Genomic DNA, 57,015 nt, shown 5'->3' on the forward strand with positions numbered 1-57,015 from the left:
GCTGCAGCTGTTCTTGCCCAGATCGATCCCGAGAACCGATACGTCCATGACCTTGGCTCCTTCCTCAAACGACCCGCTGTCGTGCGATAACAACGGTTCGGTTTAGGGGCGGGCCATCCATAAAGGGGGAGGTGACATCGGTCGCGGCATCGCCCGCCAGGGCGATGGTGGGCAGGCGGGCGGCATGGACGCGGCGGCTCTCGGCGCTGGCCTGCTCATATTGCGCCCGCGCACGCATGATCGCGGGGATATCGGCCCATTCGACGGTGGTGGCGCGGGTGCAGCTGGCCATCAGCCAGTCGGGGACGCCCGGATCGACCACGGGCGCCGTCTCGCGGCCGAGCAGAAAGGCGAGGCTGGTCGTCCAGCGCCGTTGCTCCGCCTCGATCCGGGTCAGCGTCGCTTCGGCTGCGGCGACGCGCGACTGGGCCTGCAGCGCGTCGGAGCGGGTGGTCGCGCCCTTGCCGAACCGCTTGTCGACCAGCGCGCTGATCTCGCGGATGCGGCCCAGCTGTTCCATCGCGATCGCGCGCAGCGCCGCGTTGCGCTGGACCTCCACCAGCGCGAAGCCGGTGTCGCGGATCAGCCCGTCGACCGCCAGCAACAGGTCCGCGCGACCGATCCGGGTGCCCGCGCGGGCGGATTCGACCGCGCCCGCGACCTTGCCGAAATCATAGATCATCTGCGACGCCGAGACCTGCGGACGGGGCCGCCACGCGCTGCCGATGCGGTTGTCGTACCCGCTGCCGACCCCTGCGCTGATCCGCGGCAGATAACCCGCTCGCGCAACCTCGACATCCTCAGCCCGCGCCTCGATGGTCGCCGTCGCCTGGACGACCGAAGGGTGCCAGGCCAGGACCTCATGCATCGCGCTTTCCATCGTCACGACCGCGGGTTCTGCCGCAGCCGTTGCCGTGATGGCGCTCATCGCGATCATCACCCTCCCGAACCGTGCCGATCGCCTCTGGTAGCGTTCTCGCCACTCTCGCTTCATCGATCGCATTTTGACCTCTCCCTGACAAAGAGGCTGACTAAACTATTTAAACAAAAAGGGATTAGGCGCCGAAGGGGAACCCCTTCGGCGCCCGAAATCAACTCCGTTTTCGGATATATGCGCAGGATGGTCAGACCAGGTGCAGGGTCGCCAGCCTTTCCTGTTCGGGATCGACCGAAACGGTCAGATAGCCTAGCGGATCATGCATCAAGGGGGCCTGCGCGCTGATGTCCGAAACGCTTGGCATCACGGACGAATCACCCGCATCGGCCAGAGATTCGCTCGGCAACGGTTCCCTGGCCGGGCTCTGCGCGTCGAGATAGCGGGACAGCACATCCTCGACGCTGCCCTGATCGTCCATCGGTGACAGTGCGATCCTGGCATCCGCCTGATCCAGGGTCAGCGGCACGGCGTCATGACCGACGGCCAGCGTCATCGGCACGACGTCGCTATGCACCTGCACCGGCTCTTCCAGCGCAAAGGCGGTCAGCGTCGCGGGAAAGACGGGGGCGACGCCGTTGTTGATGTCGATCGCCACGTCCAGCCGCGCGGTCGAGACCTGCCCGTCGGGCTGCACGACCTGATAGGTGAAGCGGTCGATCGGATCGGTCGCGGCATAGGCCAGGTTGGCGAAGGGCTGGTAGCTATATTGCCCGACCTCGTTGATGGTCAGCGTGCCATAGGTGCCGGTCAGCGTTCGGCCCGCATCGCCGACATCCACGAACGTGCCGCCGACCAGCATCTTGATGCCCAGGAAATCGCTGCCCACCGTATCATTGGCCAGCAGATCGCCGTTGACCGGCGTGGTGCCGGACAGGGCGAACTGGTCGAGATGGGTGACCGTCTCGGCCACATAGACGTCGGTCGTATAGCCCAGTCCCAGGATGTTGGTGCTGGTGACGGTGTAGTTGTACGTGCCCGAGGGCAGACCGGTCATCGTCACGCTGATGCCCGAGCCGATCAGCCCGCCGACCCCCGCCAGGGCCGTGCCCGAAGCGGTGCCGACGACCGCGCCCGCCGCATTGGTGACGGTGATCGTATAGCTGGGCACGACCGACAGGCCGGGTGCGATCGCGGCGGTCAGGGTGACGTTGGCCACGCTGTTGGCATCGACCGTGAAGCTGTCGGTGACCTGACCCGTCCGCGCGCCGGTCAGCGCGATGGCCGTTGGAGTGGCGAACGACGTATCGACCGTCGCCGGGATGGTTTCGACCACATTGACGAAGGTCGCGCCCGCCGTCGCCGCATCGTTGACCGCGATCGGAGCGCCGGTGATGTCCGGGCTGCCGATCGAGATGGTCAGCGTCGCGCTCTCCCGCTCGCCGTCGCTGGCGTCGAGCAGGGTGTAGGTGAAGCGGTCGGTCTTGCCGAGCACGGCGGCATCCGCATTGGGGGTGTAGCTGTACCGGCCGTCGCTGCCGATGGTCAGCGTGCCCCATTGCCCGACCACCTGCGTGTTGCCGGTGACGGCGGTCGTCACCCCGTTCAGCGTGACGCTTTCGACGCGGGTCTGCGGGCTGACCACATCGACCTGGCCCGTGGGGCCGGGATCGGTGATGACATTCCCGTTCGTCACGGCGGGCACGACCTGGCCGATATCGGTGAAGTCCGAGTCCACGCCGGTGACGCTCAACCCGCCGAGCAGGCCGATGCCCAGCGTATTGTCGAAGGTGACGAAGGCCCGGTACTGGCCCGGCGCCAGATCGTCTGCGGTGGCGACCAGATTGCCACCCAGCAGGCTGACCTCCAGCAGCGGGGAATTGCCCCCGCCGTTCACCGCGACCCAGTTGGTGCCGTCGAACCGCTGGAGCACCACCGAATAGCCGCTGGCGACACCCAGCGACAGGGTGGCGTCATAGGTGAAGGTCGCGTCCAGCACATGGCCCTGCTGCACCGTGAACTGGACGTTGGGGATGGCCAGCACCTGTGCGTCCAGATTAACCAAGCCCAGCGAGACAAGCGCGGTGTAGTTGGCATTGCCCAGCGTTTCGTTGGTCTGCACGGGCACCAGGTCGACCTGTGCCGAGGCGACATTGTCGAAGGCACTAATGTCGAAGGGTGCGACGACCTCGACCGTACCCGACACATTGCCCGCCCCGTCACGAAGTCCGACGTTCAGCGTCTCACCCGCGACCTGCGGCGTGGTGAGGGTGACGCTATAGGTGCCGCCGCCCGCGACCGTGCCGGTGCCGATGACGGTGCCGCCCGTATTGCGGACCTCCACCGTGGTGCCGGCTTCACCCGTGCCGATGACGATCGTGCCCGTGCCGTTGATCGCGGCGGTGGGAATCGCCGGGGGCGTGATATCGGGCGCGGCCAATGGCGCCTGGGGCGAGACATTGCCCGCCGCGTCCACTTGCGTGACGGTCAGCGCCTGGCCATTGGCCTGCGCGATGGTCAGCGTGGCGGTGTAGGCGCCGTTCGCATCGACGATCGCACTGCCGACCAGCTGGCCCTGCGCGCCGAGGATGCGCACCGTCGCGCCGGGCTCGCCCGAGCCGGTGACGATCGTGCCCGTGCCGTTGATCGTGGCGCCGGGCAAGGCCGGTGGTGTGATGTCCGGCGCGGTCAGCGGGCTGGGCGCGGAGGCGTTGCCCGCCGCATCGGCCTGGGTCACGGTCAGCGTCTGGCCATTGGCCTGGGGGCTGGTGAGCGTGACCGTATAGCTGCCATTCGACGCGACGATAGCGGTGCCGATCGGGTTGCCGCCCGCATCGCGCACGGTCACGGTCGCGCCTGCTTCTCCCTGACCCGTAACCAGCGTGCCGATGCCGTTGATCGCGGCGGTCAACCCGGCCGGGGCGGTGATGTCCGGCGCGGTGGCCTGGGCGATGGGCGAGATATTGCCCGCCGCATCGACCTGGGTCAGCGTCACCACCTGCCCATTGGCCTGGGCCGGGGTCAGCGGAGCGGTGAAATTGCCGTTCGCATCGACCACGGCGGTTCCCAATATCGCACCCCCCGTGCCCCGGATGGTGACGGTCGCACCAACCTCGCCAGTGCCGGTCAGCGTCGAGCCGTCACCCGAAACCGTGCCAACGGGTGCGAGCGGGGCGGTCAGGTCCGGTGCGATGACGGTGGCGGGCGTCGAGGCATTGCCCGCCGCGTCCGCCTGCGTCACCTGCAACACCTGCGCACTGAGCTGTGCCGGAGTCAGGATCGCGGCATAGGTGCCGTTGGCGGCGACGACCGCCGTGCCCAGCACGGCACCGCCCGCGTCGCGGATGGTGACGGTCGCACCGGCCTCACCCGTGCCGGAGACGAGATTGCCCGCGCCGTTGATCGCGGCGGTCAGGCCGGTAGGTGCGGTGATATCGGGCGCGGTGGCCTGCGTAATGGGCGAGACATTGCCTGCCGCATCCGCTTGGGTCAGCGTCACGACCTGCCCATTCGCCTGGGCCGGGGTCAGCGGAGTGGTGAAATTGCCGTTCGCATCCACCACGGCGGTGCCCAATACCGCACCCCCCGTGCCCCGGATGGTGACGGTCGCGCCGACTTCACCGGTGCCGGTCAGCGTCGATCCGTCGCCCGACACCGTGCCGAGGGGCGCTCGCGGGGCGGTCAGGTCCGGTGCGATGACGGTGGCGGGCGTCGAGGCATTGCCCGCCGCGTCCGCCTGGGTCACCTGCAACACCTGCGCATTGAGCTGCGCCGGAGTCAGGATCGCGGCATAGGTGCCGTTGGCTGCGACGACCGCCGTGCCCAGCACCGCACCGCCCGTGTCGCGGATGGTGACGGTCGCACCCGCCTCACCTGCGCCGGAGACGAGATTGCCCGCGCCGTTGATCACGGCGGTCAGGCCGGTGGGGGCGGTGATGTCGGGTGCGGTGACTTGGCTGAGCGGCGAGACATTGCCTGCCGCATCCGCCTGGGTCAGCGTCACGATCTGGCCGTTCGCCTGAGCCGGGGTCAGCGGAGTGGTGAAATTGCCGTTCGCATCGACCACGGCGGTGCCCAGTACCACTCCCCCGGCACCCCGGATGGTGACGGTCGCGCCGACTTCACCGGTGCCGGTCAGCGTCGAGCCGTCGCCCGACACCGTGCCGATGGGCGCGAGCGGGGCGGTCAGGTCGGGTGCGAGGACGGGGGATGCGGGCGAGGCATTGCCCGCCGCATCGCTCTGCACGACGGTCAGCGGCTGGCCGTCGACCTGCGGCGTGGCGAGCGTCACGGCATAGGCGCCGTTCGCACCCACCGTGGCGGTGCCAAGCGTCGTGCCATTGGCGTCCAGCACCCGCACGGTCGCGCCGACCTCGCCCGTCCCCATGACCAGCGCGCCGGTCGGATCGATCATGGCGATCGGCGCATTGGGGGCGGTCAGATCGGGAGCGATGACCGTGGCGGGGGGAGAGACATCGCCCTCGGCATCGGTCTGGGTCACGCGCACCGTCTCGCCATTGCGCTGCGGGGTGGTCAGCGTGGCGGTATAGCTACCGTCCCCGGCGACCTGCGCATTGCCGATCACCGCGCCATTGGCGTCGCGCACGATGACGGCGGCGCCGACCTGTCCGCTGCCCGAAACGCTCGCGCCGTCGAGGGCGATGGTCGCGGTCGGCGCGTCGGGCGTGTCGTTGGGGATCAGGTCGGGCGCGGTCGCATTGCCGGGGGCCGAGACATTGCCTGCCGCATCCGCCTGGGTCAGGGTCAGCACCTGCCCGTTGGTCAGCGCGTTGGTCAGCGTCACGCTGAAGCTGCCATCCGGGTTCACCGGCACGGTGGCGAGGACCAGCCCGACCGGATCGAGGATCGTCACCGTCGCGCCGATCTCGCCGGTGCCGCTGACCACCGTTCCATCTGCCGAGACGGTCGCCACCGGCGCGTCCGGGGCCGTGCGGTCGAGCGCGGTCACGGTGGTCGCGGGCGATCCGTTGCCCGCGCCATCCGCCTGGGTGACGCTCAGCACTTGGGCGTCCAGCTGGGGTGCGGACAGGGTGACCGTATAGGACCCCTGCGGCCCGACGATCCCGGTGCCGAGCACGCCACCGCCCGCGTCGCGTACCGTGACGGTCGCGCCGACCTCTCCCTGGCCGCTGACGATGGTGCCTGTCGCATCCAGTACCGCGACGGGGGGCGCGGGCGGGGTGATGTCGGGGGCGGCGACACTGGTCGGCGTCGATACATTGCCCGCCGCATCGGTCAGCGTCGCACTGACCGTGCCGCCATTGGCCTGGGCGGGGTTCAACGGCACGCTGAAGCCGCCGTCCGCACCGACCTGACCGGTGCCGATCACCGTGCCGCTGGCGTCGCGCAGGGTCACGATGGCCCCGACCTCGCCGCTGCCGGTCGCATTGGCGCCAGTGCCGTCGAGCGTGAAGACGGGGGCGAGCGGGGCGGTCAGGTCAGGTGCGATGGCGGGGCTGGGCGGGGAGGTGTTACCCGCCGCATCCGCCTGCGTCACGGCAAGCACCTGGCCATTCAGCTGCGCGGTGGTCAGGGTCAGCGCATAGGCGCCGGTAACACCCGCCGTGCCGGTGCCGATGATCGTGCCGTCGGGCGCACTGACGGTGATCGTCGCGCCGGCCTCTGCCTGGCCGCTGACGATGGTGCCGGTGGTGTCGACGCTGGCGGTCAGTCCGATCGGTGCGGTGGTGTCGAGCGCGGTCAGCGCCAGTGGCGGCGAGACATTGCCCGCCGCATCGGCCTGGACCACCGACAGGGCCTGGCCGTTGAGCTGTGCGCTCGCCAAGGCGACCGAGAAACTGCCATCGGCGGCGACCGTGGCCGTACCGAGAGGCTGTCCGTTAACATCACGCACCGTGACGGTCGCGCCGGGCTCACCCGTGCCGTTCACCAGCGTGCCGTCGGCGGAGATGGTGCCAACGGGCGCCAGCGGTGCGGTCAGGTCCGGCGCTGCGACGGTGGCGGGCGTCGAGACATTGCCCGCCGCATCGCCTTGCGTCACCTGCAACGTCTCGCCATCGATCTGGGCAGGCGTCAGCGACGCGGCATAGCTGCCGTTCGCGCCGACGACGGCGGTGCCGATGATCGTGCCATCGGGATCGCGGACGGTGACGGTCGCGCCGACCTCGCCGACGCCGGTCACGACGGTGCCGTCGCCGCTGATCGTGGCGGTCAGCCCGATCGGGGCGGTAATATCGGGCGCGGTCACCGCGACGATGGGCGAGGCATTGCCCGCCGCGTCGCTCTGGACCAGCTGGAGCGCCTGGCCATTGGCCTGGGCGGGGTTCAGCGTCACCGCGAAGCTGCCGTCCGGGGCCACCTGACCACTACCCAGCAAAGTGCCGTCGGCGGCGCGGATGGTGACGGTGGCGCCCGGCTCGCCGGTGCCCGACAGGGTCGCACCCGCATCGACCACCGACCCGGTCGGCGCAAGCGGCGGCGTGGTATCCGGCGCGAGGACGCTGGCGGGGGCGGAGATGTTACCCGCCGCATCGGCCTGCGTCACCTGGAGCGTTTCGCCATTGGTCTGCGGCGTGGTCAGCGTCGCGTTATAGATGCCGTTGGCGGCGACCGTGGCGGTGCCCAGCACCGCGCCGTTCGCATCGCGGATGGTGACGGTCGCGCCTGCCTCGCCCGAACCGGTGACGATCGCGCCGTCACCGCTGATCGCGGCGGTCAGCCCGGTCGGTGCGGTGATGTCGGGCGCGGTCAGCGGCGTGGCGGGCGACAGGTTGCCGCCGCGATCCGTCTGGTCGAGCGACAGCGCCTCGCCATTGGCCTGGGGCGGCGACAGCGGCGTGGCGAAGCTGCCGTCCGCGCCGACCGTCACCGTCGCGATCACCGTGCCATCGGCGGCGCGCACGCGGACGGTGGCGAAGGGCTCGCCGGTGCCGGTCACGCTGGCGCCATCGGCGGCGATGGTCGCGATCGGTGCCGGGGGGGCGGTCAGGTCGGGGGCGGCGACCGTGGCGGGCTGCGACGGGTTGCCGGCCGGATCGGTCTGCACCGCCGATAGGGTCTGGCCGCTGATCTGCGGCGGGTTGAGGGTCAGGGTATAGCTGCTGTCCGCAGCCACGACCGCGCTGCCCAGCGGCATGCCGTTGGTGTCGACGACCTGCACCGTCGCACCGGGCTCGCCATTGCCATAGACCGCCGTGCCGTCCGCCAAGAGTGTGGCAAGCGGCGGGGCGGGGGGCGTGATGTCGGGCGCGGTGACGGTGGCGACGGGCGAGACATTGCCCGCCGCATCGGTCTGCGTCACGGACAGGGTTTCGCCATTGGCCTGCGGCGTGGTCAGCGGCGCGTTGAAGCTGCCATCGGCGGCGACGGTGACGGTGGCGAGCACGCTGTTGTCGGGCGCACGCACGATCAGGGTCGCACCCGGCTCGCCGGTTCCGCTGATGCTGGTGCCGTCCGCGCCGACCGTCCCGACGGGAGCGGTGGGGGCGACGAGATCGGGCGTGACCGCCACGCTCGCGGGCGAGGTATTACCCGCTGCATCGGTCTGGATGGCCGACAGCGTCTGGCCGTTGGCGACCCCCGTGGGCAGGGCCACGCCGAAGCTGCCGTCGCTGCCCACCGTCGCGGTGCCGATCGGCTGGCCGCCCGCATCGACGACCTGCACCGTGGCGCCCGGCTCACCCGTACCGGTCAGCTGCGTGCCGTCCGCGCTTACCGTGACGACTGGCGCGGTCGGAGCCGTGATATCGGGTGCGCTGATGGTCGTGGTAGGCGAGGTATTGCCCGCTGGATCGCTCTGCGTGACGGTCAGGGTTTCGCCATTGGCCTGTGGCGTGGTCAGCGGCAGGGTATAATTGCCCTGCGCGTCGACCGTGGCAGTACCGAGCGGCTGCCCGGTAGCGTCATTGACGGTAACGGTCGCGCCGGGTTCGCCGGTGCCGGTGATGCCGGTGCCGTCGCCCGCGATTGTCGCGGTCGGTGCGGTCGGAGCCGTGATGTCGGGTGCGCTGATAGTCGTGGCGGGCGAGGTGTTGCCCGCCGGATCGCTCTGCTTGACGGTCAGGGTTTCGCCATTGGCCTGCGGCGTGGTCAGCGGCAGTGTGTAACTGCCCTGCGCGTCGACCGTGGCGGTACCGAGCGGCTGCCCGGTGGCGTCGCTGACAGTGACGGTCGCGCCGGGCTCGCCGGTGCCGGTGATGGCGGTGCCGTCGCCCGCGATGGTCGCGGTCGGTGCGGTCGGAGCGGTGATATCAGGGGCGCTGATGGTCGTGGTAGGCGAGGTGTTGCCCGCCGGATCGCTCTGCGTGACGGTCAGGGTTTCGCCATTGGCCTGCGGTGTCGTCAGAGGCAGCGTATAATTGCCCTGCGCGTCGACCGTGGCAGTACCGAGCGGCTGGCCGGTGTCGTCGCTGACGGTGACGGTCGCGCCGGGCTCGCCGGTGCCGGTGATGGCGGTGCCGTCGCCCGCGACAGTGGCGGTGGGGGCAGCGGGGACAGTCGTATCCGGTGCGCCGACCGAAATAGCTGGGGAGGTGTTGCCCGCCGGATCGCTTTGGGTAACGCTCAGGATCTCACCATTGGTCTGCGGCGTGAGCAGCGGCAAGGTATAGTTGCCCTGCGCATCCACCGTGGCGGTGCCGAGCGGCTGGCCAGCCGGATCGCGCACGGTGACGGTCGCGCCGGGCTCGCCGGTGCCGGTGATCGCGCTGCCGTCATCGGCGATGGTCGCGGTGGGCGCGGCCGGGGCGGTGAAGTCGGGGGCGGTGAGGGTGATGGTGGGCGAAACATTGCCCAGCGCGTCGCTCTGCGTGACGGTCAGGGTTTCGCCATTACCCTGCGGCGTGGTCAGCGTCAGGCTGTAATTGCCGTTCGCATCGACCGTCGCCTGGCCGATGGCCTGGCCGTTGGCGTCCCGCACGATCACCGTCGCGCCGGGCTCGCCGGTGCCGCTGACCGTTGTTCCTTGCGAGTCGATCTGGGCGGTGGGCAGCGGCATGGGGCCGGTGTCGATCGCGTCCAGCTGGGTGGTGGGCGAGACATTGCCTGCCGCGTCCGTCTGGGTCACGACCAGTACGCCGCCACCCGTCTGAGCGGTGGTCAGAGTCACCGTATAGCTGCCATCGGCGGCGACGATGGCGGTGCCGATCGGCTGTCCGTCCGGGCCGACGACGCGCACGGTCGCGCCGGGTTCGCCCGATCCGGTCACGGTGCCACCGTCAGCGGACAGGGTCGCGGCGGGTGCGGCGGGCGGGGTGATGTCGGGCGCGCTGACGGTGGTGGCGGGGGAGGTGTTGCCCGCAGGATCAGCCTGCGTAACGGTCAGGGTGCCGCCATTGGCCTGCGGCGTGGTCAGCGGCAGCGTATAGCCGCCCTGCGCATCGACGACCGCGGTGCCCAGCACCTGTCCGGCGGCGTTGCGCACGGTGACGGTCGCGCCCGCCTCGCCAGTGCCGGAGACGCTGGTGCCGTCGCCGTTGATGCTCGCCGTGGGTGCGACGGGCGGGGTGATATCGGGCGCGGCCAGCGTGACGGCGGGGGAGACGTTGCCCGCCGGATCGGCCTGCGTGACGGTCAGGGTGCCGCCATTGGCCTGCGGCGTAGTCAGCGGCAGCGAATAGCCGCCCTGCGCATCGACCACCGCGGAGCCCAGCACCTGCCCGGCGGCATTGCGCACGGTGACGGTCGCGCCTGCCTCGCCGGTGCCGGAGACGCTGGTGCCGTCGCCGTTGATGCTCGCCGTGGGTGCGACGGGCGGCGTGGTGTCGGGCGCGGCCAGCGTGACGGCGGGGGAGACATTGCCCGCAGGATCGGCCTGCGTCACGGTCAGTGTGCCGCCATTGGCCTGGGGGGTGGTCAGGGTCAGCGTATAGCCGCCCTGCGCACCGACGACGGCAGTGCCCAGCACCTGTCCGGCGGCGTCGCGCACGGTGACGGTCGCGCCGGGCTCGCCGGTGCCGCTGACCGTGCGGCCGTCGCCGGTGATCGTCGCGGTCGGGGTGGCGGGCGGCGTGATATCGGGCGCCGCCGTCGTGGCGGGGGGCGAGACATTGCCTGCCGCGTCGCTCTGCACGACGGTGACGGGCTGACCGTTGGTCTGGGGCGGGTTGACCGGGATGGTGAAGGTGCCGTCGGCGCCGACCGTGCCGGTGCCGATCACCGCGCCCGTGCTGTCGGTCACGCGGACGGTCGCGCCCGACTCGCCGGTGCCGCGGATGCTTGAGCCGTTGGCCGTGAAGCTGGCGGTGGGAGTCGCGGGCGGCTGGGTATCGGCGGAGGGACCGCCGGGCTGGCTGCCGCCATTGCCGCCGCCCGACACCGCCGCGACCAGGCCGCCGACCCCGGCCACGCCCAATATGGCGGGCAGGACGAAGGACGAGCCGCCGCCCTCTCTGGTCGTCGCCGCGCCCATCAGGTCGTCGAGATCGGTGATCGCCCGGAACCGCCCCGCGCCGCTGGCGGACGGGTTGGCGAGCCATTGGCTGCCCTGATCGTCACGCAGCACCAGGTCGCTGATCTTGCCCTGCTGCTGGTCATAGAAATGGTCGATGCGAATGGTCTGGCCATCGGTCAGGCGGATGATCAGGTCGTTGCCCTCGCGCTCCATCGTCGCGACCTGCGCCCGGTCGATATTCAGTCGAACGACGCTGGGCGCGCTCAATTCGATGACATTGGCGCTGGTCGTGGTGGTGGTGCCGGTCGCCTTTGCGATGATCTCGGTCTGCATGGCCTGTTCCTCCCATTGCATGTCGTCATGCCCCGGCACGCGGTGCCGGGCAGGGGGGGGCGCGGTCATGGCTGTCGTCGTGTTCCCACGCGGCCTCCCCTAGCGCCAATCCTAACCACGAAGAGGGAGCAGTGATGCGAGTAGACCGTTTTCGGAATTAATTCAGATGGTTAACAGTCGTTAACTTATTTTGTGTCCCGGCGGCGTGCGGGCAGGACCGGCGCGTCGTCATCGGTCATACGCACGGGTTGGATGCGACCGTCGGGCGCATAGGTGATGCGGTCGATGGCCACGACCCGCTCGCCCTGGAACGGACCGGGGCCGGGTGCGCGGTCCCAGCGGTGATAGACGATCAGCGTGCGGCCATCGGGCAGGGTGACGAAGCTGTGATGCCCCGGCCCCTGATGCCGCGCGTCGCCGGTCAGGATCGCGCCGCGATAGCGCCACGGACCCGTGGGCGAGGGGGCGGTGGCATAATGGACCGAATAGTCGGGGCCGTTGAACCGGCCATGGCTGTAGGACAGGTAATAGGTGCCGCCACGTTCGTGCATGAAGGCCCCTTCGGTGAAGTTCGGCGGGGTCGCGACCTTCACCTCGCGCGCGATGGTGACCATGTCGGGCTTGAGTTCCCAGACGCGCAGGGTCGAACCTGCGCTGCCGCCTGCATAGAGATAGATCCTGCCCGACCTGCGATCGGTGAAGACCATCGGGTCGATCGCCTCGAACCCTTTGTCGCCGGTCACCAGCGGGCGGCCGCGGTCGCGATAGGGACCTTCGGGCCGGTCGGCGACGGCGACGCCGATGCGGCTAGGCGTCGGGTTTTGCGGCCCTACCGAGTAATAGAGATAATAGCGGCCGCCCCGCGTCGCGACGCCGGGAGCCCAGAGGAAATGCTCGGACGCACCATCATCCTTGATCCAGTCGATCTGGTCGCGCCGGATCAGTTCGCCGCGCGGGCTCCAGGTCTTCAGGTCGCGGCTGGAAAAGGCGCCGAAACGGTCGGCCGCCCAGCTTCCGCCCGGCCCCCCGGTCGGGAAAATCCAGAGTTCGTCGCCGATCATCATCGCATGGGGATCGGCCCCCTCGAACTGCGGATTGCGGGCGATCCCCGCCGCCGTGACGGTCAACGCCAGTCCGGCGGCGGCGAAGGCGGTCAGTGTCTTCATGGTGGTCTCTCCCGCTGGCTTTGCCGTGCAGATAGGGCGGTGGAGAGGCTCAGCCTGCCCGCAGCCGGTACAGGCCCGCGCCATGCGGCGGCAGCGCCTGGTCGAAACGGCCCTTGGTCTTGCCAAGCGACGCACCGCTCCACAAATCGGTCACGCCGACCTCACCTGTCAGCCCCAGGTCACGGAGCGCCAAGCCCACATCCTTGGGTTTGTCGCCGGTGTTGAACAGCGCCAGATAGCGGTCGCCGGGCGCGCCCTCGGGTTTGGCGGACCAGATCCTCGCGCCGTCCTGAACGAAATGCGGCTGGTTGTCGGTCGAGGCCTGGTTGACCGCGATGACCGCGCGGTTGGTCAGCAGCGCCAGCGTCGCGGCGTCGAGATAGCGCAGGTCGCCGCCCATGATCAGCGGCGAGCGCGCGATCGACCACAGGGTCATCAACGTGCGCTGTTCGTCGGGCGTGAACTTGGTGTCGCGCTTGCCCAGCGCCAGCCGACCGAGCGGCAGCATGTCGGCATCGGGCCAGGAGCCCGGCCCGCGATAGGGCGTCCAGTTCTCCAGCCGGGTGAACTGCGCCTCCAGCATCGCCCATTCGTCCCAGAAATCGTCCGAGATGCGCCACATCTGCGCGAAGCGGCGGACATGCGGGCCACGGATCACCGGCGTTTCGCCGGGCGACAGGCTGAGGATGATCGGGCGGCCGCTGTTCCGGATCGCCTGGTGCGCCGCCTCGATCTCGGGCGCATGCGCATCATAGGGGCGGCTCATATCGTCCATCTTGACGAAATCGACGCCCCAGGACGCATAGAGCGCGAACACGCTGTCATAATAGGCCTGCGCCCCGGGCCTGGTCATGTCGACGCCGTACATGTCCGGGTTCCAGGTGCAGATGCTGCTGGTATCGGCAATGTCGGCGGCGCGGTAGCGGGTGCCCAGGATCGGCAGGTTCTTCTTCACCGCCAGCCGGGGGATGCCGCGCATCAGGTGGATGCCGAACTTCATGCCCATCGCATGAACGTCCGCCGCCAATCGGGTGAAACCCGATCCGTCCGCGCTGGACGGAAAGCGGTTGGGCGCGGGGATCAACCGGCCATGGCCGTCCATCGCAGGCACCGGCGCGGCGTTGTAGGTGTAGCTGGACGCCTCGGGCTCATACCATTGGATGTCGACGGTGAAGACGTCATAGCCGAAGGGCAGCAGCCTGGCCCGCATGATCGCGGCGGTTTCGCGCGCCTGGGCCTCGGTGATGGTGGTCGCAAAGCTGTTCCAGCTGTTCCAGCCCATGGGCGGGCGGGGGGCCAGCGTGGCGGAACGTTCCGCCGCCGCCTGCGACCCGCCCAGCGCCAGTCCGCCGGTGATCGCCGCGCCGCCGGCCCCCATGCTCGCCAACGCCTGTCGACGGCTGATCCCGCCCCCGGTCTTGCTCATCCATCCGCTCCCATTTTCTTGGCGGACAGGTCTAGGCGGTGTCACGCGGATGGCAAGGCGGCCCGGGGATTATATGTCTGACAATCGAATGCCGACCGGAAACGCCCCAAAGAGGCGCAAGCCCCGGATATCCGGGGAACGGATTCTCGCAGCACCTCCCGCTGTGGCAAATTGAAGCCGTCATCGTTACGCTAGACGCGGCGGCGGACCGGCTGCCATCCCGGATCGGCAAGGATGAGCGATCGATGCACGGACGACATGTCGAGTTCCAGGTCAGTCACGAGCTGCTCCAGGCGACGATGGATTCGTCGACCGACATGATCCAGGTGTTCGAGGCGATCCGCGACGAGGCAGGCCGTATCGTCGATTTCCGCTGGGTGCTGAACAACCATACGTCCGAACGCAAATATGGCGAGGTGCGCGGCGAAAGCCTGTTGCAGCGCAATCCCGGCGTCGTGGAGGAAGGCATTTTCGACGCCTTTTGCCGTGTGACCGAAACCGGCCTGCCCGAACAGGCCGAACATCATTATGTCCATGAACAGTTCGACGGCTGGTTCTTCCAGACCGTCGTGAAGCTGGGCGACGGGGTCGCCACCACGACACGCGACATCACCGAATGGAAGGAATCGCAGGCCGAAATCGTGCGGCTTCGCGAAGAGGTGGTCCAGGTCAAGCTGGCCGAAACCGAGGGGCATCTGGCGGCGATCTTCGCCACCGCGCCGATCGGCCTGTCGGTCCTGTCGCTCGACGGGCGGTTCCTGCGCGTGAATGACGAGTTGTGCCGCATCCTGGGCCGCACGCGCGAGGCGGTGCTGGACCTTCGCTTACCCGATGTGACCTATCCGGACGACCTGCCGCCCAGCCTGGTGGCGATCGAGGGGGCTTTGTCCACCGGACGCCCGGCGATGCTCGACAAACGCTATTGCCGCCCCGATGGTACGCTGGTCTGGGCGAGCAGTACGCTGTCGATACTGCCCAAGGCGGATGGGCAGCCCGACCGGCTGCTGGTCGTGACCGCCGACCTGTCCGAACGGCGCAAGGCGGGTGACGCGTTGCGCCGGAGCGAGGCGTTGCAGCGCGTGCTGATCGCCGAGTTGCAGCATCGTACCAGCAACCTGCTGGGGGTGGTCCGCTCGATCGCGGAGAATACGGCGCGAAGCTCGACCAGCCTGCCCGATTTCCGGGCGCGGTTCGACGACCGCCTCGACGCGCTGTCGCGGGTCCAGGCGCTGTTGTCGCGGTTGAACGAGCGGGACCGGGTGACCTTCGACGGGCTGCTCCATGCCGAGCTGGTCGCGATGGACGGACATAGCGACGCGGTGACGCTGGACGGTCCGATGGGGGTGCGACTGCGTTCCTCGACGGTCCATACGCTGGCCATGGCGATCCACGAACTGGCGACCAATGCCATGAAATATGGCGCGCTGGGGCAGGGCGGCGGGCGGCTGGCGATCCGTTGGAGGCTGGAGGCGGAGGGGCCTGACGGCAAGCCCTGGCTGCATATCGACTGGCGTGAAAGCGGGGTGCGGATGCCATCCGAGGAAAGCTGGCCCACGGGCACGGGGCAGGGGCGTGAGCTGATCGAGCGCGCGCTCCCCTACCAGCTGGGCGCACGGACGACCTACAAGCTGGGCGAGGACGGCGTGCATTGCACCATCGCCATCCCGGTGTCGGCCACGGTCGGACTGGACGAATGCCGTTCGGGGGAAGGGAACGACGCCTCCGCCAAGGCATAGGTCAGGCGGACAGGCTGCGATCCTCGGCAAGCGTCAGGCACAGATCGGCACGGGCGGGCATCTCGGTCCAGATATGGCGGGTCAGTCGCTCATAATGGCTGACGAAACGGGCGAGGCGTGCATCGTCCATCACGCCCGCCCCGGCACCGTGCGCGCGGCGTAATGCGTCCTCCTGCTGGGTGCGCCAGCGCAGGACGGTGGGCCAATCCGGCGGCATCATCAGCACCAGCGTATCGATGGCGGCAAACAGGCGGGGATAGTCGGTCGCCAGCGCGGCGTTCGCATGCCGTCGCCAAATCCCGTCGGCGTCCTCCAATGCTTCCAGCGTGTTGACCGGCGCGGCCAGCTCGGCCTCGTCCTGCGGCCGTGCGCCCACACACCAGCCCTCGAAGATCAGCAATCGGCACGATTCCGGCGCGCAGGGCCATGCCGCTTGCGGTGCGCGGTCGTCGATCGCCTTGTCGAAGCGCGGCAGGGCAACGGCCTCGCCCCGGATGATCGCCGCGATCGTCTCCACGCCCAGCGTCACGTCATGGGTGCCCGGCACCCCGCGCGTCGCGAACAGCGGATGCACGTCGCGCGCCAGTCTTTGCCGCTCGGCGCGGGTAAGGTAGAGATCGTCGAGCGACAGGATCGCGCTGCGCTCGACCTGCGCGGCCAGCCGCGCGGCCACGGTCGACTTGCCGCTTCCCTGTGCGCCGCACAGCCCCAGGATCAGCGGCGGGTCGCCGGACCGCCACCGCGCCAGCCGATCCGCGACCAGCGCCGCGATAGGCGTTTCAGGCGACACGATCGGCCGGTTCCTCGCCGCGGGCAAAGGCGGCGAGATTGGCCGCTGCGCGCATCCCCATCGCGGTCCGCGCCTCGATCGTCGCGCTGCCCAGATGCGGCAGCAGGACGGCACGCGGATGCGCCAGCAGGCCCGGATGCACCGTGGGTTCATGTTCGTAGACGTCCAGCCCGACGCCGCCGATCCGCCCCTCATCCAGCGCCTCGACCAGCGCATCTTCGTCGATCACCGGCCCGCGCGCGGTATTCACGACGATCGCGTTCGGCTTCATCCGGGCCAGGAGGGCGGCGTCGACCATGTGGCGTGTCTCCTTGCCGCCAGGGACGTGCAGCGACAGGACATCGCATTCGGTCGCCAGCGCCTCGAGCGATTCCGCCCGCGTGGCGTCGAGCGAGCGTTCCACCTCGGACGCGGCGGCGGAGCGGCTGGCATAGCGGACCCGCATCCCCAACCCGCGCGCCTTCACCGCCGTCGCCTGCGCGATGCGGCCGAAACCGACCAGCCCCAGCGTCTTGCCCGACAGCCCCTGTCCGATCAGGTGCGAGGGGCGCCAGCCGGTCCATGTGCCGCTGCGCAATTCGCGCTCCCCTTCGCCCGCCCGGCGCGCGGTCATCAGCATCAGGAGGATCGCGATCTCCGCCGTCGCCTCGGTCAACACATCGGGGGTGTTGGTCACGACCAGCCCGACGGCGCGCGCGGCGGCCAGATCGATATGATCGACCCCGGCTCCGTAATTGGCGAGGATGCGGACCCGGCGGCCGGGCGTCGCGATCAGATCGGCATCGATCCGGTCGGTGATCGTCGGCATCCAGGCATCATATCCGGTCATCGCCCTGGCCAGCGCGTCGCGGTCCAGCAGCCGGTCATCGGTGCTGAGCGTCGTGTCCCAGCTTTCGGACAAATGCCGCTCGACCTGATCCGGCAGGCGGCGGGTCACGAGCAATTTGAGCCTGTCCGTCATGATGATCGCGCCTCCGCCGCCTTGTTCGTGCTCCGCCTGCCCGATCAGGCGCTGGCGAGCATCGCCGCCATTTGCGCGGCATGGGGCCGCCAGTCGACGCCGCGCGCCTCCAGCCACGCATCGTCATAATAGGTGCAGCCATATCGCTCGCCCCCGTCGCAGAGCAACGTGACGATCGAGCCGCGCTCCCCCGCCGCCGCCATCTCGGCGATCAGCGTGGCGCAGGCGATCAGGTTGGTGCCGGTCGAGCCGCCGACCCGCCGTCCCAGCCGCGCCGAAAGCGCCCGCATCGCACCGATGCTGGCGGCATCCTCGACCGCGATCATCCGGTCGATGACGGAGGGGATGAAGCTGGGTTCGACGCGCGGTCGCCCGATCCCTTCGATGCAACTGCCGCAACCCTCGGGCAGCGACAGGGCCTGGCGGTCGGCAAAGTGTCGGTGGAAGACCGAATGCACCGGATCCGCGACGCACAGCCGGGTGCCGTGCCGCTGATAGGCGATATACCGCCCGATCGTCGCCGAGGTGCCGCCGGTTCCCGCGCCGCAGACGATCCAGTCGGGAACGGGATATTCCTCCGCCGACATCTGCGCAAAGATGCTCTCGGCGATATTGTTGTTGCCGCGCCAGTCGGTCGCCCGCTCGGCATAGGTGAACTGGTCGAGATAATGGCCGCCCGTCTCCGCCGCGAGGGCGTTGGAGACGTCGTAGACGGTGCGCGGATCGTCGACCGTATGAATTTCTCCGCCGTGGAAACGGATCGCATCCAGCTTGGGCGCGGCGGTCGAGGCGGGGACCACCGCGATGAAACGCAGGCCCAGCATCTTGGCGAAATAGGCCTCGCTCACCGCCGTCGAGCCGGAGGAGGACTCGATCACGCAGGTATCCGGCCCGATCCAGCCATTGCACAGCGCGTACAGGAACAAGGACCGCGCCAGCCGGTGTTTCAGGCTGCCGGTCGGATGGCTGCTCTCGTCCTTCAGATAGAGCGTGATGCCCGGATAGCGGGGCAGGTCGACGCGGATCAGATGCGTGTCGGCCGAACGGTTATAGTCCGCCTCGATCCGCCTGATGGCTTCCATGCGCCACGCGCACAGATCGGCCTTGCTCCGCTCGACAGTCATGCTTGCCCCCTTCGTCCCCATCGCGCGGCTCATAGTCCCGAATGGCCGGTTTGGGAAAGATGGCACGCCCACGCCGCCGCTTGCGGGGCCGGATGGCTTGGCCCATGCTGGCGTCATGATCGCCTCTCGCCGCTCTGTCCTCGCCGCCGGTTTCGCTCTGGTTGCGGCCCCCACCCTCGCCGGCGCGGCGGAAACGACGCCGCGCCTCCGCCGCCTGTCGCCAGGGCTCGATCATATGATCGCGCCGGGCACCGAGCCGGAGGTGATCGCGACCGGCATACGCTGGGCGGAGGGACCGGTCTGGGTGCCGGGCGGCGGTTGCCTGCTGTTTTCCGATCCGCCCGCCAATATCGTGCGCCGCTGGCAGCGCGGACGCGGCGTATCGGTGGTGCTGAACCCGTCCGGCGCGGGCGGCACCGACCCCGCGCTGGTCCGCGAACCCGGCGCCAATGGGCTGGCGCTGGATGCCAGGGGCGCGCTCCTGATCGCCAATAGCGGCGGGCGGAGCCTCGACCGGGTGGACCTGAAGACCGGTCGCCGCACCGTGCTGGCCGATCGTCATGCGGGCAAACGCTTCAACAGCCCCAACGACCTGCACGTCGCGAAGGACGGTACGATCTGGTTCACCGATCCGCCTTACGGCTTCAAGGACGGCGACCAGTCGCCGCTGAAGGAACAGACGGTCAACGGTGTCTATCGGCGGCGGCCCGACGGTATGGTGGACCTGATCGACGGCACGCTGACCCGCCCCAACGGCATCGCGCTGTCACCCGATGAGCGGCGGCTTTACGTCTCGGTGTCGGACGAGGCGGCACCCGCGATCATGGTCTATGACGTCGATGCGCGCGGGCAGGTCGGCCATCGCCGGATGCTGCTCGATGCGCGCGCGATGCTGGCGGCCGGAGGGGCTGGCCTGCCCGACGGGATGAAGGTCGCGCGCGACGGCACGCTGGTCTGCTCCGTCCCCGGCGGCATGATGCTGATGACGCCGGAGGCCGAGCCGCTGGGGCTGGTCGAGCAGGGGGCGCCCATCGCCAATTGCGCGTTCGGCGAAGCGGGCCGCGCGCTGTTCATGGCGGCGAACGACCGCATCCTGCGCCTTGCATTGCGTCCAGGCTGGCAGGGCTGATCGCCATATCGGGTATAGGCAGGAAAAAAGCATCGCGCCGTGCTGCAGGCGCGGTGAGCGCGGTAGCGCTAATGAAAGCGGGCTATTAGGGAAGGGTGCCATGGCGTAGTTCGCCCGCCTGACCGGGTGCCACGCAAGGGGCTTCGCCGTCACGCTGCGTGGCGGCGTCACGCATAGGGAGACGGATCGATGAAGTTGTTGCGCTATGGCGAAATGGGGCGCGAGCGCGCCGGGCTGCTGGACGAACAGGGTCGCATCCGTGCGCTGCCCGAGGCGCTGGGCGATCTGGCGGGCGACCGGCTGACGCCGCAGGGCCTGGCGGAGATCGCCGCGCTCGATCCCGAAACGCTGCCGCTGGTCGAGGGCCATCCGCGCCTGGGCAGTTGCGTCGCGCGTCCCGGCAAGTTCATCTGCATCGGCCTGAACTATCGCGCGCACGCCGCCGAGAGCAACCTGCCCATTCCGGCCGAGCCCGTCGTGTTCGGCAAGTGGAGCAGTGCTGTCGTCGGCCCGAACGACGATGTCGAAATTCCGCGCGGTTCGGAAAAGACCGACTGGGAAGTCGAACTGGGCGTCGTGATCGGCACGCGCGGCCGTTACCTGACGGAAGCCGAGGCGCTGTCGCATGTCGCGGGCTATTGCGTGGTGCATGACGTGTCGGAACGTGCGTTCCAGATGGAGCGCGGCGGCACCTGGGACAAGGGCAAGGGCTGCGACACGTTCGGCCCGACCGGCCCGTGGTTGGTCACGGCGGATGAAGTGGGCGATCCGCAGAATTTGCGCCTGTGGCTGGAGGTCGACGGCAAGCGCTATCAGGACAGCAGCACCGCCGACATGATCTTCACCGTGGCCGAGCTGGTGTCGTACGTCAGCCAGTTCTGCACGCTGGAGCCGGGCGACATCATCTCGACCGGCACGCCCGAAGGCGTCGGCCTGGGCCAGAAGCCGCCAGTCTATCTGCGCGCGGGCCAGACGGTGAAGCTGGGCGTGGAAAAGCTGGGCGAGCAGACGCAGCGCATGGTCGCAGCGGGTTGAGCCGGATCACCCCTCCCCTGAAGGGGAGGGGCTCATGGCCCATCAATCCTCGGCGTCGATCTCGCTGTCGACGCTGTCCATGAAGTCGCGCGCGGCCTCGCGGTCTTCTTCGTCGTCAAAGGCTTCGTCGATATCGGGGGCGACACCGATCATATAGGCCAGGCACCACAGCGCGAAGCGGCGGCCGCCGTCGCGCTCCAGCCCGAACTGCACGCGCAGGCGGTCAATCCCCGCGCCGAGCTGTTCGGGGGAGAGGTCGGCAATCTCTTCGGTGCCGAAGAAGCGGACGAGCAACTGGTCGAAATCCATGGCTGTCCATAGCCGACCAGCCGCCCGTTCCCAAGCCTCAGTTGCCCGACTGGATCCGGTCGCCCGCCGCCCGCTGCTCGGCGGCGCGCTTCGTCAGGTTCTTCAGCGTCTCGTCGAACTTGCCCTCGCGCTCGGCCATGCGGAACGGACGCACCTGATCGACCAGCACTTCCGATGGCGTCGGCGTTTGCGCGAATTGCGCGGCGACCGCATCGGCGAATTCTTCAAGCGGAACATAGCCCGGACGATGCGCCTGCCCCGGCGTCAGGTCGGTCTGCACGCCCGGCGGGGCCAGCTCGATCACCTCGACCTTGCCCTCCAACTGGGTGCGCAGCGACACGGTGTAGGAATGGATCGCCGCCTTGGTCGCCGAATAGGTGGGGGCCGCGACCAGGGGCACGAAGGCCAGCCCAGAGGTCACGTTGACGATCGCGGCGTCGCTCTGCCCGACCAGATGGTCGATCAACGCATTGGTCAGCCGGATCGGACCCAGGATGTTGGTGGTCAGCGTCGCCTCGGCATCGGCCAGGTCGCGGTGCCCGGTCAAATCCTCGAACTTCATGATGCCCGCATTGTTGAACAGCACGTTCAGTGCGGGGAAGTCCGCGACGATCGTCTTGGCGAAGGCGTCGACCGCCGCGGCATCCTCGACATCCAGCGTGACGACATGGATGCGCTCGCGCCCTTCCGCCGCCTTCTCCAGCGCCTCGCGCCGCCGCCCGGCGATGATGACGGTGTCGCCGCGATCATGGAAGCGGTGCGCCAGCGCCTCGCCGATACCGCTGCCGCCGCCCGTCATCAGGATCGTATTGCCGCTGGTCTTCATCGATGCGTCTCCGGGTCGGGTGGAATGATCCTCCGCACAATGATCGCCACCGGCTTTCGTTCACGCCGCGCCGCCGGTGATCCGATGCACGATGTCGCTGATCGCATTTCGGTCGAGCGGTGCGGGGTCGATCGAGTTGTGGATGCCGATCCCCTCGACCAGCGCATCGAGCGCGCGGGCGGTCAGCGGATCGAAGAACCGCTCCAGCGCGGTGCGGCTGTTGTTCATCCACCCCTGCATGACGGTCGAGACCGAGGGGTGGCGCGCGGCAAAGGCGTAGAGTTCGTAACTCAGCAGCAGCGTGCGCGGTTCGGCCCAGACGGATCCTGCGATGATGTCGATGATCGCCTCACATGCGTCGTCGCGGCTTCGGGCCTGCGCCATGCGTGCGGCAAAGGCATGCGACGATTCCTCCGCCAGTAGCGTGAAGGCGTCGGTCAGCAATGCCTCCAGCGAGGTGAAATAATAGGTGACCGAGCCGAGCGGCACCCCCGCCGCCGCCGCGATCCGGCGATGGGTGGTGGCGGGCACGCCCTGTTCCGCGATCACCGTCAGCGTGGCGGCGATGATACGTTGCCGACGCTCCGGGTCGTTTCGTCTCGCAGATCGGTCGGCCATGCAAAAACTCCGTTGCATCGAATATGTACAAATGTACACATACTGTCGGGACAGGGCAGCAAATGCCCTGCCGTAGCGCGGAACAGGAAAAGAAGAACCATGGACGAATCGCAACTGTCGCGCCGTATGATCCTGGGCAGTGCGGTCGCATTGAGCGTGCCGCAAATGGCGACGGCGGCGGGGGCTCCGCTCGGGACGGCCGTGCTGGGGCGAAAGGACGGGGTCTGGCTGAATGCCCCCAAGGTCTGGCGGGCGGAGGCGGATGGCGACCTGGTGATGACCACCGATCGCGGCACCGATTTCTGGCGCGAGACCCATTATGGCTTCACCCGCGACAGCGGCCATTTCCTGGGCTTCCCAACCGGCGATGCCTTTACCGCGCAGCTTCGTATCCGGGGCCGCTATGACAGGCTGTACGATCAGGCGGGGATCATGGTGCGGATCGACGAACGGCGCTGGGTCAAGGCGGGGATCGAGCTGTCCGATGGCCGTGCGATGCTGAGCAGCGTGCTGACCGACGGCCGTTCGGACTGGGCGACCGGCCCCTATGAAGGTGATGCGACCGATTTCTGGATGCGCGCGACGGTCGCCAAGGGCGTGCTGCGCCTGCAGGTGTCGGCGGATGGCACGCACTGGCCGCTGGTTCGGCTGGCGCCGTTTCCGGTCGCGCCCCGCTACCGGGTCGGGCCGATGGCCTGCACGCCCGAGCGGGAAGGGCTGGAGGTGCGATTCTCCGACCTGCGCATCACCGCGCCGCTCGGCAAAGACCTGCACGATCTGAGCTGAGCATGACCAGTCAGAAACAGAATATGCTGGCGGGCAAATTGTACATCGCCGACGATCCCGAGCTGGCGGCGGATGCCGCCCGCGCGGCGGCGTGGATGGTCCGCTACAATGGTTCGCTTGGCCAGGATGCCGCCGATCGGCACGCACTGCTCGCCGAAGGGCTGGGGCAGGTGGGGGCGGGGGCGGTGGTCCGGCCGCCCTTCCACTGCGACTATGGCTATAACATCATGCTGGGCGAGCGGGTGTTCCTGAACTTTGCCTGCGTGATCCTGGACGTGGCACGGGTCGAGATCGGCGCGGGGACGCAGATCGGGCCGGGTGTGCAGATCCTGACCGCCGACCATCCGCGCGATCCGGCGCTGCGGGCACAGGGATGGGAGTGCGGGCGGCCGATCCGCATCGGCGCCAATGTCTGGATCGGCGGGGCTGCGCTGATCCTGCCGGGGGTGACGATCGGCGAGGATGCCATCATCGGCGCGGGCAGCGTGGTGACGCGCGACGTGCCGCCGGGGCAGACGGTGGCCGGCAATCCGGCGCGTGCCCTCGCGCGATGACGGCACCCGACACCACGCTGCGGGGCAAGCCGCATTTCGAGGTGCTGGACGGCCTTCGCGGCACGGCGGCGCTGCTGGTGGTGGCGTTCCATATCCAGGGCATCACCGTGTTGTTCGAGGCGGATCGGCTGTTGCTGCCCCATGCCTATCTGGCGGTGGACTTCTTTTTCGCGCTGTCGGGTTTCGTCGTCGGCTATGCCTATGACGATCGCTGGTCGCGGATGAGTGTCAGGGGCTTTCTGGCGCGGCGGCTGGTCCGGCTGCATCCGCTGGTGGTGCTGGGCGCGATCCTGGGACTGGTCAGTTATTTGGGCGATCCCTTTGCCGGGGGGCGGCAGGATGCGTCGCTATGGCTGGTCGGGCTGGCCTTTGTCGCGGCGCTGTTCGCCTTGCCCTCGGCCCCGCTGCCCAACCGGCTGGGGGACAGTCATCCGCTCAACGCACCCGCCTGGACGCTGTTGCAGGAATATATCGCCAATCTGGCCTATGCGCTGGTGTTGCGCCGCTTGGGGCTGCGGGCGTTGATCGCATTGGCGGGGCTGGCCGCGCTTGCCTCGGCGGCGACGGCGCTGACGCTGGGGTCCTATGATACCGGCTGGGGGCTGCACAATTTCTGGGGCGCGCCGGTGCGGCTGGCCTATCCCTTTCTGGCCGGACTGATCCTCTACCGGCTGGGCGATCGCTTGCCGCGCCTCCGACCGGGCTTTCTGCCACTCAGCCTGATCCTGATGCTGTTGTTCGCCGCGCCGGTGTGGCCGGAGGTCGGCGGGGTGAAGTGGAACGGCGTCTATCAGGCGGTCTGCGTGCTGATCCTGTTCCCGCTGATCCTGATCGCCGGGCGGCATTCGGCGGGCAGCGCCACCACGCTGCGCCTGTGCAAGGCGGCGGGGCGGCTGTCCTATCCGCTGTACATCACCCATTATCCGTTCGTGTATGTCTATATGAACTGGGTAGCGACCGGCCCGGCCTCGGCCAGCCGGACGGCGCTGGTCGCGGTCTCGCTCTATATGCTCACGCTGGTCTTCGCTGCGGCGGCGTGGCGTTTCTGGGATGTGCCGATCCGCACCCGCCTGCTCGCCCGGTTGGGTCGGTCGGCATGACGGCGGCTTGCGCCACGGGCGCCGCCACAACAGGTCGGTCAGCGATCATGACTGGTGAGACCCCTCCACCAGCCTCGCTGGTCCCCCTCCGCTTGCCGGGGAGGAATGAAGGCGACGCGCTCTGAATGTCGATCAGGCCCACTTGCAGGCCAATCAAAATTCCAATGTTTCGTGATCTCCACCGCATTCATCGAACTTCGCGACATATCGCCGAAGTGGTGACCCCTACGAGAATCGAACTCGTGTTTTCGCCGTGAGAGGGCGACGTCCTAACCGCTAGACGAAGGGGCCATGCAGTGGAGGGGCGCTATTAGCGGTGGTGCGTTGGGGCGTCAAGCGCCTCCCCACCGAAACTTTGACAAAAGTGAAAAGGGCGGGGCGACATGATGTCGTCCCGCCCTTTCCCGGTGTCGATCAGGCGGCGTCCTTGCGACGCTCGGCCATTTCCTCGTTCAGCATTTCGGCGAGCAGGAAGGCCAGCTCCAGGCTCTGGCCCGCATTGAGGCGCGGGTCGCAATGCGTGTGGTAGCGGTCGGCCAGCGACTGCTCGGTCACGTCGATCGCACCGCCGGTGCATTCGGTGACGTTCTGGCCGGTCATCTCGGCATGGATGCCGCCCGCATGGGTGCCCTCGGCGCGGTGTACGGCGAAGAAGCCGCGCACCTCGGCCAGGATGCGCTCGAAGGGGCGCGTCTTGTAGCCGGTCGCCGCCTTGATCGTGTTGCCATGCATCGGGTCGCACGACCAGACCACCGGATGCCCCTCGCGCGTGACGGCGCGGACCAGCTTGGGCAGATGCGCCTCGATCTTGTCATGGCCGTAGCGGGTGATGAGCGTCATGCGGCCGGGCACGCGACCGGGGTTCAGCGTGTCGAGCATCCGCAGCAGCGCCTCGGGCTCCAGGCTTGGTCCGCACTTCACGCCGATCGGGTTGCCGATGCCGCGCAGGAACTCGACATGCGACGAACCCTCGAACCGGGTGCGGTCGCCGATCCACAGGAAATGGGCCGAGGTGTCGTACCAGTCGCCGGTCAGCGAGTCCTGCCGGGTCAGCGCCTGCTCATAGGGCAGCAACAGCGCCTCGTGGCTGGTGTAGAAGCTGGTCTGCGCCAATTGCGGAACCGACGCCGGATCGATGCCGCACGCCGCCATGAAGTCGAGCGCCTCGCCGATGCGGTCGGCCATCTCGCTATATTTCTGCGCCCAGGGGCTGCGGCCCATGAAGTCATGGGTCCACCGATGGACCTGGTGCAGGTTCGCATAGCCCCCTTGCGCGAAGGCGCGCAGCAGGTTCAGCGTCGCCGCCGACTGCGCATAGGAGCGCAGCATCCGCTGGGGATCGGGAATGCGCGCTTCGGGGGTGAAGGCGATGTCGTTGACATTGTCGCCGCGATAGCTGGGCAGCTCGACGCCGCCGACGACCTCGGTATCGGCCGAGCGCGGCTTGGCGAACTGGCCCGCCATGCGGCCCAGCTTCACCACCGGCAGCTTCGAGGCCCAGGTCAGGACGACCGCCATCTGGAGGATGACGCGGAAGGTGTCGCGGATATTGTTGGCGCTATGCTCGGCAAAGCTCTCGGCGCAGTCGCCGCCCTGGAGCAGGAAACCGCGACCCGCCGCCACTTCGGCCAGCTCGGCGGTCAGGCTGCGCGCCTCGCCCGCAAAGACCAGCGGAGGATAGGCGGCCAGCGTCTTGGTCGCGGCGTCCAGCGCATTCTGGTCGGGATAGCGGGGAAGCTGGCGCGCTTCGGCGTTGGTCCAGCTGTCGGGGGCCCAGTTCGCGGCCATGATCGTCCTGCTCTTTCGTCTTCTTTGGTTTCGACCATCGCCCATGCGCCGATTCGACCCCATACGCAATGAAGTTGGCGTTTGATGCCCCCAAGTCGCGTGCTTTGTTGCGCCTGATACGAGTTTGCGCCGAACGGTGGCCGATTGCGGCGACCGGCTTTGCGGATTGGGGACAGAGGCGGTAGCGAAGGCGCAATGTCGCGTGCCTCCATCCTGTCCTCGGCGGTCGTCGCCCTGTCCGCCTTCCTGCTGTCGGTGCCGGACCAGGCGCCCGCCGCACCTTTGGTCTCGGTCGAGAAGACCGACGACACCGCCTTGTTCGGGGCGATGCGCGACGCCGATCTGCGGCTGGCGACGATCGCGTGGAAGCTGGCGACGGCGAATGCGGCGATCTGCCCCGACCGGGCGCCGACTCCCGGCATCGTGATCCATGCGATCGACCATTACGATCCGGGGGTGCGCAAGCAACTGCCCGCGCTTTTCGGCTTCGAGGGACCGGTCGCGGTCGAGGCGGTGGTGCCGGGCAGCGCGGCGGCCAAGGCCGGGGTGCAGGCGAACGACACGATCGAGGCGGTCGACGGCAAGCCTTTCACGGTCAATCCGGCGGGCGCGTCGCAGGCGAACACCGCGACGCGCGATGCCGCACAGCGCCAGATCGCCGCCGAGCCCGCCGACCGGCCGCTACGCCTGACCCTGCTGCGCCATGGGCAGAAACGCGACGTCACGGTCGCGGCGCAGCCCGGCTGCCGGTCGCGCTTCGAGATGTTGATGGGGCCGGGGCTGACCGCATCGGCGGACGGCGATATCGTCCAGATCGGCTCGCGCTTCTTCGAGCGGTTCGACGACCGGATGATCGCGGTCGTCGTTGCGCACGAATTCTCGCACAACATCCTGCACCATCGCGACCGGCTGGACGCGGCGGGGGTGAAGCGCGGCATCCTGTCGGAGTTCGGGCGCAACGGGCGGCTGTTCCGCCAGACCGAGACCGAGGCCGATCTGCTGGGCGTCATCCTGATGCGCAATGCGGGTTACGATCCGCAGGATGCGGTTCGCTTCTGGCGTGAGCATGGCGGCGAGGTCGATGGCGGTATCTTCCGCAGCCGGACGCACCCATCCTCCTCGGCGCGGGCCGATGCCGTCGCGGCCGAAATCGCGGCCATCCCGGCAGGCGCGCCGACGCCCTACCGCCCGCCGCTGCTCGACCGGGCAGGGGCCGCATTACAATAGGTTGTAACGGTAGGCGCTTAACCAACCGTTTGTAGTTGGCGGCGTATTCCCGATCGAAATCGCGGGCATGACGGCCCGCCGTGTCGGGAATCGCCATGCTCTCATCCTTGCCCATACCGAAGAAGATCGGTTTGTCCTTCGCCCTCGTGATGATGACGGTGTTCATCATGATCGGCGTCTTGTGGTGGGCCTTTGCGCGCATCCAGACGACGACGGCGGAAAGCAGCCACGCCCAGGACATCTACGGCGCTACGTTGGAGATGGAGGGCGGGGTCCAGCGCGAGAACAGCCAGATGCGCGGCTTCCTGATCACGTTGGACGAAGCCTATCTGAAGCAGTATTTCGAGTCGCGCGCGACCGAGACTCAGGCGGCCGCCAGGCTCGATACGCTGCTGGCAAACGACCCCAAGGCCCGCGCGGAGGTCGCCCGGTCGCATGAGCACATGCAGGAATGGCGTCGCACCATCGGCGATCCGCTGATCCGACGCAGCCGTACCGATCGCGACGGTGCGCAGGCATGGCTTCGCGAGAATAGCGCGCGGGTTCGGGTTACCACGGTGCTCCAGGCGCTGCGCGATGTGCGGGCGCAGACTGTCGAGCAGTTGAAGGACGTCCGCACGGCGCGAAAGTCGGCGCTGCTGACCGGCCAGTGGAGCCTGGCCATCGGGGCGGTGATGATGATCGGCGTCGCGGCGGCGATGGCGCTGCTGTTGTCGCGGGCGCTGGGGCGGCCGATCGTCCGGCTGACCGGGATCATGGAAGAGCTGTCGCAGGGGCGTAACGATATCGCCATTCCCGACGCCGATCGCGGCGACGAACTGGGCAGCATGTCGCGCGCCGTCGTCGTCTTCCGCGACGCGGCCATCGCCAAGGCACGGGCGGATGCCGAGCAGGATGAGGTGGTCGACCGGATCGGCGGCGCGCTGGGTCGGTTGGCCGACTCGGACCTGACGGCGCGGCTCTCGGGCTTCCCGCCTTCCTATGCGGCGATCGAGCGTGACTTCAACACGGCGGTCTCGCGCCTGTCGGGCTCGCTGAGCGCGGTGCGGGTCAACGCCGCCGGGATCGGCAGCGGGGTGGTGGAGATGAACGAAGCGGCCGACGACCTCGCGCGCCGTGCCGAGCAGCAGGCGGCGAGCATCGAGGAAACCTCGGCCGCGATGAACGAGATCGCCCAGTCGGTGACGGCCGCCGCGACCAAGGCGCAGTCGGCCGAGGGCATCGTCCGCAAGGCGAGCAGCGACGTCGCCAATAGCGAGGCGATCGTCCGCCGCACCGTGTCGGCCATCGGCGACATCGAACGTTCGTCCAACGAAATTGCCGAGATCATCGCGGTGATCGACGGCCTGTCCTTCCAGACGAACCTGCTGGCGCTGAACGCAGGCGTCGAGGCGGCGCGGGCGGGCGATGCGGGCAAGGGCTTTGCCGTCGTCGCCTCCGAAGTGCGTGCGCTCGCCGAACGCTCGGCCGAGGCGGCGCGCGACATCAGCGCGCGGATCACGACCACGGTCGAGCGGGTGCGCAGCGGCGTGGAACTGGCCAACAAGACCGACGAGTCGCTGCGCCTGATCGCGACCGGCATGCAGGACATTACGGGGCTGGTCGAATCGATCGCGGGCGGGGCCTCCGAACAGGCGACCAGTATCCACCAGGTGAATCTGGCGATCAACGACATGGACGGCGTGACCCAGGCCAATGCCGCCATGGTGGAGGAGGTGACCGCCGCCGTCCGCGCGCTGTCCGCCGAAACCCGTGCGCTGGAGGAGCAGGTCAACCGCTTCCGCGTCGACGCAACGGCGATGGCCCCGGCCGTGCCGATCGTACCCGTGCGCCGCGCGGCGGCTCCGACCCCCGCGCCGGTGCGGCGTGTGTCGAGCGCGGTCCAGGGCAATCTGGCCGTGAAGCATGATGACGATGACTGGAGCAGCTTCTAGAGTTGAAAGCGATCAGCATTGCACGGTTTTAGCCCCTCCCCTTCAGGGGAGGGGTGAGCAGAGTTGATCGTTTTCGGCTCTAGAGAATGATGACATGGGATCGCACCAAGCCTAGCCCCTCCCCTTCAGGGGAGGGGTTGGGGTGGGGCATCGCCACAGGCCCCGCGTTTGCGGAAACGCCCGCCCCCCTGCCCCCCTGAAGGGGAGGGGTGGATCAAGCTGATGGCATCCCGCTCTGATTGCGCACTACCGTCGCCGCATGGCTCTGGAACGGATCGACATTCAGCCATGCCCCTCTTCCCTCGCCGCTCATAGAGGAGAGAGGGAAGGGCGGACAGGACGGCCTGCACGCTGATCCAGTCTGGAAGGCCCGCAATCCCACCCGGCGGATTGCGGGCCTTTTTGCATTTCGGCGCGGGGCAGGGGCCTCATGCGGCGCGGGGATTGTAAGTCGCCTCGCACCGGCGCAAGCGGCGACCATGGATATTCCCCAACGTTATGCCGATTTCATCCAGTGGATCGGCGACGGCACCGGCATGGCCGACAGCCTGTTGCACGTCCATGCGGGCATGGCGGTGCTGTTCCTGGCGCGCATCCTGACCCGCAAGTCGCTGGCCACGCCGATCCCGCTCGCCTGCGTCGCGCTGGCCGAGGCGGGGAACGAGATCCTCGACCGGCTGCATTACGGATCGTGGCGCTGGACCGATACGCTGGGCGACATCGCCAACACGATGTTCTGGCCAACCGTGCTGTTCATCGGCCTGCGGATGCGATCCCCGCGCGGACGGCGCTGAACCGGCGAAGGGCTCAACCCTCCGGCAGCACGGGCTTCCAGTCCCAGCCCAGCGGATCGCCGTCCATCACCTCGACTCCTGCGGCGAGCAGCATGTCGCGAATCGCATCGCTCCTGGCAAAGTTCTTGTCCGCCCGCGCCGCGCGCCGCTCGACCAGTTGCGCCTCGATATCCGACTCGCCCAGCGTGGCGGTCTTGGGCCGGGTGCGCAGGTCGGCGCGGGTCAGCGTCGACAGCTGCAATCCCAGCGTCGCGTCGAAGTCCACCAGCGCCGCGAGTCGCACGCCCGGTGACAGCTTCTTGTCACCCAGCATCTCGTCCAGCACCGGCAGCGCGCGCGGGGTCGCCAGATCGTCCGACAGCGCCACGTCCAGCCGCTCGCGATAGGAGGCCGCATCGCCCTTTTCCGGCGCATCGGCGCGGGTGCGGAGCCCCTCGACCGTCTGGACCAGTCGCTTCAATCGCACCTGCGCGGCGGCCAGCCCGTCCCAGCCGAACTCCATCTCCGACCGATAATGCGCCTGCAGGCACATCAGGCGATAGGCGAGCGGGTGGAAACCGCGATCCATCAGCGCCTGCAGCGTCAGGAACTCGCCCGACGACTTCGACATCTTGCCGGTCCGGTCGACCAAAAAGTTGTTGTGCATCCAGATATTGGCGCCGCTGTCGGGCGTGCAGCTATGCGCCTGGTTCTGCGCGATCTCGTTCGGGTGGTGGATCTCGCGGTGGTCGATGCCGCCGGTATGGATGTCGAACTGCGCACCCAGATACTGTTTGCTCATCACCGAGCATTCCAGATGCCAGCCCGGCGCGCCCGGACCCCAGGGGCTGTCCCATTCCATCTGGCGCTGCTCACCCGGCGCGGAGGCGCGCCAGATGGCGAAGTCGGCCGGATGCCGCTTGCCCGCGACCGGATCGATCCGGCTCTCACCCTCGTCCTCCTGATGCCGGGCGAGGCGGCCATAGTCGGGCACGGTCGTCACGTCGAAATACAGGCCGTCCGGCAGGCGGTAGCAATGCTTCGATTCGATCGCCTTGGCGAAGTCGATCATCTGGGGGACATGCTCGGTCGCCAGCGGAAAGCGGGTCGGCTCGGCGATGCCGAGATCCTTCAGATTGCGCTTGAAGGCGTCGGTATAATGCCTGGCGATAGCCCAGATGTCCTGGCCGCTCTTCCTGGCAGCCGCCTCCATCTTGTCGTCGCCCGCATCGGCGTCGGAGGTCAGATGGCCGACATCGGTGATGTTGATGATATGGGTCAGCGGCCAGCCCTTCCACCGCAGCACGCGCGACAGCGTGTCGGTGAAGACATAGGCGCGCAGATTGCCGATATGCGCATAGTTATAGACCGTCGGTCCGCAGGAATAGACGCGCACATTGGCCGGATCGATCGGCCGGAACGGCTCGGGTGCGCGGGTCAGGCTGTTGTACAGGATCAGCGGAGTGGCGGGTGCGGTCATGGCGCTTGCCTTAGCCATGTCGGCTCTTGCCCGAAAGAGGCCCCGGTCCGGCGGGTACCGGAACCGGGGCTGACGCGGTGACAGGGGAGGCACCGTGTCGATCGTTCGCGGGCCTGGAAGGCCCGCGAACATGTCAGGGTGCCCGGCATACGGGAGTTAGCCGGACAGCGCCGCTTCTAGGGCGCGCGGGATCACCGCAGCATGGCCGCCACATGACAAGCGCGTTCATATCCGGCATTTCGGGGCCAAGCAGAGGACGCCGTGCGGCAGAGCGATTTGCGATCCAACGGGTTGTAATCGGGCGACCACGCTGCTAGGAGCGCCCGACGATGCGGCCACAGTTGTTCTGCGGCCGCTTTATCCTGTTTTGCCGGAGCAATTCGTTTTTATGCAGATCATCGTTCGCGACAACAATGTGGATCAGGCCCTTCGCGCGCTCAAGAAGAAGCTGCAGCGGGAAGGCGTGTATCGCGAAATGAAGCTCCGTCGCCATTACGAGAAGCCCTCGGAAAAGCGCGCTCGTGAGCGTGCTGCGGCGGTGCGTCGTGCCCGCAAGCTGGAGCGCAAGCGCGCCGAGCGCGACGGCGCACGGTAAGCGTCTCGCCGGGTGGCGCCATGGCCCTTTCGCATCCGGCGGAGGGCGTGGCGCAGCCCGGCACCGGCCGAATCGCATGAGGCGAATCGGCCAGCGCTTCGAGCGCCGCATCCCCTGAACGCCCACGCACAGAGCGAGAAACAGGCATGTCCGTAACCGCTGTTCCCCTTCGTCCCGTCCGGCGTTCCTATCTGGTCTGGATATGGGTTGCGGTGGTGGCGGCTGTCGTCGTTGCCGCCTTGTTGGCGCGTCAGGGTGATGCCGCTTTGGTGCGCGAGGCGCGTGGCGCTGGCGTCACGACGACCGCTTCGGGTCTTCAGTACAAGGTGATCCAGCCTGGTCAGGGCGGGGCGCACCCGACCGCGACCGATGTGGCGCTGGTCAACTATACGGGTCGCCTGATCGACGGCACCGTCTTCGATGCCTCGAAGCAGCCGACCCCGATGCCGCTGTCGAGCGTGCTGCCCGGCTTCGCCGAAGCGCTGAAGCTGATGCCCAAGGGTTCGAAGTACCGTTTCTGGCTGCCCGCCAAGCTTGGCTATGGTGACCATGCGAACGGCCCGATCCCGGCCAATTCGGAACTGGTGTTCGACGTCGAGATGATCGACTTCATTCCCGAATCGGTCCTGCGGCAGATGCAGGCGCAGCAGTCGATGATGGGCGGCGCCGGTGGCCCTGGCGGGATGCCCGGCGGTGCTCCCGGCGCACCGTCGCCCCGCTAAGGCGCGATCAAACCAAGCATTTCCGATCGGATCGAGATCGCCGGAGCCCCACAGGGTTCCGGCGATTTTGCTTTTGCGGGATCGGAACGGCGCGGCGGATCGGTTCGCCGGAGTACGGCATGGCCTGCCTGGCATCGCGGCTGGCCCAGGGCGTGGAAAGATCGTTCGCCGCTGGTGGGTTTTTTCGATCCTTTGTCGCTTATGGCGATCTGTAAAGGGCAGCCCTTCTTTCCCCACATGCCCCATCCCGGCAAGGGCCGGGCCAGTTGCCGAGCGGTTGGAGGCCATCCTCCGCCGATTCGCCTATTTTTCTGAGGATGGTCACATCCGTCCCTGGCCTTCAGCCGGGCAGGGGTGTTTCCATATAGCCAGCGCTGCCGGGGAAGCTCTACCCCAACCCCTCCCCTGAATGGGGAGAGGCTTGCTACCATCAAGACCGGGCATCGCACTCCAAGGACGCCAACGGATGACTGGGGGCTCGCAGGGCGGGCTGGTGAGGGAGTATGATTGGCGATACCCTCAATGCTTCTTTGGCCCAGCCAGATGCAGTTCCGCGCCTAATGACCGATGTGGGTGGGCCATGGCTTATGGATAAGCGTCGTGCCACCTATGGGGCGCTCCTGGGCCATGCATGCACTCAGATATAAGCTGATCTCTAACGAGCCTTGCTGGAGTTGAAAGCGATCAGCATTGCACGGTTTTAGCCCCTTCCCTTCAGGGGAGGGGTTGGGGTGGGGCATCGCCATGGGCGTTTCGCTTGCGGAAGCGCCCCAGCCCCGGCCCCTCCCCTGAAGGGGAGGGGTAAGCAGAGTTGATCGTTTTCGACTCTAGCCCATGGGCAAAGCCATCCGGCGTTGAATGCATACGCCAAGGCCGATCGCCGGTCAGAGAGAGCTTTGATCGTAGCTACAGCCCGATCATCGCCACCGAGGGCTTATCTTCCTGATAGGGCGAACGAACACCATCTTTGCCAGACAAAAAAATAGCGGCCCGAAGGCCGCTATTCCTTTCAGCCGTAAGGCTGAAGCAACTTAGTTGCTGTCGGCCGAATCGTCCGAGTCGGCGACCACAACGATGCCGGCAACGACGGCAGCAGCCGCCAGGACGGCGACGAGGATGCCACCGCCGGCCAGGCCGTTCTTCTTGGCGGCCGGAGCCGACGCGCGGACCGACTTCGAAACCGAAAGGCTGGCAGCCGGGTTCGCAGCCATTGCCGGAGCAACGGTCATCGAAACGGCGGCAGCGGCGACGAGAAACTTCCCAAGACGCATGTCTAACTCCCTTAATAATGTCAGTAGGGCCATGGCACGCACGCCGTCCCAAGGCAACCCCACCAACGAGTATGGGACAGTTATGCTCCCACACTGATGCGGCAATGCAACATTACTTTACCGCTTTGCAGTCATACGTTGCTTTGCCGTCCAACGGAATGCCCCGACAAACGTTTCGCCTCGGTAAAGAGACGTCAGGTGGAAAAAATCTGCTGCACTTGGTCCTCAAGCATAAGGGCGGTCAGCCGGTCGCTGTGATAGGCCCCGGTATCGATTCCGATGCGGTGCGGCAGAATTTCGGCCTCTTGCGCGACCGTGTGGCCATGTACGACCATCTTCTCCAGGGGGGCGCGGTGATCCAGGAAGGGGTCGCGAATCCAGCGTGTTTCCGCCAGCTTTTGCTCGGCGATCGGGATGCCGGGGCGGACGCCCGCATGGACGAAGGCATAGTCCCCCAGGACCATGATTTCCTTGAGGTTGGACAGGAACAACTGGTGCTCGTGTGGCACGATGGCCTTCAGCCGTTCGGCGACCTCGGCATAGTCGAGCCGCTCATAATCCTCACTCGAGATGCCGTAGCTGAGCATCGTCTCGCGCCCGCCGATTCGGCAGAACAGACGCAACGCCTTGTCGTCGCCGTCGATGGCGCGCAGGAAAATCTCCTCGTGGTTGCCCATCAGGCAATGGACATGGCGATCGTCCGCGCTGAGCTGGCGGATGCGCTCGACCACGCCAGCCGAATCGGGGCCGCGATCGACGAGATCGCCCAGGAAGATGATGTGGCGTTCGGCGGGCGGCCGGGCCGCGTGATCCGCCTCGATCCGGGTCAGGATGGCGTCGAGCAGGTCCAGCCGACCATGGATATCGCCAACGGCATAGACCCGCAGACCGGGGACCATGGCGGGTACGAAATCAGGAACGCGCTTTCGTAGATTCAACAGCTTGGCAAGCATGGATGGTCTGATATCCGCTAAGGGCGGTTGTGCTTAGTCCCGACCGTGCCCCCGTGCAATGCGACATGGGCGTCAGCTTTGGTCGGGCCAGAGCCCGCGCGTGTCCAGGACGGTCTTGCCCCGACGCTCGTCGAGCGGCACCGATCGGAAGATGTCGTGATCCACCAGAACGATCATCGCCTCGCAAGTTTCCAGTGCGGTGTCGATATCGATCAGCTGCGCACCCGTGCCGTCGAACGCGCGGGGCAGGGTGGTGGCATAGGGCTCGACGATATGGACGCGTTCGCCGAACCGGGCGGCGAGCGCGGCGGCGACCTTCAGCGCGGGGCTTTCGCGGAAGTCGTCGATATTGGCCTTGAAGGCGAGGCCGAGACAGGCGACCGGCCCGTCCTGCGCCTCGATCATCGCGGCGGCGCGCGCGATGACATGGTCGGTCTTGCCGTCATTCACCTCGCGCGCGGTGCGGATCAGCGGCGTGTTGGCGGGGTCGGCGGCGACCAGGAACCAGGGATCGACCGCGATGCAGTGGCCGCCGACGCCGGGGCCGGGCGACAGGATGTTGACGCGCGGGTGGCGGTTGGCGAGCCGGATCACCTCCCACACATCGACGCCCAGCGTATCGGCCACCAGGCTTAGCTCGTTGGCAAAGGCGATGTTGACGTCGCGAAATGCGTTCTCGGTCAGCTTGGTCATCTCTGCCGCGCGTGCGGTGGTGGTGACGCAGGCGCCGCGCACGAAGCGCCGGTAAAAGGCCAGCGCCTTGCGGGCACAGCGCGGCGTGATGCCGCCGATGACCCGGTCATTGTCGATCAGCTCGACCAGGATCCGGCCCGGCAGCACGCGTTCGGGACAATAGGCGATGGCGAGATCGGCCTGCTCGCCGGGCCGGGTGGCGCCCGGCAGCTTCAGGTCGGGCCGTTCGCGCGCGATCAGGTCGCGGACCTGCTCGGTCGTGCCGACGGGCGACGTCGACTCTAGGATCACCGTGTCGCCGGTCTTCAGCACCGGCGCGATCGCGCGCGCGGCGTCGAGCACATAGGTGATGTCCGGCTGGCGGTCGTCGGTAAAGGGGGTCGGCACCGCGATGACGAAGATATCGGCCGGGGCGACGGTCAGCGAGGCCTTCAGGTTGCCGCGCGCGACCACGCCCGATACCAGGCCGTCCAGATCGACCTCCTCGATATGCACGCGACCCGAATTGATCGTCTCGACGACCGACGGGGTGACGTCGACGCCGGTCACCATCGCGCCGGTCCGCGCGATGATCGCGGCAGTGGGCAGGCCTATATAGCCCAGCCCCATCACCGTGACCGAGAGTTCAGAGTCCAAGGGCATGGGTCATGATCCTGTTGATCCGCTCGGCGGTATCGCCTGCACCGAACGGATTGTGCGCGCGCGCCATGGCGGCATAACGGTCTGCGTCGTCGAGCAACGCAAAGACTTCCTGAGTGATCCGGTCCTCGTCGGTGCCGATCAGCCGGGCCGTACCCGCCGCCACGCCTTCGGGGCGTTCGGTCGTCTCGCGCATGACGAGCACCGGCTTGCCGAGCGCGGGCGCTTCCTCCTGCACGCCGCCCGAGTCGGTCAGCACGATATGCGCGGCGTCCAGCGCGCGGACGAAGTGCGGATAGTCGAGCGGTGCGATCCGCGCGATGGCGGGATGATCGCCCAGCACCGAGTCCATCACCGCCACGACATTGGGATTGGGGTGTACGGGGAAGAGGATGCCGACATCCTCGCGCTCCGCGATCCGGCGCAGCGCACGGGCGATCGCGGTCATGCCGTCGCCGAAATTCTCGCGCCGGTGGGTCGTGACCAGCAGGATCCGCTTGCCCTCCAACCGCGCCAGCACGGGATCCAGGCCCGCCGCCAGCGCCGGATCGGCGGCGATCCGCGCCCGGGTCCAGTGGAGCGCGTCGATCACGCTGTTGCCGGTCACATGGACCCGCGCCGGATCGATCCCCTCGGCGCGCAGGGCGGCCGCCGCCGTTTCGGTCGGCGCAAAGTGCAAGGCCGCGATGGGGGCGATCATGCGCCGGTTCACCTCTTCGGGCCATGGCTGATAGATATCGCCCGAGCGCAGGCCCGCCTCGACATGGGCGACGGGGACCTTGCGGTAATAGGCGGCCAGCGCCCCGGCCATGGCAGTGGCGGTATCGCCCTGGACGACGACCATGGCGGGACGCTCGCTATCCATCACCTCGCCCAGCCCGGTCAGCAGCCGCGCGGTCAGCCGGTCGAGCGACTGGCCCGGTTCCATCAGGTCCAGATCATGATCGGGCGTCAGGCCAGCGATGCTGAGCACCTGATCCAGCATCCCGCGATGCTGGGCGGTCACGCAGACCCGGACCGGCACCGCATTCGATGCGTGCAACGCCGTGATGATGGGAAACAGCTTTATCGCCTCCGGCCGTGTGCCGAAGACGATCAGGATAGGAGTGGGGAGTGGCGGACGCGTCATCGGGGCGGTGTAACCTGTCGATTTTTAAGGACACCCTAATCGTATTCCGACGGTCAAGGCTATGTTGCGCCGAACGATCCGGCTAGAGGCAGACCGATTGAGGGAGGTTTCATGACGATCAAGAAGGTTCGCAAGGCTGTTTTCCCGGTTGCGGGACTGGGGACGCGTTTTCTGCCCGCGACCAAATCGATGCCGAAGGAAATGCTGACCGTCGTCGACAAGCCGTTGATCCAGTACGCCGTCGAGGAAGCACTGGAAGCGGGGATCGAGCAGATCATTTTCGTCACCGGCCGCGGCAAGGGTGCGCTGGAGGACCATTTCGACATCTCCTATGAACTCGAAGCCACGATGAAGGCGCGCGGCAAGTCGCTCGCCGTGATCGAGGGCATCCGCCAGAAGCCGGGTTCGCCCGTCTATGTCCGCCAGCAGGAGCCGCTCGGCCTGGGCCATGCGGTGTGGTGCGCGCGCGAGATCGTCGGTGACGAGCCCTTCGCGGTGCTGCTGCCCGACGAACTGATGGTCGGCGGCTTCATGAAGCAGATGGTCGAGGCCTATGACCAGGTCGGCGGCAACGTCATCGGCGCGCTGGAAGTGCCCGACAGCGAGACCGACAAATACGGCATCATCTCGCCCGGCAAGCAGGACGGCCGCCTGACCGAAGTCACCGCGCTAGTCGAAAAGCCCAAGGGCAAGGCGCCGTCGAACCTGATGATCCCCGGCCGCTATATCCTCCAGCCCGAGGTCATGCAGATCCTCGACGCGCAGGAACCGGGTGCGGGTGGTGAGATCCAGCTGACCGACGCGATGGCCAAGCTGATCGGCAACCAGCCCTTCCATGGCTTCACCTTCGACGGGCAGCGTTACGACTGCGGCGACAAGGCAGGCTGGCTGACGGCCAACCTGGCGCTGGGTCTGGCGCGCGAGGATATCGGTCCGGCGGTGCGTGAGTTTGCCAAGAACCTGCTCGCCTGATCGCGTTTCAGCGTTGTTGAAGAGGGGCGGGGCCGAAAGGTCGCCGCCCCTTTTTCATTCCTCCCCAAGCTCTGCTTGGGGAGGGGGACCATCGCACCAGGGATGGTGGAGAGGCATTCCCCTCGCGGCGGGGGCAGGATCATGCCCCACCACCACCGGGCTGGCGCCCGGCGGTCCCCCTCCCCATCGGAGATGGGGAGGACCAAGAGAGCTACCGCTTCTCCGCCCGCCGCGCGAGCCAGCCGAAAGTCAGCAGGATCAGCGTCGGGCACAGCATCGTGTTCCATATGTCGAACCAACTGGCGGGCAGATTGCCCTCGTCGGTGGCGTAGAAGGGCTGGAGCAGGTCATAGGCTTCGTTGATCGTCTCGATCACCAGCACGGTCAGCCAGCAGCGCCAGTCCCAGGGCTTGCGCCGCATGACCAGCGCCGAGAGGGTCAGGATCGCCATGCCCGCATAGGCGTGCAGCGTGCTGTCGGGCAGGCCGGTGACCTGCCCGATCCAACCCTTGTCACCCGTCCAGTCGAGCCAGCCCGACGGCGGCGTCGGCCGCGCGCTCATGCCGCCACCGCGACCGTGCGGGCACAACGACAGCCGGGATCCTTGGGCAGGGCGAGCGTTCGGAAGCGCATGGTCAGCATGTCGGCGATCAGAATGCTTCCCGCACTGTCCCGCCCGAACGGCGCGGCGGCGCGCAGAGCCTCCAGCGCGGCCAGGCTGCCCATCACCCCCGTCACCGGCCCCAGCACGCCGTCATCGGCGCAGGTCAGCCCGGCCTGGTCGGCCGCCTCGCCGACGAAGCAGCGATAACAGGGCTTATCCGCTTCCCAGCCGCGATAGACCGCCAATTGCCCCTCGAACTGCCCGACAGCCGCCGAGACCAGGGGGATGCGCAAGCCCAGCGCCGCATCGGCCACCGCCAGCCGGGTCGCGAAATTGTCGCAGCCGTCCAGGACCACATTGGCGCCCTCGATCAGCGCGGCGGCATTGTCCGGCGTCACGCGCGCCCGGTGGACCGTCACGGCGACATGCGGGTTCAGCCGCGCGACATGGGCGGCGGCGGCTTCGACCTTGGGCGTGCCGCGATCCTGGGTCGTGAAGATGGTCTGGCGTTGCAGGTTGGACGGCTCGACCACATCGTCGTCGATCAGCACCAGCGATCCGATGCCCGCCGCCGCCAGATACTGGATGGCGGGCGAGCCGATCCCGCCCGCGCCGATCACCGCAACCCTGGCCTGTTTCAGTTTCAGCTGCCCGCCGCCGCCGAATTCGCGGAGGACTATGTGGCGGGCATAACGGGCCAGTTCGTCGTCGTTCAGGATCATCCCGGCCATGTATAGGTGATGACCGTCCGATACCAGCGACCGCCCGGGATCATGGTACGGTGCGCCAGATGGCGGACCATGCGCTGGGCCGCGCCCGCGCTGAACTGTTCGACCGTGGGGCAGCCGATGGCGAGCGGCACCACGCTGTCGGCATGGCCGTCCGCGCTGATCCGGATCGCGAGCGGCACGACCAGCACCGTTTGTGCGTCGTCCTGTCGGGCGCGCGTGCAACGCCCCGCCGTCACTTCGTCGCGCACGAAGCGGACCAGATCGGGTCCGGCGGGCGGCAGGGTCAGCATGCCCAGCGTCGACCAGTCATGCGGCGGCTCGACCGGGCCGGGCGCGGTCGGCGGGAGTACCGGTGTCAGCGGCGGCGTCGGAGCGATCGCCTGGGTCGCGGCGGCGAGGAGCAGCGCCGCGATCACCGCCCGGTCGACCCGAAGCCGCCATCACCCCGCTCGGTCGAGTCGAGTTCGTCGACCTGGGCCAGGGTCGCGCGCTGGACGGGGGCGGGGACAAGCTGGGCGATGCGTTCGCCGCGCACCACCTGAAACGGCTCGTCGCCCAGATTGGCGAGGATCACCTTCACTTCGCCGCGATAATCCTCGTCGATCGTACCGGGCGTATTGAGGCAGGTGATGCCGTTCTTCAGCGCCAGGCCCGAGCGCGGGCGCACCTGCACCTCGTAACCCGGCGGGATCGCGACGGCGAAGCCGGTGGCGACAGCGGCGCGTTTGCCCGGCTCCAGCGTCAGCGTCTCTGCGGCGACCACGTCCATGCCAGCCGCGCCGGGCGTGGCATAGGCGGGCAGGGGAAGCCCCTCGCCATGGGGCAAATATTTGATGGCAATGGAGATTGGTGCGGTCGTCATGACCGTGCTTGTAGCGCATCCGCGATACGTTGCGCGAGTCTCGTGGCAACCTCGTCCTTGCTCATCCGTTCCCAGTTTTCGACACCTTGGGCGGTGACGATGTGGACCCGGTTAGCCTCGCCGCCGAACACATCGCCCGATACGTCGTTCGCCACGATCCAGTCGGCGCGCTTGCGCAGGCGCTTGGCGACGGCATGATCGATGACATGCTCGGTCTCGGCCGCGAAACCGACGACCAGCGCGGGCCGGTTGGGCGAAGCGGCGAGAGTGGCGAGGATGTCGGGATTCTCGACCAGCGTCAGCGCAGGGGCGGCACCGCCATCCTTCTTCACCTTCTGCCCGGCCGCCTCGACCCGCCAGTCGGCGACGGCGGCGACCATCACGGCGGCATCGGCGGGCAGCGACTCGGCGACCGCCTGTGCCATGTCGCGCGCCGTCTCGACATTCACGCGGGTAACGCCCGCCGGAGTCGGCAGCGTCACCGGTCCGGAGACCAACGTCACCCGTGCGCCCAGCACCGCGAGCGCCTCTGCGACCGCAAAGCCCTGTCGTCCCGAGGAGCGGTTGGCGATGTAGCGGACGGGATCGATCGGCTCGTGGGTCGGTCCCGCCGTCACTAATATATGTCGCCCCGCCAATGGGCGATGGGCGGGCGTCAGCTTCGCCTCGATCGCCGCCAGGATCGCGGGTGGCTCAGGCAGGCGGCCGGGGCCGAACTCGCCACACGCCATCGCGCCTTCGTCGGGGGCCATCACCTCCACGCCATCGGCGCGCAGCTGCGCCACGTTGCGCTGGGTGGCGGGGTGCAGCCACATGCGGACATTCATCGCGGGCGCGACCAGCACCGGCGTATCGGTGGCGAGCAGCAGCGTCGTCGCCAGATCATCGGCATGGCCGTTCGCCATCCGCGCCATCAGGTCGGCGGTGCCCGGCGCGACCACGACAAGATCGGCCTCGCGGCTGAGCTGGATATGCCCCATCTCCGCCTCGTCCTTCAGGTCCCAGAGCGTGGTGAAGACCTGATTTTCCGACAGGGCGGCCAGCGTCATCGGCGTGACGAAATGGCTGCCCCCCTCGGTCAGGACGCAGCGCACGCTATGCCCGGCCTTGCGCAGCAGGCGGATCAGCTCGCAACTTTTGTAGGCGGCGATCCCGCCCCCGACGATCAACAGGATATGGCTCATCGCACGACTCGGGTCACGGTGATGCGTCGCCGGTCGCGCGCGGCGGCGATCAGCTCGCGAACCGCGTCAGGCGCGAAGACGACGCCGAGGAAGATAAGCGGCGCCACCGCCAGCGCAAAGGCGGGCGCGCCGGTCAGAAGGCCGAACAGCGCATAGGCGGCCAGCGTAATCCCCGTCCGCCGCGCCACCGGCTGTCGCCAATGCGCCCAGCCCAGCGCCGCCAGCACCGCCAGCGGCAGTATGATGACGGCGGGCAGTGCCCCGACCCCGCTGGCCGAGGCGATCGCCGCCAGCCACTCGCCCGGCGACTGGAGCGCGATGGGCGAGGCGATGGCGGGGTCGATCGGACCGACCATCGCATTCAGCCTATGGGCATGGGCGGCATAGAGGATCATCGCGACGGCGGTCGCCCCGATCCACCCCGTCGCCTCGCGCTCCGCCCCCGCACGCCAGGCGAGAAACCCCATCAGCAGCGCATGGAGAAGCGCCACGGGGCTGAGGATCATCGCGGCCAGCCCCAGCGCGACCGCGGTCGGCATGGCATCGGGCCGCCGCTGCACCAGCGACAGCGCGATCAGCAGAGCGGCCCACACTTCGGGCACCGACACCATCGCCCGGTCGAGCGCCGGATAGAGTCCGGCGACGAGCAGGACGATCGCCAATGCGCGCGGGCCGCGCCCCTCGATCAGCGGCCAGCACCGCCGCGCCCAGCCCGCGATCACCGCCAGGCCCAGCAAGACGAGCAGCAGCTGACCGACCGGCGGCGGCAACAGCGACAGGGTGACGGGCAGCGCGGGCAGGGGCACTGCGAGCAGCACGGGGCGCAGCGGCCGCCCATTTTCGCGCAAGGCGTCGATCGCGGCCGAATAGAAATCCTGCCCGTGCCGCACATGGTCGAGGATCGCGGCCGAAATGGGCGCCAGACGGTCGGCAACCGGATCGGCATCGCCGCCGGTCCAGAGCATCCCCGCGATCAGCCCGACCAGCAGCGCCAGCACCCCGATCGCGACCGGGGCCGTCATGCCCGACAACCGCCCCGGCTGGCTCAGCCAGAGCGGCCGCGAGATGCGGCGCGGGGGAACGGGGGGCGCGCTGCCCGGCATGCCTACCCCAGCATCCTATCGCAGCACGGCGAAGGTGGCCGCGACCCCGGCGGCCGCCGACAGCATCGAGATCAACGCATAACGCCAGCCGCCACCGATCCGCACGACCTCGATCGCTTTCAGCGGCGGGGCAGGCGGCTCGCCACCGGGCGCGGGATAGCGCGCCTCGATCCGGCGGACCAGTTCGGGCAGGCGGGCGAGCGTCTGGACATCCTCGATCAGCCGGTCGGCGATCTTCGCTTCAGGCCCCAGTTCGGTCCTGATCCATTCGCGCACGAACGGCGCGGCTGAGTCCCAAAGGTTGATATCGGGGTCCAGGCTGGTCGCCACGCCCTCGACCATCACCATCGTCTTTTGCAGCAGCAGCAGGTGCGGCTGAGTCACCATGTCGAAGTCGCGGGTGATCGAGAACAGGCCGTCCAGCATCATGCCGATCGACATGTCCTTGACCGGCAGGCCGCGCATCGGTTCGCCGACCGCACGCAGCGCGGTCGCGAACTCGGCGACATTATGGTGCGAGGGGACGTAACCCGCCTCGAAATGGATCTCGGCGACGCGCTTGTAGTTGCCGGTGATCAGGCCATAGAGGATCTCGGCCAGCCAGACGCGCGCGCGCCGGTCGATCCGGCCCATGATGCCGAAGTCGATCGCAGCGATCTTGTTGCCGGGTAGCGCGAACAGATTGCCCTGGTGCATGTCGGCGTGGAAGAAGCCTTCCGCGATCGCCTGGCGCAGGAAGGCGCGCACCAGGGTCTGCGCCAGATGCGGCAGGTCATAGCCCGCCTCGACCAGCGCCTGCCGGTTGGACAGCTTGATGCCGTCGACCCACTCGACCGTCAGGACCTTGGCGGTGGAACGCTGCCAGTCGATCTGCGGCACCATGAAATCGGGCTCGGCGGTCATCGCCTCGGCCAGTTCGGACGCGCTGGCGGCCTCGCGCCGGAAGTTCAGCTCGCGCAGCGTCCAGCGGCGGAAATTCTCGACCGTCAGGCGCGGGCGCAGGCGCGCGGCCTCGGGGCTCATCCCTTCGACCTGGGCGGCGGCCCATTGATAGGTGTCGATGGCGCGGGTGAAATCGTCCTCGACACCGGGGCGCAGCACCTTGACCGCAACCGTGCGCCCGTCGGTCGTCACCGCGCGGTGGACCTGCGCGATCGAGGCGGCGCCGACCGGGGTTTCCTCGATCGAGGAAAAGAAGTGCGAGGGCGGACGGCCCATGCTGGCCTCCATCGCGGCGGCGATCGTCGCGAAGGGGACGGGGGGCAACTGGTCCTGAAGGCGGAGCAGGTCGTGCGCGGCCTCGTCGCCGACCAGATCGGGCCGGGTCGCCAGCGTCTGGCCCAGCTTGATCGCCGCCGGGCCGATCGCCTGGAACGCATCGGCATAGGCCGGCTTGGCGGGCACGCGCGCGCCGAAACGGGCGACACGTGCCAGCCGCCGCACGGGCGCGGGCGTGTTGGGATCGCGCTCGATACCCTTCAGCGCGCCATGCCGCGCCAGCGTCCGCCCCCATTTGAGCAGACGCCAGAGATGCACCACCGGCTGGGTCACAGGGCCTGTCCGCCCAGGCGTCCTCGCATCAAATCTTCCAGCCGGAGTGGATCGCGACCAGGCCGCCCATGATCGGCTCGACCTTGGTCTCGACGAAGCCCGCCTCGCGGATCATCCGCTCGAAGGTCGGCATGTCGGGGAAGCGGCGGATCGACTCGATCAGATAGCGGTAGCTGTCCGCATCGCCCGCCAGCATCTGGCCCAGCTTGGGCACCAGCTTGTGCGAATAGGCGTCATAGACTTCCGAGAAGCCCGGCCACACCGTGGTCGAGAATTCCAGGCAGAAGAACCGGCCGCCGCGCCGCAGGACCCGGTGCGCTTCCTTGAGCGCGGCCGGAATGTCGGTGACGTTCCGGATGCCGAACGCGATCGTATAGGCGTCGAAGAACTTGTCGGGGAAGGTCAGCGACTCGGCATTGGCCTCGGTCCAGACCAGCTCGTCGAAGCCGCGCTCGGCCGCGCGCTTCATGCCGACTTCCAGCATCGCCGGATTGATATCGGCCACCGTGATGCTGGCACCCGACTCGGCCAGGCGGAAGGCGATGTCGCCGGTGCCGCCCGCCATGTCGAGAATCTGGTCGCTGGCGCGGGGCTTCACCCGGCGCACGAAGCGATCCTTCCACAGCCGGTGCATACCGCCCGACATGGCGTCGTTCATCAGGTCATATTTGGCGGCGACATTCGTAAACACGCTGCCGACACGGGCGACCTTTTCGTCGCGGGGCACATCTTCATAGCCGAAGGAGACGGTATCGCTCATGGGGATGCCCTAGCCCGGCCTTGCTGGCGGGGCAAACGCTACCTAGCTGTTTGGTGACGAAAGCCATTCAGAGAGAAAATGCCCGAACTTCCCGAGGTCGAAACCACGGTCCGCGGCCTGACCCCGGTGCTGGCGGACGCGCGGCTGACATTGGTCGATCCGCGCCGCCCCGACCTGCGCCATCCCTTTCCGGCCGATCTGCGCCAGCGGATGACGGGAGCGACCGTCACGTCGCTGGGTCGTCGTGCGAAATACGGCCTGATCGACACCGATCGCGGCGACACGATGGTCTTCCATCTTGGCATGTCGGGACGCTGGCGGATCGATCCGGGCGAGCCGCAGACGCACGACCACCTGCTCTTGGAGACGGCGGCGGGGCGGCGGCTGGCGCTGAACGACCCCCGGCGATTCGGCTTCGTCGATCTGTGGCCGACCGCCGATCTGGCGAGCTATCCGCCCTTCCTGGCGATGGGGCCGGAGCCGTTGGGGCCGGACTTCACCGCCGACTATCTGGCTCGCGCGCTGGAGGGGCGGGCGGCACCGATCAAGGCGATGCTGCTCGACCAGCGGATCGTGGCGGGGCTGGGCAATATCTATGTGTGCGAGGCGCTGCACATGGCGAGAATCACCCCGGGCCGCGCTGGCGGGCAGATCTCGAAGACGCGACTCGCGCGGCTGGTCGAATCGATCCGCGCCGTTCTGGAGGCCGCGATCCTGGCGGGCGGTTCGTCGCTTCGCGATTATGTGCGGCCCGACGGCGAACTGGGCTATTTTTCCAAGGAATGGCGCGTCTATGGTCGCGAGGGTGAGCATTGCGAATGCGGTGCCATCGTCCGGCGGCGAACCGATTCGGGGCGCTCGACTTTCTGGTGTGCGACCTGCCAGCGCGGTTGACGCGAAGTCCGCCAGCCGGTAAGGGCGGCGGCTTCAAAGCTGGTGCGTCGCGCCGCTTTTCCCTTTTGATCGAGATTTAGAGGTTTTCATGGCGAACACGCCGCAGGCCAAAAAGCGTATCCGTCGCAACGAGCGTCGCGCCGTCATCAACGGCAACCGCGTCAGCCGCATCCGCACCTTCGTGAAGAAGGTCGAAGCTGCCCTGGCCGCTGGTGACAAGGAAACCGCGACGGTCGCTCTGGCCGCGGCGCAGCCGGAAATGGCCCGTGGCGTCGCCAAGGGCGTGCTGCACAAGAACACCGTCTCGCGCAAGTTCTCGCGCTTGACCAAGCGTATCGCCGCACTGGCCTAAGCCTCTCGGTTTCGCGACGAATGAAACCCGCCGGGGGCGGTCCCCCGGCGGGTTTTTTCGTGCGTCCGTCATCCATTCTTAACGCTTCGCGCAACGTGATCCGCGGGAACAATCCCGCGTTTCGCGCAACGCCAGCTTTGCCCGCGATTCGAGAGATTCGAGTTGCGGAGCGATGACGCGCGCCTTGGCAAATATTCAGCAAAATCAGCGGGTTACGAGATAGTTGGACGGGTTTCTGCGGGCTTTTGGCTGTCAATCCCGTTTATTTCAGATTTATGGCCGGACATGGTCTTGATCCGACCCCGTCATCGCTCATAATCGGTTTCCCAGCGGCGGTGCTTCGTGCCCCGCGTCATGGACATTGCGAAGTGACAGACCGGGTCGAATCCGTTTGATTCGCCGATGGGCTACGTGTCGCCAAGTGGAATAGGGGCTCGACCGCCCATCATGGGGGTCGGCAGAAGTGGAGTGCGCGGGTGACGAACTGGCAGGCAACGCGACCGACGACGGACCAGGCACGTGCCTGGGCGCGCGTCCGCGCGAACCTGCGCGAATCGGCAGGAGCCCGGCTGTTCGATCAGTGGCTGAAGCCGATGGAACTGATCGAGGGCGACGAGCCCGATACGGTCCGTCTGGCGCTCCCCTCGGCCTTTGCGACCAACTGGGTGCGCAGCCACTATGCCGACCGACTCCATCTGGAATTCAGGGCGGTGCTGCCCGAAATTCGCTCGGTCGTCCTCGAAACCCGTGCCCCTAGCAAGGTCGCGCGCCTGACCAGTGTCGAGACCCTTGATGCCACGCCCGCCCCGCGAGCCGTGACCGCAGCGCCGGTGCCGCCGGTCGAGGTCGACGAGCAGCCCTCGCTGTTCGGTGCGCCAGCGCCAGCACCGACCCCTGCGCCGCGTCAGACGCGTGCCAGGGCGGCGGCTCCTGCGCCGGTGGCCGCCGCGCCGGCCCCCGCGCTGCGTGTTCCCGCTGATCGGCCGCCGCTCGATCCGCGCCTGACCTTCGATCGATTCGTGGTCGATTCGTCGAACCGTGTCGCGTTCAACGCCGCGCTGTCGCTCGCCGAGCCAGGCCCGCCGCGGTTCAGCCCGCTGTTCCTTCATGGTGGCACGGGGCAGGGCAAGACGCATCTGATGCACGCCATCGCCCATGCCTTTCTCGAATCGCATCCCGAAGCGGTCGTGCTGTGCATGTCGGCCGAGCGTTTCATGTTCGATTTCGTCGCGGCGATGCGCGCCCGCGACACGCACAGCTTCAAGTCGCGGCTGCGCTCGGCCGATCTGCTGCTGATCGACGACCTTCAATTCATCGCGGGCAAGGATTCGACCCAGGAAGAATTCTTCCACACGGTCAACGAACTGGTCGGCGCAGGCAAGCGGCTGGTCATTTCGGCGGATCGTTCGCCCCAGTCGCTGGACGGCGTCGAGCCGCGCATCATCGGCCGTCTGGGCGCTGGCCTGGTCGCCGATATCAAGGCACCCGACCTGACGCTGCGCCGGACGATCCTGAACCGCAAGGTCGCCGATCTCCCCGAGATCCAGGTGCCGACCGATGTGCTGGACCTGCTCGCCTCGCGGATTCGCGGCAATATCCGCGAGCTGGAGGGCGCGCTGAACCGCGTCGTCGCCTATGCGCAGCTGACCGGCGACAAGATCGACATGGAATTCGCCGTCGCCACGCTGGGCGAGGTGTTGCGCGGCGCGCAGCGGCGGATCACCATCGACGAGATCCAGAAGCTGGTCAGCCGCCATTTCGAGCTGAAGCCGCTCGATCTGGTCTCGGCCCGCCGCGCCCGCGCGATCGCCCGCCCGCGCCAGATCGCCATGTACCTCGCCAAGCGCCTGACCACCCGCTCGCTGCCCGAGATCGGCCGCAAGTTCGGCGGGCGCGATCACTCGACGGTGATCTATGCGGTGCGCAAGATCGAGGAATTGCGCGATACCGACCGCGATATCGACAATGCGGTGCGGGTGCTGATGAAGGAATTGGAGGGGTAAGCCCTTCGGGGTAGGGCATGGGCTTCGACTTCGGCGCTATGCGGCGAAGTTTATCCTGAGCGGCTGGCTTGCCAGCCAGCCGAAGGGCTCAGCCTGAACGGCTGTGGGGTCTTTGGCCTGTACTCCCTCGCTCCGTTCAGCCTGAGCGAAGTCGAAGGCCACGGGTCGGCATTGCGAGATAGAGAGTCGTGCCGCCGATCGGCGCGACCCTATGGCCTGCGCGACCTCTCCATCAATTGTGGCGTGAGTTCGGCTCTGTGCGCCAGCGGTGAGCGCAGGAGCGTGGCCTTCGACTTCGCTCAGCCTGAACGGGGTTTTGTATACACCCCAATTCCCTCCCGCCGTTCCGCCTGAGCCCTTCGGCTGGCTGGCAAGCCAGCCGCTCAGGATAAACTTCGCCGCATAGCGCCGAAGTCGAAGGCCATGCGAGTCCCTTCGGAGGTCCCCGTCACCCGAATCGAGTGACGGGGCTGGCGGCCATCAGATTTGCAGGCCCATGGTCCGCTGCACGTCGAGCAGCATCGGCGCGGCCAGATCGCGCGCCTTCTCCGCGCCCCGCTCCAGGATGCGGCCTACTTCGCCGCGATCATCGAGCAACCGGGTCAGCCGTTCGCGGATCGGACCCAGCGTGGCAACCGCCAGATCGGCCAGCTCCGGCTTGAACGCGCCGAAGCCTTGGCCCGCGAACTGCGTCAGCACATCGGCGGGCGCGCGGTCGGCCAGCGCGGCAAAGATGGTAATCAGGTTGCGGGCCTCGGCACGGCCTTCCAGCCCCTCCATCGTGTCGGGCAGGACGTCCGCGTCGGTCTTGGCCTTGCGGAACTTCTCGGCGATCTGGTCATCGCTGTCGATCAGCTTGACCAGCGACATTTCCGATGGGTTGGACTTGGACATCTTCGCCGACCCGTCGCGCAAGGACATGATGCGCGGCGCGGCCTTGCTGATGAACGGTTCGGGGAGGGTGAACAGCTCGCGACCATAGTCGTTGTTGAACTTGGTCGCGATGTCGCGCGCCAGCTCCAGATGCTGCTTCTGGTCCTCGCCCACCGGGACGTGGGTGGCATTGTAGAGCAGCACGTCGGCGGCCATCAGCACCGGATAGTCGTACAGGCCGACGCTGGCGCCCTCGCGGTTCTTGCCCGCCTTGTCCTTGAACTGGGTCATGCGGTTCAGCCAGCCGACGCGCGCGACATTGTTCAGCAGCCAGCCCAGCTCGCTATGCTGCGGCACGCGCGTCTGGTTGAACAGGATCGAGCGTTCGGGATCGATCCCGGCGGCGATCAGCGTCGCGGTCATCTCGATGGTGTTGGCCGCCATCGCCTCGGGCGCGATCCATTCGGTCAGGCCGTGCAGGTCGGCAATGAAGTACATCGTCTCGCCGCCCTGGGCCTGGATGTCGTCCTGCATCGCCACCCACTGCTTCACGGCGCCCAGATAATTGCCGAGATGAAGGTTGCCCGTGGGCTTGATGCCGGAAACGACGCGCATGATGGTCCTCAACTGTTGCGGCGAACGAGCCGCTTGATGTCTCCGAGACGGAAGGCGCCCGTCGCGAAGGTGGCGACCGCATAGACCAGCATCCCCGTCGCGACCAGCACGATGAGCGCGCCCCAGCGCTCGAGGTTGGTGCCGGTCACATAGGGCTGGAACCGTTCGTTGAGCAGCGCCATCGCCCCGCCCATCAACAGGGCGGCGACCAGCATCCGCCAGCTGCGCCGCCGCAGCTGCGCATCGGCCACGAAATGCCCGCGCTTGGCCAGCGTGCGATAGAGCAGCACGACATTGACCGTCGAGGCGATGGCGGTGGCCAGCGGTGGCCCCATATGGCCCAGCCACCAGATGAAGATCAGGTTCAGCACCAGATTGACCAGCATCGACCAGGTCGCATAGCGCACCGGCGTCCGGGTGTCGGTGCGGGCGTAATAGCCCGGCGTCAGCACCTTCACGAGGATATAGCTGGGCAGCCCGATCGAAAAGGCGGCCAGCGCCTGTGCGGTATAGTAGCTGTTGGTCGCGTTGAACTTGCCATGCTGGAACAGTGCCGCGACGATCGGCTGGCCGCAGACGACCAGCGCGACGGTGGCGGGCAGGGTGAGCAGCAGCGCCAGCTCCATGCCCCGGTTCTGCGTCTCCATCGCCTCCACCTCCTTGCCCGCCCCCAGCAGGCGCGAGACGGTAGGCAGGAGGACGGTGCCCAGCCCGATGCCGATCAGCCCCAGCGGCAGCTGGTTCAGCCGGTCGGCGGCATAGATATAGGATACCGACCCCGCTGGCAGGAAGCGCGCGGCGAGGGCGGTCGAGATGACGAGGTTGATCTGCACCGCGCCTGCCCCTGCGGCGGCGGGCAGGATCAGCTTCATCAGCCGCTTGACGTCATCGTTGATGACCGGCCGCTTCAGCCGGAGCCGAACGCCCGCGCGGCGGCACGCCCACCACAGCCAGACGAATTGCAATATCCCCGCGACCGTGACCGCGATCGCCTGGTTGCGCGCGGTCGCCATCGGTTCGTGGGTGTGGAAGAACAGAAGGGCGACGATCAGCGTCAGGTTGAGCAGGATGGGGGCTGCCGCATTGACCCAGAAACGGTGCAGCGAATTGAGGATGCCGCCCAAGAGCGACACCAGGCTGATGAACAGCAGATAGGGAAAGGTCAGCCGGTTGAGCAGGACGATATAGTCGAACTGCGCTGAGCTTCCCTTGCCGTAACCGAAGGTCTGGACCCAGGTGACGGGCCAGGCGGCCAGCTCGACCAGCGCTGTCATGACGATCAGGACCGGCAACAGGACGGACAGTGCATTCTCGGCAAAGACCAGGCCGTGCGCCAGGCCCGAGCCATCCGCCGCCTTGTCCCCCTCTGCCACCTTGCGGTTGAACATTGGGATAAAGGCGGCGGAAAAGGCGCCCTCCGCAAAGAGGGCGCGGAACATGTTGGGCAGGCGAAACGCGATCTGGAAGGCATCGGAGGCGAAGTTCGCGCCCACGAAGCGGAAGAACAGCGAGTCGCGAACCAAACCAAGCACGCGGCTGGCCAGAGTCAGCCCGCCGACCGAGCCCAGCGCCTTGGTCAGGTTCATCTGTCAGTCCGGATCAGGCGTGGCCGGTTTCCGGGGTGTTCGGCTGCGCACCCGCCTGGGCGTCGGCCTGCTGCAGATACAGCTGCGCGAAATCGATCGGCTCGAGCATCAGGGGCGGGAAGCCGCCGTCGCGCACCGCATCGGCCAGCACGCGGCGGGCGAAGGGGAAGAGCAGGCGCGGCGCTTCACCCAGCATGAAGGGCTGGATCTGGTCGGCGGGCACGTTGCGGAAACCGAAGAGACCGGCATAGCTGAGGTCGACGATGAAGGCGGTCTTGCCCTCGGACTCGGCGCGAACCTCGATCTTCAGGGTCAGCTCATGGACTTCCTCGCCGACCTGCGCCGCCGAGATGTTGAACTGCACGTCGATGCCCGGCGCGGTCTGCGCCTGATAGATGGCGGGCGCGTTCGGGTTCTCGAACGACAGGTCCTTCACATATTGCGAGATCATACCGGCGGCGGGGCCGGCATCGTCGCCGTTCGGCGCTTCAAAGCCCTGCGGCAAACCCTGTTCGTCCATCGTCGAAACCTTTGCGTTAGATCAAGGGAGATAAGGAACCGAAAGGGCGGGTTCGCGCGTTCGGCCATATAGTCGTTGCGCGTAGCAGCGGGTCGGCATGGTTTCAACCTTGCCCGCTTCGTCGGAAGGCCGGGTTTTCATTGTCGGCTCGTACGCCTATATCGGTCACGATAGTGAAAGGCGCCTGTGTTGTTATTCTACGTCGTTCTTCTCGCGATGGTCGCGCTCTTCCTCGCACTGCGGCTGTACAGTGTCCTGGGCAAGCGCACCGGCCATGAGCAGCAGCCGCTGGCGCGCAGTGCCGATGACCGGCCGCTGCCCGTGACGCTGCCCCGCACGACCGAGGCGGCGCAGGCGTCCGCGCCGGTCGCCAACCGCAACATCGATCCGCGCGCCGAACAGGGCCTGCGCGCGGTGATCGCGGGCGAGGCCGGCTTCGACGTGGCGCAGTTCCTGAACGGCGCACAGGCCGCCTATCGCATGACGCTGGAAGCCTTTTGGAAGGGTGACGAGGACGCGCTGGCCGATCTGGTCGAACGCGACGTGCTGGCCGCCTTTGCCGAGGCGATCGAGCAGCGGCGCGAGGCGGGCCATTCGCTCGACAATCGCCTGATCCGGGTCGACAGCGCCAAGATCGTGGATGCACAGGTCGAGGGTCGCGAGGCGCGCATTACGGTCCGCTTCGACGCCGATATCGCCGCCGTCACGCGCGATGCCGATGGCCATGTCATCGCCGGTTCGCTGAGCGATGCGGTCGAGACGCACGATGTCTGGACCTTCGCCCGCACGCTGAAGAGCGGCGATCCGAACTGGAAGCTCGTCGACACCGACGAAGCCTGATCCGGTCTGACGGGGGAAGCTCTGCGATGAGGGGGTATCGCGCCGCGGCCATGGTCGCGCTTTCGGTCAGCCTGTCGGCCTGTGCGGGGCGGATCGTTCCGCCGGGTGCATCGGCACCCTATCCGTCGCGCGGGGAAGCACAGCCCCAGCCCAGACCGCAACCACGCCCCCGGCCGGGTGGTTCCTCGGTGCAGCCGAGCGGCCCCAGCGTATCGCGCGTGCCCGATGGTCCGGTGCGGATCATCGCGGCGACCCCGCTGCCCGCCACCCCCGTCGTGACCGTTCCCGGGGCAGCGACGGCGGCGCAGGCCGGTGTGCTGGCCGGACCGCCGGTCGCCTCGCTGCCGATCACCGAGCCACAGGCCGAGGCGGCGCGGGCCGCTTTCCTGCTGTCCTGCCCCGGACTGATGCGGCGCACCGATGCCAGCGGCCTGACCCAGGGTGCGGACTGGCAGACCGCCTGCCGGGCCGCTGCCGTCGTGCCGCGCGGGGGTGCCCGTGATTTCTTCGCGCGCTATTTCGAGGCGGTGCAAGTCGGCGACGGCCGCTCGCTGGCGACCGGCTATTACGAGCCGGAAATTGCTGGCTCGCATGATCGGCGTTCGGGTTACGATGTGCCGATCTATGCCCGGCCACGCGATCTGGTCGATGTCGATCTGGGCGCCTTCTCGACCGACCTGAAGGGCAAGAAGATACGCGGCAAGGTGCAGGGCACCAACCTGGTTCCCTATGACGATCGGACCGCGATCGAGCAGGGATCGCTGGCGGGACGCGCGCCGATCCTGGCCTGGGGCGCGGACCCGGTCGAGGTGTTCTTCCTCCAGATTCAGGGTTCGGGGCGGCTGCGGCTGCCCGATGGTGGGATCATGCGGATCGGCTATGATACGCAGAATGGCCGCGACTATACGGGCATCGGCGCACTGATGAAGGCGCGCGGGCTGCTGGGGCCGGGCCAGACCTCGATGCAGGGGATCGTCGCCTGGCTGCACGACCACCCGGAAGAGGGCCGCGCGATCATGCGCGAGAATAAGAGCTTCGTCTTCTTCCGCGAGTTGAACGGCGCGCCGCAGGGGGCGATGGGCTATGCGGTGACGGGGCAGGTCAGCGCGGCGGCGGATCCCAAATTCGTGCCGCTGGGCGCGCCCGTCTTCCTGTCGATGGACCGGCAGGACGCGACCGGGCTGTGGGTGGCGCAGGATACCGGCGGCGCGATCAAGGGCGCGAACCGCTTCGACACCTTCTGGGGGGCGGGCGATACGGCGCGGGCGGTGGCGGGTGGCATGTCGGCGCGGGGCACGGCCTTCCTGCTGCTGCCGGTCGGAACGTTGGCGCGAGCCGGGATTGCGGCGCCTGTCGGGACGGTCGGTGCGATCCCTCAACCCTGACGAGGCGCATCTCTGGGCGCGGGTGATGGAAACGGTGCGCCCGTTGCGCGCCGCTATCGTGCCCGCCCGGCCCGCGCCGCCACCGCCGACCATGGAGGCCGTGTTCCAGGAAACGCCCGGCGCGCCCAAGGTGCGGGTGAAGGGTCGTGTGCCCCCGCTTCGCCAGCCCGCGGCGCCGCCGCCTGCACCCAAGAAGGGGCCGGGCGAGACGCTCGACGGCGGCTGGGACAAGCGGCTGTCGCGGGGCAGCGTGATGCCCGACAGTTCGCTCGACCTGCATGGCCACACGCTGGCCTCGGCCCATGCGTTGCTCGACCAGGGGCTTGGCCGGGCGATCGCGCGCGGCGACCGGGTGCTGCTGCTGGTGACCGGCAAGCCGCCACGTCCCGAGAGCGAGCGTCCCCATGCACGCGGCGCGATCCGCGCGGCGATCAGCGACTGGCTGGGCGCGTCGCGCCATGCCGATGCGATCGCGGCGATCCGCAACGCCCATCCGCGCCATGGCGGGCAGGGCGCGCTCTATATCGTGTTCAGGCGCCCGCGCGAGCGATGACACCCGCATAGATGCGGGTCAGCGTATGGAGGTCGTCGACCGCCACCGCTTCGTCCACCTTGTGCATCGTCGCGTTGAGTAATCCGAACTCGACCGTCGGGCACAGTTTCGACAGGAAACGCGCGTCCGAGGTGCCGCCGGTGGTCGATAGCTCGGGTTCGATCCCCGTCTCGGCGCGGATGGCGTCGGCGATCATCGCAGAGAAGGCACCCGGCTGGGTCAGGAACGCCTCGCCCGAGATGCGGCCCGTCACCTGCGCGGCGGGGGCATGGGCACGGGCGATGGCGGTGATCCGCTCGACCAGCGCCGCACCGCTCTGTTCGTCGTTGAAGCGGATCGAAAGCCGCGCCTGCGCTGCGCCCGGAATGACGTTGGTTGCGGGGTTGCCGACATGCAGGTCGGTGATCTCGATATTGGACGGCTGGAACCAGGCATTGCCGGTGTCGAGCGTTATCCCCTCGATCTCGGCCAGCATCGCGACCAACGGCGTGATCGGATTTTCGGCGAGGTGGGGATAGGCGACGTGACCCTGCCGCCCCGGCACGGTGATCCAGATATTGACCGAGCCGCGCCGCCCGATCTTCATCATGTCGCCCAGCCGCTGCGCCGAGGTCGGTTCTCCGACCAGGCACAGGTCGGGGGTCAGCCCAAGTTCCGCCATCCGGTCGATCAGCGCGCGGGTGCCATAGATGGCCGGGCCTTCCTCGTCGCCGGTGATGATCAGCGACAGGGGAATGGTCGGCTCCACCGGGATGGCGGCGACGAAGGCGGCGACCGCGCCCTTCATGTCCACCGCACCGCGTCCGAAGAGCAGACCATCGCGTACCTCGCCGGAAAAGGGCGAACCCTGCCAGCCGTCACCGGCGGGCACGACATCGACATGGCCCGCAAAGGCCAGATGCGTGCCCGTTCCGCCGCGTGTCGCCAGCAGGTTCTCGACCGGGCCGTCAGGTTCCTCGCCGATGGTGAAGCGATCGACGGCAAAGCCCAGCGGCACCAGCGCGGCCTCCAGCACGTCGAATACGGAGCCACGCGCGGGCGTGACGCTGTCGCTGCGGATCAGGGCCTGGGCAAGGGTGAGGGCGTCGGTCATGCCGCGCGGCATAGGCAGCGTACGCGCGAACGGCAATCATGCGATTGACGACGCTTACGGAGCCGATCCCGCCCGGCATCGTTCCAGCCCCTGCGTAACAGGAGTGATGTGATGAACGATCCCGATCCCAACGGCCACAAGGCCGGAAAGCGACTGCTGCTCTGGCTGCTGATCGCGCTGGGGATCGCCGG

General features: G+C 67.8%; 47 protein-coding genes and 1 tRNA gene (1 of these 48 only partly in view). 19 read left to right on the plus strand and 29 right to left on the minus strand.

All coding sequences use genetic code 11. The annotated features are described in order from the left end of the window. Nucleotides 1-64: 64 nt before the first annotated feature. The 4 genes from BSZ14_RS08545 to BSZ14_RS08560 all read right to left on the minus strand — a co-directional run bounded on the left by BSZ14_RS08545 (nt 65) and on the right by BSZ14_RS08560 (nt 14,171). Nucleotides 65-928, minus strand: coding sequence for a TolC family protein (locus tag BSZ14_RS08545; RefSeq protein ID WP_241823700.1), 864 nt, complete (start codon nt 926-928; stop codon nt 65-67). A 196-nt stretch (nt 929-1,124) separates the two neighbouring features. Further along, the gene (locus tag BSZ14_RS08550; RefSeq protein ID WP_139330385.1) at nt 1,125-11,648 is read right to left on the minus strand and encodes a BapA/Bap/LapF family large adhesin; all 10,524 of its coding nucleotides are present in this window, start codon (nt 11,646-11,648) and stop codon (nt 1,125-1,127) included. Nucleotides 11,649-11,764: 116 nt separating this feature from the next. Next, complete coding sequence (locus tag BSZ14_RS08555) at nt 11,765-12,745, minus strand: family 43 glycosylhydrolase (RefSeq protein ID WP_076710607.1); 981 nt, start codon at nt 12,743-12,745, stop codon at nt 11,765-11,767. A gap of 49 nt (nt 12,746-12,794) precedes the next feature. After that, a complete protein-coding gene (locus BSZ14_RS08560; RefSeq protein ID WP_076710608.1) occupies nt 12,795-14,171 on the minus strand; it encodes a glycoside hydrolase family 27 protein in 1,377 nt (458 codons plus the stop codon). A gap of 245 nt (nt 14,172-14,416) precedes the next feature. On the opposite strand from BSZ14_RS08560, the gene BSZ14_RS08565 reads away from it, so the two are divergent. Continuing rightward, nucleotides 14,417-15,907, plus strand: coding sequence for a sensor histidine kinase (locus tag BSZ14_RS08565; protein WP_076710609.1), 1,491 nt, complete (start codon nt 14,417-14,419; stop codon nt 15,905-15,907). A 1-nt stretch (nt 15,908) separates the two neighbouring features. Here BSZ14_RS08565 and BSZ14_RS08570 read toward each other — a convergent pair whose 3' ends face one another. Genes BSZ14_RS08570 through BSZ14_RS08580 form a run of 3 tightly spaced genes read right to left on the minus strand, consistent with a single transcriptional unit; the run spans nt 15,909 to nt 18,782 of the window. Then, nucleotides 15,909-16,697 (minus strand): kinase, encoded by a 789-nt coding sequence (locus BSZ14_RS08570; RefSeq protein ID WP_076710641.1) that lies wholly within the window; start codon nt 16,695-16,697, stop codon nt 15,909-15,911. After that, nucleotides 16,687-17,658, minus strand: coding sequence for a 2-hydroxyacid dehydrogenase (locus tag BSZ14_RS08575; RefSeq protein ID WP_076710640.1), 972 nt, complete (start codon nt 17,656-17,658; stop codon nt 16,687-16,689). Before BSZ14_RS08575 ends, BSZ14_RS08570 begins: the two co-directional genes overlap by 11 nt. Before the next feature lie 44 nt (nt 17,659-17,702). Further along, nucleotides 17,703-18,782, minus strand: coding sequence for a PLP-dependent cysteine synthase family protein (locus tag BSZ14_RS08580; RefSeq protein ID WP_076710642.1), 1,080 nt, complete (start codon nt 18,780-18,782; stop codon nt 17,703-17,705). 115 nt (nt 18,783-18,897) lie between these two features. Here BSZ14_RS08580 and BSZ14_RS08585 point away from each other — a divergent pair, with 115 nt between their 5' ends. Both BSZ14_RS08585 and BSZ14_RS08590 read left to right on the plus strand, forming a co-directional pair. Then, nucleotides 18,898-19,911, plus strand: coding sequence for an SMP-30/gluconolactonase/LRE family protein (locus tag BSZ14_RS08585; RefSeq protein ID WP_076710610.1), 1,014 nt, complete (start codon nt 18,898-18,900; stop codon nt 19,909-19,911). 189 nt (nt 19,912-20,100) lie between these two features. Beyond that, the gene (locus BSZ14_RS08590; protein WP_076710611.1) at nt 20,101-20,946 is read left to right on the plus strand and encodes a fumarylacetoacetate hydrolase family protein; all 846 of its coding nucleotides are present in this window, start codon (nt 20,101-20,103) and stop codon (nt 20,944-20,946) included. Nucleotides 20,947-20,988: 42 nt separating this feature from the next. On the opposite strand, the gene BSZ14_RS08595 is transcribed toward BSZ14_RS08590, so the two are convergent. From BSZ14_RS08595 to BSZ14_RS08605, 3 genes are read right to left on the minus strand one after another with little or no spacing between them, the layout of a single operon-like run. Then, nucleotides 20,989-21,255 carry a hypothetical protein gene (locus BSZ14_RS08595; RefSeq protein WP_076710612.1) on the minus strand — a complete coding sequence of 89 codons (267 nt, stop codon included), beginning with the start codon at nt 21,253-21,255 and terminating at the stop codon, nt 20,989-20,991. Between the two features lie 37 nt (nt 21,256-21,292). Continuing rightward, the gene (locus BSZ14_RS08600) at nt 21,293-22,081 is read right to left on the minus strand and encodes an SDR family oxidoreductase (RefSeq protein WP_076710613.1); all 789 of its coding nucleotides are present in this window, start codon (nt 22,079-22,081) and stop codon (nt 21,293-21,295) included. Between the two features lie 60 nt (nt 22,082-22,141). Then, nucleotides 22,142-22,699 carry a TetR/AcrR family transcriptional regulator gene (locus BSZ14_RS08605; protein ID WP_076710614.1) on the minus strand — a complete coding sequence of 186 codons (558 nt, stop codon included), beginning with the start codon at nt 22,697-22,699 and terminating at the stop codon, nt 22,142-22,144. A 99-nt stretch (nt 22,700-22,798) separates the two neighbouring features. Between BSZ14_RS08605 and BSZ14_RS08610 the strand changes: the two genes are divergently transcribed. From BSZ14_RS08610 to BSZ14_RS08620, 3 genes are read left to right on the plus strand one after another with little or no spacing between them, the layout of a single operon-like run. Next, a complete protein-coding gene (locus tag BSZ14_RS08610; RefSeq protein WP_083748180.1) occupies nt 22,799-23,485 on the plus strand; it encodes a DUF1349 domain-containing protein in 687 nt (228 codons plus the stop codon). Nucleotides 23,486-23,487: 2 nt separating this feature from the next. Next, nucleotides 23,488-24,039: a sugar O-acetyltransferase gene (locus tag BSZ14_RS08615; protein ID WP_076710615.1), complete on the plus strand. Its 552-nt coding sequence runs from the start codon at nt 23,488-23,490 to the stop codon at nt 24,037-24,039. Continuing rightward, a complete protein-coding gene (locus tag BSZ14_RS08620; RefSeq protein WP_076710616.1) occupies nt 24,036-25,139 on the plus strand; it encodes an acyltransferase family protein in 1,104 nt (367 codons plus the stop codon). Before BSZ14_RS08615 ends, BSZ14_RS08620 begins: the two co-directional genes overlap by 4 nt. A 216-nt stretch (nt 25,140-25,355) precedes the next feature. Here BSZ14_RS08620 and BSZ14_RS08625 read toward each other — a convergent pair. Next, nucleotides 25,356-25,430: transfer RNA gene (locus BSZ14_RS08625), tRNA-Glu, on the minus strand. Between the two features lie 123 nt (nt 25,431-25,553). Next, complete coding sequence (locus BSZ14_RS08630; RefSeq protein ID WP_042490257.1) at nt 25,554-26,927, minus strand: class II 3-deoxy-7-phosphoheptulonate synthase; 1,374 nt, start codon at nt 26,925-26,927, stop codon at nt 25,554-25,556. Nucleotides 26,928-27,122: 195 nt separating this feature from the next. On the opposite strand from BSZ14_RS08630, the gene BSZ14_RS08635 reads away from it, so the two are divergent. The 3 genes from BSZ14_RS08635 (at nt 27,123) to BSZ14_RS08645 (ending at nt 30,882) form a co-directional block, all read left to right on the plus strand. Then, nucleotides 27,123-28,154, plus strand: coding sequence for a M48 family metallopeptidase (locus tag BSZ14_RS08635; protein ID WP_083748181.1), 1,032 nt, complete (start codon nt 27,123-27,125; stop codon nt 28,152-28,154). Between the two features lie 131 nt (nt 28,155-28,285). Beyond that, the gene (locus tag BSZ14_RS08640; protein WP_206744335.1) at nt 28,286-30,088 is read left to right on the plus strand and encodes a methyl-accepting chemotaxis protein; all 1,803 of its coding nucleotides are present in this window, start codon (nt 28,286-28,288) and stop codon (nt 30,086-30,088) included. 479 nt (nt 30,089-30,567) lie between these two features. Beyond that, entirely contained in the window at nt 30,568-30,882 is a 315-nt protein-coding gene (locus tag BSZ14_RS08645) for a hypothetical protein (protein WP_042490260.1), read from the plus strand. Between the two features lie 13 nt (nt 30,883-30,895). On the opposite strand, the gene cysS is transcribed toward BSZ14_RS08645, so the two are convergent. After that, entirely contained in the window at nt 30,896-32,341 is a 1,446-nt protein-coding gene (gene cysS, locus BSZ14_RS08650) for a cysteine--tRNA ligase (protein WP_076710617.1), read from the minus strand. Nucleotides 32,342-32,729: 388 nt separating this feature from the next. Here cysS and rpsU point away from each other — a divergent pair, with 388 nt between their 5' ends. Both rpsU and BSZ14_RS08660 read left to right on the plus strand, forming a co-directional pair. Then, nucleotides 32,730-32,936: a 30S ribosomal protein S21 gene (gene rpsU / locus BSZ14_RS08655; protein ID WP_007404630.1), complete on the plus strand. Its 207-nt coding sequence runs from the start codon at nt 32,730-32,732 to the stop codon at nt 32,934-32,936. Nucleotides 32,937-33,082: 146 nt separating this feature from the next. Further along, a complete protein-coding gene (locus tag BSZ14_RS08660; RefSeq protein ID WP_042490265.1) occupies nt 33,083-33,658 on the plus strand; it encodes an FKBP-type peptidyl-prolyl cis-trans isomerase in 576 nt (191 codons plus the stop codon). 1,031 nt (nt 33,659-34,689) lie between these two features. Here BSZ14_RS08660 and BSZ14_RS08665 read toward each other — a convergent pair. From BSZ14_RS08665 to wecB, 4 genes are all read right to left on the minus strand, one after another. Then, nucleotides 34,690-34,929 carry a hypothetical protein gene (locus BSZ14_RS08665; protein WP_042490327.1) on the minus strand — a complete coding sequence of 80 codons (240 nt, stop codon included), beginning with the start codon at nt 34,927-34,929 and terminating at the stop codon, nt 34,690-34,692. A gap of 194 nt (nt 34,930-35,123) precedes the next feature. Continuing rightward, entirely contained in the window at nt 35,124-35,828 is a 705-nt protein-coding gene (locus tag BSZ14_RS08670) for a metallophosphoesterase family protein (RefSeq protein WP_241823701.1), read from the minus strand. Nucleotides 35,829-35,954: 126 nt separating this feature from the next. After that, a complete protein-coding gene (gene wecC, locus BSZ14_RS08675; protein ID WP_076710619.1) occupies nt 35,955-37,217 on the minus strand; it encodes a UDP-N-acetyl-D-mannosamine dehydrogenase in 1,263 nt (420 codons plus the stop codon). Then, nucleotides 37,201-38,343, minus strand: a complete 1,143-nt coding sequence (gene wecB / locus BSZ14_RS08680) for a non-hydrolyzing UDP-N-acetylglucosamine 2-epimerase (protein ID WP_076710620.1) — start codon at nt 38,341-38,343, stop codon at nt 37,201-37,203. The genes wecC and wecB overlap by 17 nt, the downstream gene beginning before the upstream one ends. A 111-nt stretch (nt 38,344-38,454) precedes the next feature. Here wecB and galU point away from each other — a divergent pair, with 111 nt between their 5' ends. Continuing rightward, entirely contained in the window at nt 38,455-39,315 is an 861-nt protein-coding gene (gene galU, locus BSZ14_RS08685; protein ID WP_076710621.1) for a UTP--glucose-1-phosphate uridylyltransferase GalU, read from the plus strand. A gap of 211 nt (nt 39,316-39,526) precedes the next feature. Here the strand turns inward: galU and BSZ14_RS08690 are convergent, their stop codons facing one another. From BSZ14_RS08690 to BSZ14_RS08725, 8 genes are read right to left on the minus strand one after another with little or no spacing between them, the layout of a single operon-like run. Then, on the minus strand, nt 39,527-39,877 hold the full coding sequence (locus tag BSZ14_RS08690) for a hypothetical protein (RefSeq protein ID WP_076710622.1): 351 nt from the start codon (nt 39,875-39,877) through the stop codon (nt 39,527-39,529). Beyond that, complete coding sequence (locus BSZ14_RS08695; RefSeq protein WP_076710646.1) at nt 39,874-40,641, minus strand: HesA/MoeB/ThiF family protein; 768 nt, start codon at nt 40,639-40,641, stop codon at nt 39,874-39,876. The genes BSZ14_RS08690 and BSZ14_RS08695 overlap by 4 nt, the downstream gene beginning before the upstream one ends. Continuing rightward, on the minus strand, nt 40,638-41,066 hold the full coding sequence (locus BSZ14_RS08700; protein ID WP_052811577.1) for a hypothetical protein: 429 nt from the start codon (nt 41,064-41,066) through the stop codon (nt 40,638-40,640). The genes BSZ14_RS08695 and BSZ14_RS08700 overlap by 4 nt, the downstream gene beginning before the upstream one ends. Next, complete coding sequence (gene dut / locus BSZ14_RS08705; protein WP_076710623.1) at nt 41,063-41,512, minus strand: dUTP diphosphatase; 450 nt, start codon at nt 41,510-41,512, stop codon at nt 41,063-41,065. Before dut ends, BSZ14_RS08700 begins: the two co-directional genes overlap by 4 nt. After that, nucleotides 41,509-42,696, minus strand: coding sequence for a bifunctional phosphopantothenoylcysteine decarboxylase/phosphopantothenate--cysteine ligase CoaBC (gene coaBC, locus BSZ14_RS08710; RefSeq protein ID WP_076710624.1), 1,188 nt, complete (start codon nt 42,694-42,696; stop codon nt 41,509-41,511). Before coaBC ends, dut begins: the two co-directional genes overlap by 4 nt. After that, a complete protein-coding gene (locus BSZ14_RS08715) occupies nt 42,693-43,799 on the minus strand; it encodes a hypothetical protein (protein ID WP_076710625.1) in 1,107 nt (368 codons plus the stop codon). The genes coaBC and BSZ14_RS08715 overlap by 4 nt, the downstream gene beginning before the upstream one ends. Before the next feature lie 15 nt (nt 43,800-43,814). Then, entirely contained in the window at nt 43,815-45,350 is a 1,536-nt protein-coding gene (gene ubiB, locus BSZ14_RS08720; protein WP_042490297.1) for a 2-polyprenylphenol 6-hydroxylase, read from the minus strand. A gap of 28 nt (nt 45,351-45,378) precedes the next feature. Next, the gene (locus BSZ14_RS08725; RefSeq protein ID WP_042490299.1) at nt 45,379-46,110 is read right to left on the minus strand and encodes a class I SAM-dependent methyltransferase; all 732 of its coding nucleotides are present in this window, start codon (nt 46,108-46,110) and stop codon (nt 45,379-45,381) included. A gap of 78 nt (nt 46,111-46,188) precedes the next feature. Here BSZ14_RS08725 and mutM point away from each other — a divergent pair, with 78 nt between their 5' ends. From mutM to dnaA, 3 genes are all read left to right on the plus strand, one after another. Then, nucleotides 46,189-47,004 (plus strand): bifunctional DNA-formamidopyrimidine glycosylase/DNA-(apurinic or apyrimidinic site) lyase, encoded by an 816-nt coding sequence (gene mutM / locus BSZ14_RS08730; protein WP_076710626.1) that lies wholly within the window; start codon nt 46,189-46,191, stop codon nt 47,002-47,004. Between the two features lie 88 nt (nt 47,005-47,092). Beyond that, on the plus strand, nt 47,093-47,356 hold the full coding sequence (gene rpsT, locus BSZ14_RS08735) for a 30S ribosomal protein S20 (protein WP_042490304.1): 264 nt from the start codon (nt 47,093-47,095) through the stop codon (nt 47,354-47,356). 476 nt (nt 47,357-47,832) lie between these two features. Continuing rightward, a complete protein-coding gene (gene dnaA, locus BSZ14_RS08740) occupies nt 47,833-49,359 on the plus strand; it encodes a chromosomal replication initiator protein DnaA (RefSeq protein WP_042490305.1) in 1,527 nt (508 codons plus the stop codon). 480 nt (nt 49,360-49,839) lie between these two features. Here the strand turns inward: dnaA and trpS are convergent, their stop codons facing one another. From trpS to secB, 3 genes are read right to left on the minus strand one after another with little or no spacing between them, the layout of a single operon-like run. Further along, nucleotides 49,840-50,847, minus strand: a complete 1,008-nt coding sequence (gene trpS, locus BSZ14_RS08745; RefSeq protein ID WP_042490307.1) for a tryptophan--tRNA ligase — start codon at nt 50,845-50,847, stop codon at nt 49,840-49,842. A gap of 8 nt (nt 50,848-50,855) precedes the next feature. Beyond that, on the minus strand, nt 50,856-52,433 hold the full coding sequence (gene murJ, locus BSZ14_RS08750) for a murein biosynthesis integral membrane protein MurJ (RefSeq protein ID WP_076710627.1): 1,578 nt from the start codon (nt 52,431-52,433) through the stop codon (nt 50,856-50,858). A gap of 13 nt (nt 52,434-52,446) precedes the next feature. Further along, nucleotides 52,447-52,953, minus strand: coding sequence for a protein-export chaperone SecB (gene secB / locus BSZ14_RS08755; protein ID WP_042490310.1), 507 nt, complete (start codon nt 52,951-52,953; stop codon nt 52,447-52,449). 186 nt (nt 52,954-53,139) lie between these two features. On the opposite strand from secB, the gene BSZ14_RS08760 reads away from it, so the two are divergent. The 3 genes from BSZ14_RS08760 to BSZ14_RS08770 are packed head-to-tail and all read left to right on the plus strand — an operon-like array spanning nt 53,140 to nt 55,731. Beyond that, nucleotides 53,140-53,793: a Tim44/TimA family putative adaptor protein gene (locus BSZ14_RS08760; RefSeq protein ID WP_274533649.1), complete on the plus strand. Its 654-nt coding sequence runs from the start codon at nt 53,140-53,142 to the stop codon at nt 53,791-53,793. 26 nt (nt 53,794-53,819) lie between these two features. After that, the gene (locus tag BSZ14_RS08765) at nt 53,820-55,178 is read left to right on the plus strand and encodes a murein transglycosylase A (protein ID WP_083748183.1); all 1,359 of its coding nucleotides are present in this window, start codon (nt 53,820-53,822) and stop codon (nt 55,176-55,178) included. 25 nt (nt 55,179-55,203) lie between these two features. Then, a complete protein-coding gene (locus BSZ14_RS08770) occupies nt 55,204-55,731 on the plus strand; it encodes a Smr/MutS family protein (RefSeq protein WP_076710629.1) in 528 nt (175 codons plus the stop codon). On the opposite strand, the gene dapE is transcribed toward BSZ14_RS08770, so the two are convergent. Continuing rightward, the gene (gene dapE / locus BSZ14_RS08775; RefSeq protein WP_076710647.1) at nt 55,709-56,824 is read right to left on the minus strand and encodes a succinyl-diaminopimelate desuccinylase; all 1,116 of its coding nucleotides are present in this window, start codon (nt 56,822-56,824) and stop codon (nt 55,709-55,711) included. The genes BSZ14_RS08770 and dapE overlap by 23 nt on opposite strands. Nucleotides 56,825-56,935: 111 nt before the next feature. Between dapE and BSZ14_RS19625 the strand changes: the two genes are divergently transcribed. After that, nucleotides 56,936-57,015 carry the 5' portion of a hypothetical protein gene (locus BSZ14_RS19625; RefSeq protein ID WP_158069193.1) on the plus strand. It continues 91 nt past the right edge of the window, so 80 of the gene's 171 nt are visible here — the first part of the coding sequence; it begins with the start codon at nt 56,936-56,938; the stop codon falls past the right edge of the window.

Origin of the sequence: Sphingomonas sp. Sph1(2015) (genome assembly GCF_001970915.1) — a bacterium.
Classification (GTDB): domain Bacteria; phylum Pseudomonadota; class Alphaproteobacteria; order Sphingomonadales; family Sphingomonadaceae; genus Sphingomonas; species Sphingomonas parapaucimobilis.

Excerpts from the sequence above, each read along its gene's own strand:
- BSZ14_RS08580 (WP_076710642.1), bottom strand. The coding sequence starts at position 18,782 with ATGACTGTCGAGCGGAGCAAGGCCGATCTGTGCGCGTGGCGCATGGAA.
- BSZ14_RS08575 (WP_076710640.1), bottom strand. The coding sequence starts at position 17,658 with ATGACGGACAGGCTCAAATTGCTCGTGACCCGCCGCCTGCCGGATCAG.
- BSZ14_RS08665 (WP_042490327.1), bottom strand. The coding sequence starts at position 34,929 with ATGCGTCTTGGGAAGTTTCTCGTCGCCGCTGCCGCCGTTTCGATGACC.
- BSZ14_RS08550 (WP_139330385.1), bottom strand. The coding sequence starts at position 11,648 with ATGACCGCGCCCCCCCCTGCCCGGCACCGCGTGCCGGGGCATGACGAC.
- coaBC (WP_076710624.1), bottom strand. The coding sequence starts at position 42,696 with ATGAGCCATATCCTGTTGATCGTCGGGGGCGGGATCGCCGCCTACAAA.
- BSZ14_RS08670 (WP_241823701.1), bottom strand. The coding sequence starts at position 35,828 with ATGGTCCCCGGTCTGCGGGTCTATGCCGTTGGCGATATCCATGGTCGG.
- BSZ14_RS08555 (WP_076710607.1), bottom strand. The coding sequence starts at position 12,745 with ATGAAGACACTGACCGCCTTCGCCGCCGCCGGACTGGCGTTGACCGTC.
- murJ (WP_076710627.1), bottom strand. The coding sequence starts at position 52,433 with ATGAACCTGACCAAGGCGCTGGGCTCGGTCGGCGGGCTGACTCTGGCC.
- BSZ14_RS08585 (WP_076710610.1), top strand. The coding sequence starts at position 18,898 with ATGATCGCCTCTCGCCGCTCTGTCCTCGCCGCCGGTTTCGCTCTGGTT.
- BSZ14_RS08690 (WP_076710622.1), bottom strand. The coding sequence starts at position 39,877 with ATGAGCGCGCGGCCGACGCCGCCGTCGGGCTGGCTCGACTGGACGGGT.
- dut (WP_076710623.1), bottom strand. The coding sequence starts at position 41,512 with ATGACGACCGCACCAATCTCCATTGCCATCAAATATTTGCCCCATGGC.
- BSZ14_RS08600 (WP_076710613.1), bottom strand. The coding sequence starts at position 22,081 with ATGAAGACCAGCGGCAATACGATCCTGATGACGGGCGGCGGCAGCGGT.
- BSZ14_RS08635 (WP_083748181.1), top strand. The coding sequence starts at position 27,123 with ATGTCGCGTGCCTCCATCCTGTCCTCGGCGGTCGTCGCCCTGTCCGCC.
- trpS (WP_042490307.1), bottom strand. The coding sequence starts at position 50,847 with ATGCGCGTCGTTTCCGGCATCAAGCCCACGGGCAACCTTCATCTCGGC.
- BSZ14_RS08765 (WP_083748183.1), top strand. The coding sequence starts at position 53,820 with ATGAGGGGGTATCGCGCCGCGGCCATGGTCGCGCTTTCGGTCAGCCTG.
- BSZ14_RS08660 (WP_042490265.1), top strand. The coding sequence starts at position 33,083 with ATGTCCGTAACCGCTGTTCCCCTTCGTCCCGTCCGGCGTTCCTATCTG.
- BSZ14_RS08620 (WP_076710616.1), top strand. The coding sequence starts at position 24,036 with ATGACGGCACCCGACACCACGCTGCGGGGCAAGCCGCATTTCGAGGTG.
- BSZ14_RS08725 (WP_042490299.1), bottom strand. The coding sequence starts at position 46,110 with ATGAGCGATACCGTCTCCTTCGGCTATGAAGATGTGCCCCGCGACGAA.
- wecB (WP_076710620.1), bottom strand. The coding sequence starts at position 38,343 with ATGACGCGTCCGCCACTCCCCACTCCTATCCTGATCGTCTTCGGCACA.
- rpsU (WP_007404630.1), top strand. The coding sequence starts at position 32,730 with ATGCAGATCATCGTTCGCGACAACAATGTGGATCAGGCCCTTCGCGCG.
- BSZ14_RS08560 (WP_076710608.1), bottom strand. The coding sequence starts at position 14,171 with ATGAGCAAGACCGGGGGCGGGATCAGCCGTCGACAGGCGTTGGCGAGC.
- BSZ14_RS08645 (WP_042490260.1), top strand. The coding sequence starts at position 30,568 with ATGGATATTCCCCAACGTTATGCCGATTTCATCCAGTGGATCGGCGAC.
- BSZ14_RS08595 (WP_076710612.1), bottom strand. The coding sequence starts at position 21,255 with ATGGATTTCGACCAGTTGCTCGTCCGCTTCTTCGGCACCGAAGAGATT.
- BSZ14_RS08695 (WP_076710646.1), bottom strand. The coding sequence starts at position 40,641 with ATGATCCTGAACGACGACGAACTGGCCCGTTATGCCCGCCACATAGTC.
- BSZ14_RS08610 (WP_083748180.1), top strand. The coding sequence starts at position 22,799 with ATGGACGAATCGCAACTGTCGCGCCGTATGATCCTGGGCAGTGCGGTC.
- wecC (WP_076710619.1), bottom strand. The coding sequence starts at position 37,217 with ATGCCCTTGGACTCTGAACTCTCGGTCACGGTGATGGGGCTGGGCTAT.
- BSZ14_RS08565 (WP_076710609.1), top strand. The coding sequence starts at position 14,417 with ATGCACGGACGACATGTCGAGTTCCAGGTCAGTCACGAGCTGCTCCAG.
- BSZ14_RS08615 (WP_076710615.1), top strand. The coding sequence starts at position 23,488 with ATGACCAGTCAGAAACAGAATATGCTGGCGGGCAAATTGTACATCGCC.
- cysS (WP_076710617.1), bottom strand. The coding sequence starts at position 32,341 with ATGACCGCACCCGCCACTCCGCTGATCCTGTACAACAGCCTGACCCGC.
- BSZ14_RS08605 (WP_076710614.1), bottom strand. The coding sequence starts at position 22,699 with ATGGCCGACCGATCTGCGAGACGAAACGACCCGGAGCGTCGGCAACGT.
- galU (WP_076710621.1), top strand. The coding sequence starts at position 38,455 with ATGACGATCAAGAAGGTTCGCAAGGCTGTTTTCCCGGTTGCGGGACTG.
- BSZ14_RS08770 (WP_076710629.1), top strand. The coding sequence starts at position 55,204 with ATGGAAACGGTGCGCCCGTTGCGCGCCGCTATCGTGCCCGCCCGGCCC.
- BSZ14_RS08545 (WP_241823700.1), bottom strand. The coding sequence starts at position 928 with ATGAGCGCCATCACGGCAACGGCTGCGGCAGAACCCGCGGTCGTGACG.
- BSZ14_RS08590 (WP_076710611.1), top strand. The coding sequence starts at position 20,101 with ATGAAGTTGTTGCGCTATGGCGAAATGGGGCGCGAGCGCGCCGGGCTG.
- dapE (WP_076710647.1), bottom strand. The coding sequence starts at position 56,824 with ATGACCGACGCCCTCACCCTTGCCCAGGCCCTGATCCGCAGCGACAGC.
- BSZ14_RS08630 (WP_042490257.1), bottom strand. The coding sequence starts at position 26,927 with ATGGCCGCGAACTGGGCCCCCGACAGCTGGACCAACGCCGAAGCGCGC.
- mutM (WP_076710626.1), top strand. The coding sequence starts at position 46,189 with ATGCCCGAACTTCCCGAGGTCGAAACCACGGTCCGCGGCCTGACCCCG.
- secB (WP_042490310.1), bottom strand. The coding sequence starts at position 52,953 with ATGGACGAACAGGGTTTGCCGCAGGGCTTTGAAGCGCCGAACGGCGAC.
- BSZ14_RS08715 (WP_076710625.1), bottom strand. The coding sequence starts at position 43,799 with ATGCCGGGCAGCGCGCCCCCCGTTCCCCCGCGCCGCATCTCGCGGCCG.
- rpsT (WP_042490304.1), top strand. The coding sequence starts at position 47,093 with ATGGCGAACACGCCGCAGGCCAAAAAGCGTATCCGTCGCAACGAGCGT.